Annotated in this window: 54 protein-coding genes, 1 riboswitch and 2 other annotated features (2 of these 57 cut by a window edge); of the genes, 49 read left to right on the top strand and 5 right to left on the bottom strand. The window is 42.5% G+C overall.

What is annotated here, in order from left to right; genetic code table 11:
• The 8 genes from dnaE to ACH6CZ_RS00585 form a co-directional block, all read left to right on the top strand.
• Positions 1-2,576, top strand: the 3' portion of a protein-coding gene (dnaE, locus tag ACH6CZ_RS00550) for a DNA polymerase III subunit alpha (RefSeq protein WP_374095499.1). 733 nt of this gene lie to the left of the window's left edge; the window shows 2,576 of its 3,309 coding nt (coding positions 734-3,309); its start codon lies beyond the left edge, outside the window; it ends in the stop codon at positions 2,574-2,576.
• 97 nt (positions 2,577-2,673) lie between these two features.
• The gene (ystJ, locus tag ACH6CZ_RS00555; RefSeq protein ID WP_374095500.1) at positions 2,674-3,912 is read left to right on the top strand and encodes an NADP-dependent malic enzyme; all 1,239 of its coding nucleotides are present in this window, start codon (positions 2,674-2,676) and stop codon (positions 3,910-3,912) included.
• A 7-nt stretch (positions 3,913-3,919) separates the two neighbouring features.
• Positions 3,920-4,534 (top strand): FadR/GntR family transcriptional regulator, encoded by a 615-nt coding sequence (locus ACH6CZ_RS00560; RefSeq protein WP_374095501.1) that lies wholly within the window; start codon positions 3,920-3,922, stop codon positions 4,532-4,534.
• Between the two features lie 13 nt (positions 4,535-4,547).
• Positions 4,548-5,408 carry an acetyl-CoA carboxylase, carboxyltransferase subunit beta gene (gene accD / locus ACH6CZ_RS00565; RefSeq protein ID WP_374095502.1) on the top strand — a complete coding sequence of 287 codons (861 nt, stop codon included), beginning with the start codon at positions 4,548-4,550 and terminating at the stop codon, positions 5,406-5,408.
• On the top strand, positions 5,402-6,364 hold the full coding sequence (accA, locus tag ACH6CZ_RS00570) for an acetyl-CoA carboxylase carboxyl transferase subunit alpha (protein WP_374096483.1): 963 nt from the start codon (positions 5,402-5,404) through the stop codon (positions 6,362-6,364). Before accD ends, accA begins: the two co-directional genes overlap by 7 nt.
• Before the next feature lie 298 nt (positions 6,365-6,662).
• Positions 6,663-7,622: a 6-phosphofructokinase gene (gene pfkA / locus ACH6CZ_RS00575; protein WP_374095503.1), complete on the top strand. Its 960-nt coding sequence runs from the start codon at positions 6,663-6,665 to the stop codon at positions 7,620-7,622.
• A gap of 21 nt (positions 7,623-7,643) precedes the next feature.
• Positions 7,644-9,404, top strand: coding sequence for a pyruvate kinase (gene pyk / locus ACH6CZ_RS00580; RefSeq protein WP_374095504.1), 1,761 nt, complete (start codon positions 7,644-7,646; stop codon positions 9,402-9,404).
• 105 nt (positions 9,405-9,509) lie between these two features.
• Positions 9,510-9,899, top strand: a complete 390-nt coding sequence (locus ACH6CZ_RS00585) for an FxsA family protein (RefSeq protein WP_374095505.1) — start codon at positions 9,510-9,512, stop codon at positions 9,897-9,899.
• Between the two features lie 30 nt (positions 9,900-9,929).
• Here the strand turns inward: ACH6CZ_RS00585 and ACH6CZ_RS00590 are convergent, their stop codons facing one another.
• A complete protein-coding gene (locus tag ACH6CZ_RS00590; protein ID WP_374095506.1) occupies positions 9,930-10,997 on the bottom strand; it encodes an AI-2E family transporter in 1,068 nt (355 codons plus the stop codon).
• 47 nt (positions 10,998-11,044) lie between these two features.
• On the opposite strand from ACH6CZ_RS00590, the gene ACH6CZ_RS00595 reads away from it, so the two are divergent.
• The 19 genes from ACH6CZ_RS00595 to thrS all read left to right on the top strand — a co-directional run bounded on the left by ACH6CZ_RS00595 (position 11,045) and on the right by thrS (position 32,871).
• Positions 11,045-11,515 (top strand): DUF441 domain-containing protein, encoded by a 471-nt coding sequence (locus ACH6CZ_RS00595; protein WP_374095507.1) that lies wholly within the window; start codon positions 11,045-11,047, stop codon positions 11,513-11,515.
• Positions 11,516-11,744: 229 nt separating this feature from the next.
• The gene (gene citZ, locus ACH6CZ_RS00600) at positions 11,745-12,860 is read left to right on the top strand and encodes a citrate synthase (protein ID WP_374095508.1); all 1,116 of its coding nucleotides are present in this window, start codon (positions 11,745-11,747) and stop codon (positions 12,858-12,860) included.
• A 112-nt stretch (positions 12,861-12,972) separates the two neighbouring features.
• Entirely contained in the window at positions 12,973-14,241 is a 1,269-nt protein-coding gene (gene icd, locus ACH6CZ_RS00605) for an NADP-dependent isocitrate dehydrogenase (RefSeq protein WP_374095509.1), read from the top strand.
• Positions 14,242-14,303: 62 nt separating this feature from the next.
• Positions 14,304-15,248, top strand: coding sequence for a malate dehydrogenase (gene mdh / locus ACH6CZ_RS00610; protein WP_374095510.1), 945 nt, complete (start codon positions 14,304-14,306; stop codon positions 15,246-15,248).
• A gap of 157 nt (positions 15,249-15,405) precedes the next feature.
• The gene (locus ACH6CZ_RS00615; protein ID WP_374095511.1) at positions 15,406-15,882 is read left to right on the top strand and encodes a MaoC/PaaZ C-terminal domain-containing protein; all 477 of its coding nucleotides are present in this window, start codon (positions 15,406-15,408) and stop codon (positions 15,880-15,882) included.
• Between the two features lie 184 nt (positions 15,883-16,066).
• Positions 16,067-16,783: a response regulator transcription factor gene (locus ACH6CZ_RS00620; protein WP_374095512.1), complete on the top strand. Its 717-nt coding sequence runs from the start codon at positions 16,067-16,069 to the stop codon at positions 16,781-16,783.
• Between the two features lie 2 nt (positions 16,784-16,785).
• On the top strand, positions 16,786-18,549 hold the full coding sequence (pnpS, locus tag ACH6CZ_RS00625) for a two-component system histidine kinase PnpS (RefSeq protein WP_374096484.1): 1,764 nt from the start codon (positions 16,786-16,788) through the stop codon (positions 18,547-18,549).
• A 216-nt stretch (positions 18,550-18,765) separates the two neighbouring features.
• Positions 18,766-19,737: an FtsH protease activity modulator HflK gene (hflK, locus tag ACH6CZ_RS00630; protein WP_374095513.1), complete on the top strand. Its 972-nt coding sequence runs from the start codon at positions 18,766-18,768 to the stop codon at positions 19,735-19,737.
• Positions 19,727-20,683 (top strand): protease modulator HflC, encoded by a 957-nt coding sequence (gene hflC, locus ACH6CZ_RS00635; RefSeq protein ID WP_374095514.1) that lies wholly within the window; start codon positions 19,727-19,729, stop codon positions 20,681-20,683. The genes hflK and hflC overlap by 11 nt, the downstream gene beginning before the upstream one ends.
• Positions 20,684-20,978: 295 nt before the next feature.
• Entirely contained in the window at positions 20,979-23,612 is a 2,634-nt protein-coding gene (gene polA, locus ACH6CZ_RS00640; RefSeq protein WP_374095515.1) for a DNA polymerase I, read from the top strand.
• 17 nt (positions 23,613-23,629) lie between these two features.
• Complete coding sequence (mutM, locus tag ACH6CZ_RS00645; RefSeq protein ID WP_374095516.1) at positions 23,630-24,502, top strand: bifunctional DNA-formamidopyrimidine glycosylase/DNA-(apurinic or apyrimidinic site) lyase; 873 nt, start codon at positions 23,630-23,632, stop codon at positions 24,500-24,502.
• Positions 24,503-24,512: 10 nt separating this feature from the next.
• Complete coding sequence (gene coaE / locus ACH6CZ_RS00650) at positions 24,513-25,109, top strand: dephospho-CoA kinase (RefSeq protein ID WP_374095517.1); 597 nt, start codon at positions 24,513-24,515, stop codon at positions 25,107-25,109.
• A gap of 236 nt (positions 25,110-25,345) precedes the next feature.
• Positions 25,346-26,383 carry a glyceraldehyde-3-phosphate dehydrogenase gene (locus ACH6CZ_RS00655; RefSeq protein WP_374095518.1) on the top strand — a complete coding sequence of 346 codons (1,038 nt, stop codon included), beginning with the start codon at positions 25,346-25,348 and terminating at the stop codon, positions 26,381-26,383.
• A gap of 276 nt (positions 26,384-26,659) precedes the next feature.
• Entirely contained in the window at positions 26,660-27,040 is a 381-nt protein-coding gene (gene speD / locus ACH6CZ_RS00660) for an adenosylmethionine decarboxylase (protein WP_039810295.1), read from the top strand.
• Between the two features lie 90 nt (positions 27,041-27,130).
• The gene (locus tag ACH6CZ_RS00665; protein ID WP_374095519.1) at positions 27,131-27,514 is read left to right on the top strand and encodes a hypothetical protein; all 384 of its coding nucleotides are present in this window, start codon (positions 27,131-27,133) and stop codon (positions 27,512-27,514) included.
• A 71-nt stretch (positions 27,515-27,585) separates the two neighbouring features.
• On the top strand, positions 27,586-28,047 hold the full coding sequence (nrdR, locus tag ACH6CZ_RS00670; protein ID WP_374095520.1) for a transcriptional regulator NrdR: 462 nt from the start codon (positions 27,586-27,588) through the stop codon (positions 28,045-28,047).
• A gap of 55 nt (positions 28,048-28,102) precedes the next feature.
• Entirely contained in the window at positions 28,103-29,467 is a 1,365-nt protein-coding gene (locus tag ACH6CZ_RS00675) for a replication initiation and membrane attachment family protein (RefSeq protein WP_374095521.1), read from the top strand.
• Complete coding sequence (dnaI, locus tag ACH6CZ_RS00680; RefSeq protein WP_374095522.1) at positions 29,467-30,405, top strand: primosomal protein DnaI; 939 nt, start codon at positions 29,467-29,469, stop codon at positions 30,403-30,405. The genes ACH6CZ_RS00675 and dnaI overlap by 1 nt, the downstream gene beginning before the upstream one ends.
• Before the next feature lie 258 nt (positions 30,406-30,663).
• Positions 30,664-30,888 (top strand) — a binding site (T-box leader).
• Positions 30,889-30,939: 51 nt separating this feature from the next.
• A complete protein-coding gene (thrS, locus tag ACH6CZ_RS00685; protein ID WP_374095523.1) occupies positions 30,940-32,871 on the top strand; it encodes a threonine--tRNA ligase in 1,932 nt (643 codons plus the stop codon).
• Positions 32,872-32,911: 40 nt separating this feature from the next.
• Here the strand turns inward: thrS and ACH6CZ_RS00690 are convergent, their stop codons facing one another.
• On the bottom strand, positions 32,912-33,391 hold the full coding sequence (locus ACH6CZ_RS00690) for a YusW family protein (RefSeq protein ID WP_374095524.1): 480 nt from the start codon (positions 33,389-33,391) through the stop codon (positions 32,912-32,914).
• A gap of 226 nt (positions 33,392-33,617) precedes the next feature.
• Positions 33,618-33,751 (top strand) — a sequence feature (ribosomal protein L20 leader region).
• 30 nt (positions 33,752-33,781) lie between these two features.
• Between ACH6CZ_RS00690 and infC the strand changes: the two genes are divergently transcribed.
• The 4 genes from infC to ACH6CZ_RS00710 all read left to right on the top strand — a co-directional run bounded on the left by infC (position 33,782) and on the right by ACH6CZ_RS00710 (position 35,430).
• A complete protein-coding gene (gene infC, locus ACH6CZ_RS00695) occupies positions 33,782-34,318 on the top strand; it encodes a translation initiation factor IF-3 (RefSeq protein WP_374096485.1) in 537 nt (178 codons plus the stop codon).
• A gap of 22 nt (positions 34,319-34,340) precedes the next feature.
• Entirely contained in the window at positions 34,341-34,529 is a 189-nt protein-coding gene (rpmI, locus tag ACH6CZ_RS00700) for a 50S ribosomal protein L35 (RefSeq protein ID WP_039810275.1), read from the top strand.
• A 41-nt stretch (positions 34,530-34,570) separates the two neighbouring features.
• Complete coding sequence (gene rplT / locus ACH6CZ_RS00705; RefSeq protein WP_039810272.1) at positions 34,571-34,930, top strand: 50S ribosomal protein L20; 360 nt, start codon at positions 34,571-34,573, stop codon at positions 34,928-34,930.
• A 236-nt stretch (positions 34,931-35,166) separates the two neighbouring features.
• The gene (locus tag ACH6CZ_RS00710; RefSeq protein WP_374095525.1) at positions 35,167-35,430 is read left to right on the top strand and encodes a DUF1294 domain-containing protein; all 264 of its coding nucleotides are present in this window, start codon (positions 35,167-35,169) and stop codon (positions 35,428-35,430) included.
• Between the two features lie 35 nt (positions 35,431-35,465).
• Here ACH6CZ_RS00710 and ACH6CZ_RS00715 read toward each other — a convergent pair whose 3' ends face one another.
• Positions 35,466-35,855 (bottom strand): sigma-w pathway protein ysdB, encoded by a 390-nt coding sequence (locus ACH6CZ_RS00715; RefSeq protein ID WP_374095526.1) that lies wholly within the window; start codon positions 35,853-35,855, stop codon positions 35,466-35,468.
• 105 nt (positions 35,856-35,960) lie between these two features.
• On the opposite strand from ACH6CZ_RS00715, the gene ACH6CZ_RS00720 reads away from it, so the two are divergent.
• The 3 genes from ACH6CZ_RS00720 (at position 35,961) to ACH6CZ_RS00730 (ending at position 38,224) form a co-directional block, all read left to right on the top strand.
• The gene (locus tag ACH6CZ_RS00720) at positions 35,961-36,446 is read left to right on the top strand and encodes a dUTP diphosphatase (protein ID WP_374095527.1); all 486 of its coding nucleotides are present in this window, start codon (positions 35,961-35,963) and stop codon (positions 36,444-36,446) included.
• A gap of 63 nt (positions 36,447-36,509) precedes the next feature.
• Positions 36,510-37,595 (top strand): M42 family metallopeptidase, encoded by a 1,086-nt coding sequence (locus tag ACH6CZ_RS00725; protein WP_374095528.1) that lies wholly within the window; start codon positions 36,510-36,512, stop codon positions 37,593-37,595.
• Between the two features lie 179 nt (positions 37,596-37,774).
• Positions 37,775-38,224, top strand: coding sequence for a small multi-drug export protein (locus ACH6CZ_RS00730; protein WP_374095529.1), 450 nt, complete (start codon positions 37,775-37,777; stop codon positions 38,222-38,224).
• Here the strand turns inward: ACH6CZ_RS00730 and sspI are convergent.
• On the bottom strand, positions 38,221-38,430 hold the full coding sequence (sspI, locus tag ACH6CZ_RS00735; protein WP_374095530.1) for a small acid-soluble spore protein SspI: 210 nt from the start codon (positions 38,428-38,430) through the stop codon (positions 38,221-38,223). The two genes, ACH6CZ_RS00730 and sspI, sit on opposite strands and share 4 nt — an antisense overlap.
• A 105-nt stretch (positions 38,431-38,535) precedes the next feature.
• Between sspI and ACH6CZ_RS00740 the strand changes: the two genes are divergently transcribed.
• From ACH6CZ_RS00740 to pheT, 3 genes are all read left to right on the top strand, one after another.
• Complete coding sequence (locus ACH6CZ_RS00740; RefSeq protein WP_374095531.1) at positions 38,536-39,279, top strand: TrmH family RNA methyltransferase; 744 nt, start codon at positions 38,536-38,538, stop codon at positions 39,277-39,279.
• A 339-nt stretch (positions 39,280-39,618) separates the two neighbouring features.
• Positions 39,619-40,662: a phenylalanine--tRNA ligase subunit alpha gene (gene pheS, locus ACH6CZ_RS00745; protein WP_374095532.1), complete on the top strand. Its 1,044-nt coding sequence runs from the start codon at positions 39,619-39,621 to the stop codon at positions 40,660-40,662.
• Positions 40,663-40,674: 12 nt separating this feature from the next.
• Positions 40,675-43,086 (top strand): phenylalanine--tRNA ligase subunit beta, encoded by a 2,412-nt coding sequence (gene pheT / locus ACH6CZ_RS00750; RefSeq protein WP_374095533.1) that lies wholly within the window; start codon positions 40,675-40,677, stop codon positions 43,084-43,086.
• A gap of 151 nt (positions 43,087-43,237) precedes the next feature.
• On the opposite strand, the gene rnhC is transcribed toward pheT, so the two are convergent.
• Positions 43,238-44,155, bottom strand: a complete 918-nt coding sequence (gene rnhC / locus ACH6CZ_RS00755; protein ID WP_374095534.1) for a ribonuclease HIII — start codon at positions 44,153-44,155, stop codon at positions 43,238-43,240.
• Between the two features lie 128 nt (positions 44,156-44,283).
• On the opposite strand from rnhC, the gene zapA reads away from it, so the two are divergent.
• The 12 genes from zapA to uvrC all read left to right on the top strand — a co-directional run bounded on the left by zapA (position 44,284) and on the right by uvrC (position 57,534).
• A complete protein-coding gene (gene zapA, locus ACH6CZ_RS00760) occupies positions 44,284-44,559 on the top strand; it encodes a cell division protein ZapA (protein WP_173425088.1) in 276 nt (91 codons plus the stop codon).
• 7 nt (positions 44,560-44,566) lie between these two features.
• Positions 44,567-45,115 (top strand): CvpA family protein, encoded by a 549-nt coding sequence (locus ACH6CZ_RS00765; protein ID WP_374095535.1) that lies wholly within the window; start codon positions 44,567-44,569, stop codon positions 45,113-45,115.
• Positions 45,116-45,181: 66 nt separating this feature from the next.
• A complete protein-coding gene (polX, locus tag ACH6CZ_RS00770; protein WP_374095536.1) occupies positions 45,182-46,894 on the top strand; it encodes a DNA polymerase/3'-5' exonuclease PolX in 1,713 nt (570 codons plus the stop codon).
• Between the two features lie 10 nt (positions 46,895-46,904).
• On the top strand, positions 46,905-49,262 hold the full coding sequence (locus ACH6CZ_RS00775; RefSeq protein ID WP_374096486.1) for an endonuclease MutS2: 2,358 nt from the start codon (positions 46,905-46,907) through the stop codon (positions 49,260-49,262).
• Between the two features lie 20 nt (positions 49,263-49,282).
• Positions 49,283-49,690, top strand: a complete 408-nt coding sequence (locus ACH6CZ_RS00780) for a DUF350 domain-containing protein (protein WP_374096487.1) — start codon at positions 49,283-49,285, stop codon at positions 49,688-49,690.
• A gap of 414 nt (positions 49,691-50,104) precedes the next feature.
• Positions 50,105-51,805, top strand: a complete 1,701-nt coding sequence (locus tag ACH6CZ_RS00785) for a long-chain-fatty-acid--CoA ligase (RefSeq protein WP_374095537.1) — start codon at positions 50,105-50,107, stop codon at positions 51,803-51,805.
• A gap of 108 nt (positions 51,806-51,913) precedes the next feature.
• Positions 51,914-52,495 carry a fatty acid metabolism transcriptional regulator FadR gene (locus ACH6CZ_RS00790; protein ID WP_374095538.1) on the top strand — a complete coding sequence of 194 codons (582 nt, stop codon included), beginning with the start codon at positions 51,914-51,916 and terminating at the stop codon, positions 52,493-52,495.
• Positions 52,496-52,508: 13 nt separating this feature from the next.
• On the top strand, positions 52,509-53,282 hold the full coding sequence (locus tag ACH6CZ_RS00795; RefSeq protein ID WP_374095539.1) for an enoyl-CoA hydratase: 774 nt from the start codon (positions 52,509-52,511) through the stop codon (positions 53,280-53,282).
• Between the two features lie 19 nt (positions 53,283-53,301).
• Complete coding sequence (locus ACH6CZ_RS00800; RefSeq protein ID WP_374095540.1) at positions 53,302-54,075, top strand: electron transfer flavoprotein subunit beta/FixA family protein; 774 nt, start codon at positions 53,302-53,304, stop codon at positions 54,073-54,075.
• A gap of 28 nt (positions 54,076-54,103) precedes the next feature.
• On the top strand, positions 54,104-55,078 hold the full coding sequence (locus ACH6CZ_RS00805) for an electron transfer flavoprotein subunit alpha/FixB family protein (RefSeq protein WP_374095541.1): 975 nt from the start codon (positions 54,104-54,106) through the stop codon (positions 55,076-55,078).
• A 276-nt stretch (positions 55,079-55,354) separates the two neighbouring features.
• The gene (trxA, locus tag ACH6CZ_RS00810) at positions 55,355-55,669 is read left to right on the top strand and encodes a thioredoxin (protein WP_039810207.1); all 315 of its coding nucleotides are present in this window, start codon (positions 55,355-55,357) and stop codon (positions 55,667-55,669) included.
• 92 nt (positions 55,670-55,761) lie between these two features.
• Positions 55,762-57,534 carry an excinuclease ABC subunit UvrC gene (gene uvrC / locus ACH6CZ_RS00815; RefSeq protein ID WP_374095542.1) on the top strand — a complete coding sequence of 591 codons (1,773 nt, stop codon included), beginning with the start codon at positions 55,762-55,764 and terminating at the stop codon, positions 57,532-57,534.
• A 58-nt stretch (positions 57,535-57,592) separates the two neighbouring features.
• Positions 57,593-57,671: riboswitch (Lysine riboswitch) on the top strand; it runs 101 nt beyond the window's last position.

Raw genomic sequence — 57,671 nt, forward strand, 5'->3', positions numbered from 1 at the left:
AAAACACTTATCGCATTGCTGAGCGCTGCCGCGTTTCAATCGACTTTTCAGTTTCTCACCTGCCTGTATTTCCCGTTCCGGATGACGTAACTCAAAAAGAAGTGCTTGCTCATTTATGTGAAGAAGGGTTAAAAAAGCGAGTAGGGCACATCACGGAGAAATATTATCAACGGCTGCAGTATGAACTGAAAGTGATCGATCAGATGGGGTTTAACGACTATTTTCTTATCATATGGGATGTGATGAAGTTTGCACGTGAACAGCACATTCTCGCTGGCCCGGGACGTGGATCAGCTGCAGGCTCACTTACTGCGTATGCATTATATATTACCCATGTTGACCCGATTGAACATAAGCTGCTATTTGAGCGATTCCTGAATCCTGAGCGCGTGACGCTTCCTGATATTGATCTGGACTTCCCTGATGACCGCAGGGATGAAGTTATTCAGTATACAGCTGAAAAATACGGAAGAAAAAAAGTGGCGCAGATCGCAACGTTCGGTACGCTTTCAGCAAAAGCGGTCGCTCGCGATATGGCAAGAGTGTATGGGATGAGCTCTGGTGAAATGGAGGTTGTCTCAAAGTCGATTCCATCTATTAACGGGATCACCTTAAAAGAAGCGTACGATCAGTCCCAGCCACTCCAGCGATTTGTGAATCAGTCAGACCGGTATAAGAAATGGTTCAAAACCGCAATGAAACTTGAAGGGCTGCCTAGGCATACATCAGTTCATGCTGCCGGTGTGATTATCAGTGATGTGCCGCTTGCAGAAGTTGTCCCGCTTCAAAAAGGGACTGAATACGCGCATATTACTCAATGGCCAATGGGCGCACTTGAAGAAATCGGTTTACTTAAAATGGATTATCTCGGGCTGAGAAACCTGACTATTTTACAAAGAGTGATTCAGACCGTGAAGCAGACAGAACCGCAATTCAATATTGATACGATTCCTCAAAATGACAAGGCAACCTTTGAACTGCTTGGTAAAGGGTGGACAAGCGGAATTTTTCAATTTGAAGCAGAAGGTGTCACAAAAGTACTGATGACGCTGAAACCATCAGAATTTGAAGACCTTGTAGCCGTGAATGCATTGAACCGGCCGGGACCAATGGAATTTATTCCTCAGTATATTAAGCGGAAATACGGTCATGAACAGGTTCCTTATATTCACAAAGACCTTGAGCCTGTTCTCTCATCAACATATGGAATCATTGTCTATCAGGAGCAGATTATGGAGATTGCTTCAAAGTTTGCAGGCTTTTCACTGGGTGAAGCAGATGTGTTAAGAAGAGCTGTCAGTAAAAAGAAAAAGCAGGATCTTGACCGAGAAAGAAAAAGGTTTACTGACGGGGCAGTCAAAAATGGATACACAAATGATGCAGCAAATGAGCTTTACGATCTGATCGTCAGGTTTGCCGACTATGGTTTTAATAGAAGTCATGCGGTCGCATACAGTAAAATCGGTTATCAGCTTGCTTATCTGAAGACGCATTACCCAGTTGCATTTATGGCATCGCTGATGACAACTGCTACTGGAAATGAAGATAAGACAGCTCAATATATAAAAGAATGCAGAAATCTTTCTATTAAAGTCATGCCGCCTGATATCAATAAGAGTATGCGTTATTTTAAAGGTGATCATGGAAAGATCATTTACAGCCTGAGTGCAATTAAGGGAATGAATAAAGCGGCAGCTGAAGAAATTATCAGCGTCAGAGCAGACATGCCTTTTCGTGACTTCTTTGATCTGTGCAGCAGGCTGAATCCGAAGCTTGTAAATCGGAAGCTGCTCGAGCCGCTGATTTTTTCAGGCGCACTTGATGGTTTTGGACAGGACCGGTCAGTTCTGCTTGCTTCTATTGAAATTGCCATTAACCATGCGGGCCTCGTGCAGGGAGAAGGAAGCCTGTTTGAAGATCTTGAAATCAAACCAAAGCATGCGAAAGCGTCTCCGATGCCAGATGAGCAGAAGTTAGCGCACGAGAAAGAAGTGCTCGGCATTTATTTATCATCTCATCCTGTTTCCGTCTATCGCGATATGCTCAATCGTTCCGGTGCGATCAGGATCGATGAGGCGAAGCCGGGTACAAAAGGAACCATCGGGGCATTGATTGGTGAAGTGCGGGTCATCAGAACGAAAAAAGGGGAAAATATGTGCTTTGTCACATTAAGCGATGAGACAGGTGATATGGATGGCGTTGTTTTTCCTGACGTGTTCAGAAAACAGTCGTCAGTCATTCAAAAAGGAATCACTGCAGTACTCACAGGAAAAACAGAGGAGCGGAACGGGAAGAATCAATTCGTTGTTCAGCATGCTGTACCTGCTGCTCAATACAAAGAAATAAAAAATCCTAAAACGCTCTTTTTAAGAATTCCGGAAACAATGGAATCAAAAGATACTTTTGACATGATTGATCAATTCTGCAGACAGTTCCCCGGAAGCACACCCGTAGTGGTCTACGATGCAGGAACCGGTAGCAAACGAAAATTGAATATTGAGGGTGTAGAAGCAGGACAAAGCCTGTTAGACCGGTTGATTCAGCTGCTGGGAAATGAAAATATCGTCGAACAATAAATTGCAAATGTTGAATTGTTTTTGTTATAGTGAATAAGAATGTGGTCTGACCAATTGTTAAATAAAGGGGTAACCCAAAAAATAGGAGTGAAGTTCTTTGTCATTACGAGATGAAGCGCTGCATATGCACAGAGTGAATCAGGGGAAACTGGAGTCGAAATCGAAAGTATTAGTGAGAAATGCAGAGGAACTCAGCCTCGCATATTCACCTGGTGTAGCAGAACCATGTAAAGAAATTTATGATAAACCGGAGACGGTATATGATTATACAATGAAGGGGAACATGGTTGCAGTCGTGTCGGATGGTACAGCTGTACTTGGTCTTGGGAATATCGGACCTGAAGCTTCACTGCCGGTAATGGAAGGGAAAGCAGTACTTTTCAAAAGCTTTGCAGGCGTAGATGCATTTCCAATCTGTCTGAATACAACTGAGATTGATAAAATTGTAGAAACAGTGAAACTGATGGAACCGACATTTGGCGGTGTAAATCTTGAGGATATTGCAGCACCAAGATGTTTTGAAATTGAAGAGCGTCTGAAAAAAGAAACCAATATCCCGATTTTTCACGATGATCAGCACGGAACTGCGATTGTTACGGTAGCGGGTCTTGTGAATGCTCTTAAGATTACAAATAAGGAATTCTCTTCAATCAGGGTCGTAATGAACGGAGCAGGAGCTGCCGGCATTGCGATTATTAAACTTTTATATAGCTATGGTGTAAGAGATATCATTATGTGTGATTCTAAGGGTGCGATCTATGAAGGACGTCCATACGGTATGAATGAGGTCAAACATAATGTTGCTAAGATCACTAATAGAGAACGTCTTGAAGGTTCTCTAGATGACGTGATTGAAGGAGCAGATGTCTTTATTGGTGTATCTGTCGCAGGTGCACTGACTGAAGAAATGGTTCAGAAAATGAATGATGACTCAATTATTTTTGCAATGGCAAATCCTGTACCGGAGATTATGCCTGCACTTGCAAAAGCAAATGGGGCGAAAGTAGTCGGGACAGGACGCTCAGATTTCCCTAATCAGGTTAACAACGTCCTTGCGTTTCCTGGTATTTTCAGAGGCGCATTAGATGTAAGAGCGACACATATTAATGAGAAGATGAAGATTGCAGCAGTTGAAGCAATCGCTTCTTTAATAGCAGAAGATGAAATAAATGCAGATTACGTGATTCCTGCGCCATTCGATCCGCGCGTAGCACCAGCTGTTGCTTCACGTGTTGCAAATGCTGCAATGGAAACGGGTGTAGCAAGAATTAAAGTAGATCCGGAAGAAGTAAGAGAAAAAACTGCGCGCTTATCCCAAATTGGAAAAAGCGAGTGACAGGCATTTGAATGAGCATAAAAGATATATATCTGTTGTCCATCAGATCAGGGATATGATTAGAGAAGATCGTCTTTCAGCCGGCAGCAGAATTCCATCAGAGCGTGAACTGTCGGAGCGATTCGGCGTTGCACGCTCTTCTGTAAGAGAAGCGTTAAGAGCGCTTGAGCTGCTGGGGTTAATTGAAACGAGAAGAGGAGAGGGCACTTTCCTCAGAGATTTCAGAGATCATCACCTGATCGATCTGTTAGGAATGTTTATCCTGCAGGAAAGCCGTGCTGTCAATGATGTAGCAGAAGTAAAGGTCTGGCTTGAAGAGGATGCCACAAGGCGTGTGCTGACTTCTTCAAAGGATGATAGGCTCCGCTTATATGACCATCTCTTTGACAAGTATAAAAAATCGGAATTGCGGACGTTTCCGGATTTAATGCGGGAAATCGTTCTGGCAGGTGGAAATCAGCTGTACGTGAAAATCTGGCTGATCCTGAATGATTTTTGCAGCACTGAAAATAAGAACGGGATTTTATTAACGGATCAATTCATGTCTGATTTTTATCAGTATTTAATTTCAAACGATCATGAGGCGTCACTGAATCTGATGACACTTATAGAAAATGACTAGGGAGGAAGACAGGTTGCTGAAGGATATATTTGCAAAAAAGAAAAAGTATGCAACGATTCCGTCTGAACATGATAAAAACGATGTACCGGAAGGAATATTAACAAAGTGCCCAAAATGTAAAAAAATCATTTATACAAAAGAAATCTATAAAAATCATAAAGTTTGTCTGCAGTGTGGCTACCACCACCCGATGAATGCTGCTGAAAGAATTGAATGTCTCGCAGACGAGGGTTCTTTTCAGGAGTTTAACCATCAGCTGTCATCACAAAATCCGCTGGACTTTCCGGATTACCTTGAAAAGCTTGAAAAGGATAAGAAAAAGACCGGCCTGAATGAAGCAGTCGTAACAGGGACATGCACAATCAACGGTGAAAAAACAGTCCTGACGATTATGGACTCAACGTTCAGAATGGGCAGTATGGGGTCAGTGGTTGGTGAAAAAATTGCTGAGGCTGTCAGAACCGCTGAAGAACAGAACCTGCCTTTTATTATCTTTACAGCGAGTGGCGGCGCAAGAATGCAGGAAGGCGTTCTATCGCTTATGCAGATGGCAAAAACAAGTACAGCCTTGAAGCGTTTCAGTGATAAAGGCGGCTTGATTGTATCAGTCATGACACATCCGACTACAGGAGGCGTATCTGCAAGTTTTGCATCTCTTGGTGACTATAACTTTGCAGAACCCGGTGCTTTGATTGGTTTTGCCGGAAGAAGAATTATTGAGCAGACGATCAGAGAGAAGCTGCCTGAAGACTTCCAGACAGCTGAATTCCTGATGGAGCATGGACAGCTTGATCAGGTCATCACGCGTCTTGAAATGAAAGAAAAATTAAGCGTGCTTCTTTCGCTTCATAACAAAGGGGGAGCATCCTGGTGAATGAATTGGAATTTGAAAAACCGCTTAATCAATTGCGGGAAAAAATCAATGAACTGAAGGCATTTACAGCGGATTCAGAGGTTGATCTGAGCGAAGAAATCGCGAAGCTCGAAGATCGCCTGGCTCGTCTTGAAGCTGAAGTGTATTCATCTATTAAACCATGGGACCGTGTACAGCTTGCACGTCATCCTGAACGTCCGACAGCGCTTGAGTACATAGAAGAGCTCTTCGAAGACTTCATGGAAATGCATGGTGACCGTCTATATGGTGATGATCACGCGATTGTTGGCGGGATTGCCAGATATAAAGGGAACGCAGTCACAGTCATTGGTCATCAAAGAGGTAAAGATACAAAAGAAAATATTAAGCGGAATTTCGGTATGCCTCACCCTGAAGGCTACCGTAAAGCGCTGCGCCTGATGAAACAGGCTGAAAAGTTTAACCGTCCGATTATCTGCTTTATTGATACGAAAGGTGCATACCCGGGTAAAGCGGCTGAAGAACGCGGGCAGAGTGAAGCAATTGCGCGGAACCTCTTTGAAATGGCCGGCCTCACTGTACCTGTTGTATGTATTGTCATCGGTGAGGGTGGAAGCGGTGGTGCGCTTGCGCTCGGTGTCGGAAATCACCTGCATATGCTTGAGAATTCAACTTACTCAGTCATCTCTCCTGAAGGAGCTGCATCAATTCTCTGGAAGGATGCAGGGCTTGCAAAACAGGCAGCTGAGTCAATGAAAATTACCGCACCGGATCTGAAGGAAATGGGTATCATAGATGAGATTATTCCTGAAGTAAAAGGCGGGGCGCACAAAGATATTAAGCAGCAGGCATCAGCGATTGACCAGGTACTGTTGGCATCTCTTAAGGAACTATCTCAATTTGATGAAGCGTCTTTAGTCGCACAGCGATATGATAAATTTCAGTCAATTGGAGAATTTACAAAAGAAACCGTTTGATCAAAAACCTTTTCAGATCTTTTCTGAAAAGGTTTTTTCTTTTGTGAGATGTGTAAACAATAAAATAAAGGAACAATCAGGTTATTATGTGTCAAAAATGTGTACAATTATAAACGTTTAAGCGTTTACATGTTTATTCACTCAAGAAGAATGTGTGAGACCTTAAGCTTATGATTGAGAACAAAACGTCTTCATGTTATTTTTAAAAGGATGAAAACGAACTTGTACATCCAACTTCGGAACACTATTTCTGTGAAATAGTTAACATAATTTTTCAATTAAAGGTGGGAACATCAAAATGAAAAAAATTGGCGTACTGACCAGTGGTGGAGATGCTCCGGGTATGAACCCTGCAATCAGAGCAGTCGTGCGTAAAGCCATCTATCATGGTCTTGAAGTATACGGAATTTACCAGGGGTATCAGGGGTTAATTTCCGGAAATATTGAAAAGCTTGAGCTTGGTTCTGTAGGTGATATTATTCACCGCGGGGGAACGAAGCTTTATTCTGCGCGATGTGAAGAATTTAAAACACGTGAAGGACAGAAAAAAGGGATTGAACAACTAAAGAAATTCGGTATTGAAGGTCTTGTCGTTATCGGTGGAGATGGTTCTTATATGGGCGCAAAAGCGCTGACTGAACATGGATATCCGTGTGTAGGTGTTCCTGGAACGATTGATAATGATATTCCAGGTACTGATTTCACAATCGGTTTTGACACAGCACTGAATACAGTCATTGACGCAATTGATAAGATCCGTGACACAGCGACTTCACATGAGCGTACGTTTATCATTGAAGTGATGGGCAGAAATGCCGGGGATATTGCGCTCTGGTCAGGACTATCAGGTGGTGCTGAATCAATCCTGATTCCTGAAGATCCATATAACCTTGAAAAGGTTGTGGATAAGATTAAGAAAGGTCATGCACGCGGTAAGAAGCACAGTATTATTATTGTAGCTGAAGGCGTGATGTCAGGCGGAGAATTTGCTGCCCTAATGAAAGAAAAAACAGGTGTGGATACGAGAGTATCAGTCCTTGGACATATGCAGCGCGGAGGTTCACCAACCGCTTCAGACCGTGTGCTTGCAAGCCGCCTCGGTGCACGTGCTGTTGAACTGTTAATGGAAGACAAGGGTGGACGCGCTGTAGGTATTCAGCGAAATGAACTTGTTGATTATGATATTATTGAAGCACTGAAGATGGAGCATAAAGCGGACGTTGATCTTTACCGCCTATCACAGGAACTATCTATTTAATTGATTTCAGGAGGTAAACAAATGAGAAAAACTAAAATTGTATGTACGATCGGACCGGCAAGTGAGAGTATTGAAAAGCTGACACAACTGATGGAAGCTGGAATGAATGTAGCGCGTTTGAACTTCTCCCACGGAGATTTCGATGAGCACGGTGCAAGAATTAAAAATATCCGTGAAGCTGCAGCGAAACTAGGTAAAAACGTAGGGATTCTTCTAGATACAAAAGGTCCTGAAATCCGCACGAACACAATGGAAAACGGTGCGATTGAGCTTGTTGCAGGTAACGAGGTTATCGTATCTATGGAAGAAGTAGTAGGGACAACTGAGAAATTCTCAATTACCTACGGCGACCTTGTGAACGATGTACACGAAGGTTCAAAAATTCTTCTTGATGATGGTCTGATTGGACTTGAAGTCCTTTCAATTGATAAGAGTGCTGGTGAAATCAGAACAAAAATCATGAACACAGGCACACTGAAAAACAAAAAAGGTGTAAACGTACCTGGCGTTTCAGTCAATCTTCCTGGTATCACTGACAAGGATGCGAATGACATTCTTTTCGGTATTGAACAGGGTGTAGACTTTATCGCCGCATCATTCGTTCGCCGTGCATCTGATGTAATGGAAATCCGTGAGCTTCTTGAGAAGAACGGTTCTCCAAAAATCAACATCATTCCTAAGATTGAAAACCAGGAAGGCGTAGACAACATTGATGAGATCCTTCAGGTTTCTGACGGTCTGATGGTTGCCCGTGGTGACCTTGGTGTTGAAATTCCCGCTGAAGAAGTACCATTGGTTCAAAAACAGCTGATCCGTAAATGTAATGCTGTAGGCAAGCCGGTTATTACAGCGACACAAATGCTTGATTCAATGCAGCGTAACCCGCGCCCAACGCGTGCTGAAGCTTCTGACGTAGCGAACGCAATCTTTGATGGCACTGATGCAATTATGCTGTCTGGTGAAACAGCGGCTGGTGATTACCCGGTAGAATCTGTTCAGACAATGAATAACATTGCGTCAAGAGCAGAAGAAGCACTTGATTATAAAGCGATCCTTTCTAAGCGCAGCAAGCGTTTTGAACGTAATATGACTGATGCAATTGGCCAGGCTGTTGCGCATACAGCATTAAACCTTGAAGTGAACGCGATTATCGCGCCAACTGAAAGTGGTCACACTGCTAAAATGATTTCTAAATACCGTCCTGAAGCAACAATTGTTGCAGTGACAGCTGACTCATCTGTATCAAGACGTCTTGCGCTTGTATGGGGCGTATATCCTCAGGTTGGAGCGAAGACTGAATCAACGGATGAAATGCTGGATATGGCAGTTACAGAAAGCTTAAACAGCGGATGTGTGAAGCACGGTGACCTTGTTGTTATCACTGCAGGTGTACCGGTTGGAGAATCAGGTACAACGAATCTGATGAAGATCCACATTGTAGGTGACGTACTTGCAAAGGGTCAGGGAATCGGACGCAAGTCAGGATTCGGAAAAGTGGTAACAGCTTCAAATGCAAAAGAAGCACTGGATAAAGTAACAGAAGGATCAATTCTGGTTACAATCGGCACAGACAAAGAAATGATGCCTGCCATCGAAAAATGTTCTGCACTAATCGTTGAAGAAGGCGGACTCACAAGTCATGCTGCAGTTGTCGGACTGAACCTTGGTTTACCTGTAATCGTTGGAGTGGATAACGCAGTAGCTACTTTCTCTGACGGACAGGAAGTAACAGTTGACGCTGAACGCGGCGTTGTTTATAACGGACACGCAAGCGTACTGTAAGTAATATTAAAAAGCCTGAGCGGTTTACCCGTTCAGGTTTTTTTAATATGCTTCAGATTGTGCTAAAATAGAGATAGCGCGTAATGTTGAAAGGAGATATTCCTTGTGAAATGGCTCATGCTTTTAATTATCATTGTTCCTGCACTTGAGATCGCAATCCTGATCAGTGCCGGCAACCTGATTGGTGTTATTCCGACAGTTCTATTGATTATCTTAACAGGTGTTTTGGGGGCATATCTCGCTAAGTCCCAGGGGCTGCAGGCCTTGAAAAAAGTACAGAATATGACGGTGTTTGATGATGGTCCAGGTGATGCGGTGATCGATGGATTATGCATTCTAATTGGTGGTGTTGTATTGCTGACACCCGGGTTTATTACAGATGCGATCGGTTTCTTCCTGCTCGTCCCTGCGACAAGAAAATTAGTGAAGCCGCTTATCTATAAATGGATTCAGAGGAAAATGAGAAATGGGAATGTTATTATTCACAGACCATAACACACAGCAGCTGCTGTGTGTTTTTTTCAATCAATGTTTAATAAATGGATGTTCTCCCGTTGCAATATAACGCCAGATTGCAGGAAACAATCTGATTTTCATTAATACTGAAATAACAATCATAAAAAAGGGTGTTAAGATCAGCCCTTTTAATCCAAGGAGATTGACAGAAGTGTACAGCACCATGAGCGCAGCTAAAGGATGCAGCCCCATTCTGTCTCCAATAATCTTTGGTTCGGCAACCTGTCTGACCAAGACAACTGCCACATAAATAACAGCAGCACCTGCTGCGTGAAGTGGATCTGCTTGTACCAGATAAAAGACGCTAAGCGGCAGGAACAGCAGCAATGAACCTGCAAGAGGAACAAAATCGAGTGCAGCAGATAATAGCGCGAATAAAAAAGGGTGGGGTGTTCCGAGTATCAATAACCCCGTCAGCGTAATGATAAAAGTAAATACAGAAAGCAGAATCTGTGATAAGAAATAAGAGCCAGCTTCTTTCAGGCCTAATTCACGTATCAGTCCGAACTGTTCAATCCACTTGTCAGGCAGCTTCTTTTGCCAGGATTTAAAATCAGATAGTATATAGTAAGCTGCAATCAGCATGATGCCAATAGAGAATATATACGATGGAAGATTTCCTGCAAATTTTGACGTGCCTGTAATTAGTTGTTTTCCTGATTCAAGTAACAGCTGTTCTATTTCCTCAATCAACGTGGATAAATGTCCGTGTGTAAGATAAGGATGCGTCAAATCATGCAGGAATGCAGGGAAGTTTTGTATGGTATGTTGAAATAAAGATAATAAAGCTGTCGTATAATGTGGCAAATGCGTCAGCAAATAGACCAATTCATTCTTAAGAAGGATGAAGCAGCCATACAGCATAAGAGGTCCTGTAATCATACAGGCAATGATTCCAAGGAGGACACTCAGTTTATAGGGAAGCTTTACGTATTCAAACAGAAGTCTAATAATTGGGTATAAGAGAATTGAAAGCAGTGCGCCGATGATAAAAGGCAGTAAATAAATCAAGACTATGCGGGAAATGAACAGAATGAAAAAAGTGATGATCAGAACATGTATACATCGTTTTATCACTGGCTTGTCCTCCTGTATTAAGTCAAAATGAATGTGGAGGTTTGAACATGATTAATCCGGCAATGATATTTTTAATTTTATTACTGGCAATCGGTTTTTTTGCCAAAAACAACTCACTGATGATTGCAGTACTTTTTCTTATCCTATTAAAAGTTGCAGGTGCTGATGAAAAGATTTTTGCATTTATTCAGGGAAAGGGAATTAACTGGGGTGTTACCATTATTACCATTGCAGTACTCGCACCGATTGCAAGCGGAGCGATTGGGTTTAAAGAGTTGACTGATGCGGTAAAGTCACCTTATGCGTGGATTGCGCTCGCTTCAGGTATTGCCGTTGCACTCATCGCAAAAGGGGGGATTTCCCTGCTGCAGGAAGACCCTCATATTACAGTTGCGCTCGTATTCGGAACCATTCTGGCGGTTGCATTGTTTAATGGAATTGCCGTAGGACCGCTAATTGGAGCAGGGATCGCCTATAGCGCGATGAAAATTTTCGAATGGGTTTCTAAAGTTTTTTAGCTATGTCAAATTTCGTCAAATTAAATTAATCCCGGCAAATTAATGCGTTTTCATTCACAAAGTTCTGATTATTGATTATAATGGACAATGTAAGCGCATCCGCAATGACGAATTTCATTCTGTCAGCTGACTGAGCAACCGCTCAGTTTTTATGTGATGTCAAATCCGTATTTTAAATGCCGGTCCGGCTTTAAATACAACAACTAAGATTAAAAGGAGAGATTTGTTTATGACAGCAACGAGAGGTTTAGAAAACGTTGTAGCAACTACTTCATCGATCAGCTCAATTATTGATGACACACTTACATACGTTGGTTACAATATCGACGATTTAACTGAAAATGCGAGCTTTGAAGAAATCATTTATCTGCTTTGGCACTTACGTCTGCCAAAAGAAAATGAGCTTTCAGAGCTTAAGCAGCAGCTTGCTGATAATATGGCAATTCCTGACGAAGTGATTGCACAGATTAAAGCGATGCCTGTTAACAATATTCATCCGATGGCTGCTGTCCGTACAGCAGTATCAGCGCTTGGCCTGTTTGATGAAGAGGCAGACGTGATGGAAGAAGCAGCTAACTACCGTAAAGCAGTTCGTCTACAGGCGAAGATCGCAACAATCGTGACTGCTTTTGCGCGCATCCGCAAAGGTCAGGAACCGATTGCACCTAAGGCTGACTTAAGCTTCGCTGCAAACTTCCTTTATATGATGAATGGCGAAATGCCTGAAGATATTGAAGTGGAAGCAATGAATAAAGCACTTGTGCTTCATGCTGACCACGAGCTGAATGCTTCAACGTTTACAGCGCGTGTATGTGTAGCGACACTATCTGATGTTTATTCAGGTGTAACTGCTGCAATCGGCGCATTAAAAGGACCACTTCACGGTGGGGCGAATGAGCAGGTTATGAAGACATTAACTGAAATTGGTTCAGTTGAAAACGTTGAGTCTGTGATCCGTAAAAAGCTTGAAAATAAAGAGAAAATCATGGGCTTCGGTCACCGCGTATACCAGCAGGGCGATCCTCGTGCGAAACACCTGCGTGAAATGTCTAAAAAACTGACTGAACTTCGCGGAGAATCAAAATGGTATGAGATGTCTGTCAAGATCGAAGAAATCGTGACGTCTGAAAAGAAACTTCCGCCAAACGTGGACTTCTATTCAGCATCTGTTTACCACAGTCTTGGGATTGACCATGATCTATTCACGCCAATCTTTGCAGTAAGCCGTGTATCCGGCTGGTTAGCTCATATTCTTGAGCAGTATTCAAACAACCGTCTGATTCGTCCAAGAGCAGAATACACTGGTCCTGGCATGCAGGAATATGTACCGGTGGAAAAACGATAATTTCACAGAACATTTTACAAACTCGCTGATAACTGATGTAATAGTAATGAAAGCCTGAGGGGTTGATGTACTCCGTCAGCCCCCGGCCAATGATATTTGGAGGGAAAGACTTATGACACAAGGTGAAAAAATTTCAGTATCAAACGGTAATCTTCAAGTGCCAAACAATCCAATCGTACCTTTTATTGAAGGTGACGGTACAGGCCCGGATATCTGGGCTTCTGCACAGCGCGTATTAGACGCAGCAGTTGAAAAAGCATATAACGGTGAAAAGAAAATTGAATGGAAAGAAGTACTTGCAGGTCAGAAAGCTTTTGACCAGACTGGTGAATGGCTTCCACAGGCAACACTTGATGCGATCAATGAGTATTTCATCGCAATCAAAGGGCCTCTTACGACACCAATCGGCGGAGGAATCCGTTCACTGAACGTAGCACTTCGTCAGCAGCTTGACTTGTTCACTTGCCTGCGTCCAGTGCGTTACTTTGAAGGTGTACCTTCACCGGTAAAGCGTCCTGAAGATACAGATATGGTGATCTTCCGTGAAAACACTGAGGATATCTATGCAGGTATCGAATTTGCTGAAGGATCAGATGAAGTGAAAAAGCTGATCAATTTCCTTCAGGATGAAATGGGCGCTACAAATATCCGCTTCCCTGATACTGCTGGTATCGGTGTGAAACCTGTATCTAAAGAAGGTACAGAGCGTCTTGTCCGTGCGGCAATTAACTATGCACTGACTGAAGGCCGTAAATCAGTAACACTTGTACACAAAGGGAACATCATGAAGTTTACTGAAGGTGCATTCAAGCGCTGGGGTTACGATCTTGCTGAGCGTGAATTCGGAGATAAAGTATTTACTTGGAATCAGTATGATCAGATCAAAGATGAGCAGGGTACAGATGCTGCAAACAAAGCACAGAGTGATGCTGAAGCAGCTGGAAAAATCATCGTGAAAGATTCAATCGCTGATATCTTCCTTCAGCAGATCCTGACTCGCCCTGCTGAGTTCGATGTAGTAGCAACAATGAACCTGAACGGAGATTACATCTCTGACGCACTTGCAGCTCAGGTTGGCGGTATCGGAATCGCACCTGGTGCAAACATTAACTACGATACAGGACATGCAATCTTTGAAGCAACGCACGGAACAGCTCCAAAATATGCTGGTCTTGATAAAGTTAATCCGTCTTCAGTGATTCTTTCAGGTGTACTTCTTCTTGAGCACCTTGGCTGGAACGAAGCTGCAAACCTGATCTCTAAATCAATGGAGAAAACAATTGCATCTAAAGTTGTAACGTATGACTTTGCACGTCTGATGGATGGCGCTACAGAAGTGAAGTGTTCAGAATTCGGATCTGCATTAATTGAAAATATGTAAGACAATCAGGCCGGCATTTGCCGGCCTTTAACTACATCATTTTACACTGGGAGGAATTTGAAATGGCATTCACACGTAGTAAAATCTCGGTCGTTGGAGCGGGCTTTACCGGTGCAACCACTGCATTGTTTTTAGCTCAGAAAGAACTCGGAGATATTGTGCTTGTAGACATTCCTCAAAATGAAGGGCCAACAAAAGGTAAGGCGCTTGATATGCTTGAAGCGAGTCCTGTATTTGGTTATGACGTAACCATTAAAGGTACATCTGATTATGCAGATACAGCGGGATCTGACGTTGTCATTATCACTGCGGGTCTGCCAAGAAAGCCGGGCATGAGCCGTGATGATCTTGTTAAGACGAATGAAAAAATCATGAAATCAGTAACTGCTGAAATTGTAAAGCATTCACCTGATACAACCATCCTTGTATTATCAAATCCAGTTGATGCCATGACATATACAGTATTTAAAGAATCCGGTTTTCCAAAAGAACGTGTAATTGGACAATCCGGTGTACTGGATACAGCAAGATTTAACACATTTGTAGCCGAAGAGCTCGGTTTATCTGTAAAGGATATCCAGGGGTTTGTGCTAGGTGGTCATGGAGATGACATGGTACCACTGACGCGCTATTCAAATGCAGGCGGTGTTCCGCTTGAAAAATTAATTCCTAAAGAACGCCTTGAGGAAATCATCGAGCGCACAAGAAAAGGCGGCGGTGAAATTGTCTCACTGCTTGGTAATGGTTCAGCATACTATGCGCCGGCTGCAGCTCTGATGGAAATGACTGAAGCGATCTTAAAAAATCAAAAGCGTGTATTACCGTCAGTTGCCTATCTAGAAGGTGAATACGGCTTTGATGGCATCTACCTTGGCGTGCCAACCGTTCTTGGAGGCAAGGGGATCGAAAAGATCATTGAGCTTGACCTGACAGAGGAAGAAAAAACACAGCTTCAAAAATCTGCAGACTCTGTACGCAGTGTAATGAGCGCATTATCATCAACTTGAATATAAGGTGGAACTGCTGAACCGGGCAGTTCCTTTTTTGCAAAGTGAGATAAAACGCTTCTTTAATCTAAGGTTCATCCTTTATAATGAAGACAGAGGATTAAGATTTTTATAAAAACTTAGGGGTTATGATCAAAGTCATCAAGGGGGAATCACCATGTTACTAGGGAAAAAAAGAAAAATAGGCCGTCAGATTGAAGAAATGTCTATCGGAGAAAAACTAACGCTTACTGAAAAAATTGAAGACAAAGACCTGCTGCTGTTTCTAGGGTTAACAAACGACTCAAACCCGTTATATATCCAGCACGACTATGCTTCACAGACTTCATATAAAAAACCGATTGTCCCAACAATCATGCTGACAGGATTTGTCACGTCAGCCGTTTCAAAATATATGCCAGGACCGGGATCACATATTAAAAGCCACAACCTGAGCTTCCCGAAACCGCTCTACCATTATGCGACAGTTGATTACATCTTTGAAATCAAAGCCATTGACCGTCCAAAATCAGAAGTCGAAATCAGCGTCCGAGGAACCGACGAAAGCGGAGACACCGTCATCTCAGGAACGGTCGTCGTCTGCCCACCCGACAAACTCCAAAAATTCAACAGCTCAGCACTCGAAAACTTTTAAAAAAGGCCTATAAGGTCTTTTTTTTATGATTGTAATACAGTTTATTTCTACATAGCTGAAGCGTAGACCATCAGCGGTCAACTTATACTTTGCAATTTACATAATAAAATCGCCATCCCTAATGAATATGTACTATAATGGAATCGGATGATCTGGGGTTAATACTAGCTTCTGGAGGGTTATAATGAAGAAAAAAGTACTTGTAGTAGACGACGAACAGTCGATCGTAACACTGTTAAAGTATAACTTGGAACAGTCAGGCTATGAAGTTTTAACAGCCTATGACGGCGCAGAAGGGATTGAACTCGTAGAAAATGAGCACCCTGATCTGCTGGTGCTTGATCTGATGCTTCCTGTAATGGATGGAATTGAAGTGTGCAAACAGCTTCGACAAAAGCAGATTCACATTCCAATCATCATGCTGACTGCAAAAGATGAAGAATTTGATAAAGTGCTCGGACTTGAACTGGGCGCAGATGATTATATGACAAAACCTTTCAGTCCACGTGAAGTCGTTGCAAGAGTAAAAGCAATCCTTCGCAGGTCAGGACGTATAGAAGTGAAAGAACCTGAAATAGAGATTGAAGAGGATTTTATCGAGCTTGGTGAAGTGAAAGTTTTTCCTGAGCAGTATGAGGCGTATTACAAGGGTGAACAGATTGATCTGACGCCAAAGGAATTTGAATTACTCGTATATTTAATTGAAAATAAAGGACGCGTGTTAACAAGGGACCAGCTTTTACAAACTGTCTGGAATTATGATTTCGCAGGTGATACCAGAATTGTAGATGTGCACATCAGTCACTTGCGTGAAAAAATCGAAGAAAATACGAAAAAGCCGGTCTACATTAAAACCATCAGGGGTCTTGGCTACAAAATGGAGAAGCCGAAAGTAACGTGAAGCTGACATCTTTTAAAGGCCGGCTGCTGTTTGCGTTAATTACGCTGATCGTGTTAGTGCTGGTGGGCTTAGGCATTATTATTGGGGAATTGGTTAAGTCCTACTACCTGAACGCACTGCACTCAAGGATCGAAAAAGAAATGAATATTGTGATCAACCAGACTGAACGTGAACCGTCATTTAATGAATTAAGGTCCGAATTATTTGATGAACTGAGCGGAGTGCTGGAGACAAGAATCACAATTTTAACTGAAGATACTGAAGTGGTATACGATTCCGGACGGGCGATCTCTGATGTCGACCATAGCGTCATGCTGGATGAGATTGATAACTCCCTGCCTCGTCCTTCAAATGGTATTGTGAGATTCCCGGCTGATACGGATGACAGCAGCTTTTATTATATCAGCAGTGTGGAAACAGGCTCTGAAAGTGGATACGTTGTACTGGCAGCATCCTTTGACAATCTTGAAAACGTCTACCGACAGATTTGGCTGATCCTTGCGCTTACGCTTGGTGCTGCGCTTGGAATGATTATCTATATCGGTGCAAGAATCACTAATCAATATACAAAGCCGATCGAATCAGCAACTGAGGTAGCCATTCAGCTTGCAAAAGGAAATTATAAGGCACGAACATTTGAAGACAGAGCTGATGAAACGGGTATGTTAAGTAATGCGATCAATATTCTTGCGAGAAACCTGCAGGAAATGGTCAGTGAGCAATCCGTTCAGCAGGACCGTCTGAGAACATTGATTGAGAATATGGGAAGCGGATTGATCATGATTGATAAGCAGGGGTATATTGTACTTGTCAATCGACCGTTTCTGAGTTTCTTTCATTCGAAAATTGAAGATGTCCTAAACGAGAGTTATGTTGATGTCTTTAAAAATAAACAGGTGAATGCGCTGGCTGAAGAAGTTTTCTTAACAGAGCAGCGTGTCAGAAAACAGATTCTGATTGAAGAGACACTTCCGCATAAGCACCTGGAAGTATATGGAGCGCCAATTATCGGGGAACGAAGTGCTTGGCAGGGGATTGTCCTTGTCTTTCACGATATTTCTGAGTTGAAAAAGCTTGAACAGATGAGAAAAGATTTTGTGGCAAATGTGTCACATGAAGTAAAGACACCAATCACTTCGATCAAAGGCTTTACAGAGACTTTGCTTGATGGCGCGATGAATGATAAAGGGGCGCTCGAATCATTTCTTCATATCATTGCAAAAGAAAGCGATCGTTTGCAGATGCTGATACAGGATCTGCTCGAACTATCAAGAGTTGAGCAGCAGGGATTTAAATTAACGCTTAGTCAGGTTGATGTAGCAGAGCTGATAGAGGACGTTTCAGTTATGATGACGCATAAAGCAAGCGAAAAAAATATCAACATTCAGCTGGATCTGAAAAAACCGCTGATGATTGAAGGAGATTCAGACCGGCTGAAGCAGGTATTTATTAACTTACTGACAAATGCTTTAACATACTCCTATGCAAATGCAGATATTACTGTTCAGTCTAAAAAGCTTAAAAACAGTATTCAGCTGCAATTTATCGATCGCGGAATTGGAATGGAGAAGGAAGAGCTGTCTCGTATTTTTGAGCGCTTTTACAGAGTGGATAAAGCGCGCAGCAGAAATTCTGGCGGAACCGGACTGGGGCTTGCAATCGTTAAGCATATTATTGAAGTCCATAATGGTGAAATCACTGTTGAAAGTGAGCCTGAAAAAGGGACGATTTTCACAATTACATTGCCTCTAAAAGTGAATAAGTAGCAGGAATGTGAATCTTTACATGGAATTTACATTAACATGACAGTGAGTTAATAATTCATTGATAAGATACTAAGTGAAAACCCCTTCATCCAGGGAACCCCATGAAAAGCGTGAACAGACCCCGTTCACGCTTTTTTCTATATGAATTGAAAAATATGAAACTTTTTTGTAACAATTGACGTAAAAGAGTTAATACATACAGAAAGGAAGATTAAGATGAGTATCAGGCGAATTATTGCCGGTATAGGGATTGTCGTGGGGTCCGCACTATTATTAGTTGTTCTTTTCACGTCATGGTATACAGTGGATGAGTCAGAACAGGCACTTGTCCTGACGTTTGGTGAAGCCAATGAAACCATTACCGAATCCGGACTTAAATTTAAACTGCCCTGGCCAATTCAGCAGGTAGAAATATTATCAAAGGAAACATTCAGTTTGCAATTTGGTTATGAAGAGGAAGATGGAGAAATTCAATCATTTCCTGAAGAAACAGTGATGATTACAGGAGATGAAAATATAGTCCTGACCGATCTTGTAGTTCAGTGGAAAATTACAGAACCAAGAGATTATTTATTTAACGCAGAAGATCCAAAAGAAGTGCTGTATGATGCAACTTCAGCTTCTATCAGAAGTATAATTGGGAGCTCGACAATTGATGATGCATTAACTTCAGGTAAAGCTGAAATTGAAGCAGATGTAAGAGAGCTGCTGGCATCACTGATCGAAAAATATGAAATTGGTGTTTCAATACAGGCAGTTCAGCTTCAAGATGTAGAGCTGCCGAATGAAGAAGTCCGTAAAGCGTTTACTGCAGTTACAGATGCGCGGGAAACAATGATTACGAAAGAAAATGAAGCAAATAAATATCGCAACCAAAAAGTAAATGAAGCTGAGGGTGAAAAAGACGCCATCATTTCAAGAGCTGAAGGGGAAAGGGCATCAAGGATAGAACAGGCACGTGGAGATATTGCGATCTTCAATGAAATTTTTACTGAGTACCAGAACAATCCGGATATCACCAGGAAGCGTCTAACGCTCGAAACGCTCGAACAGGTTCTGCCGGGTACCAAGCTTTATATCATGAACGATGATGGTGGTACGATGAAATATCTGCCTTTGCAGCCAGATCGTCAGCAACAGCCACCAGCTGTCACTGAAGAAAGCGAGGAATCTGCGAATGGACAATGATCAGAATAAAATATTTGAATTCAGCAAAAAGCCAAAAACGAACAAACCTAAGGCAGAAATTGAATGGAAAAGATACACGAAAGTTTTTGTAATCATCGGCCTGTTACTGGTCCTCTTGATTACAGCACTCTTAAATGTGTTTATCGTCAAAGAGGGTGAGTACCGCGTAGTACGCCAATTTGGAGAAGTAATTGATATCATTGATAAACCGGGTATAAATGTGAAAATACCATTTGTCCAATCAGTCTCTACACTGCCAAAGTATCAGATGACGTATGATGTGTCAGAAGCGGAAATAAATACTATGGATAAAAAGAGAATTATTATTGATAATTATTCTGTCTGGCGCATTACAGATCCAATTAATATGATTTCAAATGCAGGTACAATGATTAATGCAGAATCCAGAATGGAGGAATATATATATTCTGTTGTCCGCTCTGAACTTGGTCAATTAAATTATGATCAGATTATTAATGATGAAAAGTCATCAAGAGGCAGTCTGAACGATCGTGTAACTGAGCGGGTAAATGAACTGCTTGATCGGGAACAGTTTGGTATTGAAGTAGTGGATGTCCGGATGAAGCAGACTAATCTTCCGCAGGCGAATGAAGAATCTGTATTTACAAGGATGATTTCAGAGCGGCAGTCAAAAGCACAAGAATACCTTTCAACGGGTGATGCGAATAAAAACAGAATTGAAGCGAACACAGATAAGGAGGTAAGAGAGCTTCTTGCGACCGCAAACGCTGACGCGGATGTTATCCGTGCAGAAGGTGAAGCGGCTGCAGCAAGAGTATATAATGAAGCATTCTCGAAAGATCCTGAGTTTTATGAATTGTATAGAACACTTGAATCTTATAAGACAACAGTTAACGATGAAACAATGATTATACTGCCTTCGGATTCGCCTTATGCGTCTCTGCTCCAGGGCATAACAGAATAAGACTCGCTGTTTTCCCTTTCATTTTGGACATGCTAAAATGAAGAGGGAAAACAGCTTTTTTATATAGCAAACTTTTTAAAAATTGGCTGGTGATTTCCGTTCCAGGGGGACTCCTGTGGCAGGAAGGGACAGGTGAGCCAGCAGGCTGCGCCATTGCCTCACCTGTCCCTTCCTGCCACAGGAGTCACCCCCTTCCACTACAATCACCAGCTGTGCATAAACAATGATAGATTTTTATAAGCGGTTTGAAAAAATATCTTTAAATCTGCCGCATAAATAACTTGTTATAAAGGAGATGACTGGTTTGTCGAAAAAATTAATGCTGATCGATGGTAACAGTATTGCTTACCGTGCTTTTTTTGCACTGCCATTACTGAACAATGATAAAGGGATACATACAAATGCAATTTACGGTTTTACTACGATGCTGATGAAGCTGCTTGAAGAGGAGAAGCCAACTCATCTCATGGTCGCTTTTGATGCCGGTAAGACGACGTTTCGCCATAAAACATTTGAAGACTATAAGGGTGGCAGACAAAAAACCCCTCCCGAGCTTTCAGAACAATTCCCATTCATTCGGGATTTACTGAATGCACACAATATCAGATACTATGAGCTTGATCAATATGAAGCGGATGACATTATCGGCACATTAAGCAGGCAGGCTGAGAAAGATGGTTTTGAGACGGTTGTTATTTCAGGAGATAAAGATTTAACGCAGCTTGCTTCAGATAAAATCAGAGTCGACATCACTAAAAAAGGGATTACAGATCTTGAGAAATACACGCCCGCTCACATTGAAGAAAAATATGGGCTGACGCCTGATCAGATTATTGATATGAAAGGATTAATGGGAGACTCTTCAGATAATATCCCGGGTGTACCCGGGGTTGGAGAGAAAACAGCCATTAAGCTGCTGAAACAATTCGGTACACTCGAAAAGGTATTAGAGTCCATTGATGAAGTGAGTGGTAAAAAGCTGAAAGAAAAGCTGGAAGAAAACAAGCAGCTTGCTGAAATGAGTAAGAAGCTTGCGACAATCACAACCACTGCACCTGTGACAGTTAAATTGGGTGAGCTTGAAAAACAGGAGGCTGATTATGATCAGCTGACTAAGCTCTATAAGGAACTGGGGTTCAATTCCTTACTGGATAAACTGGACGGTGAAGAGGAAGAGGTTGAACTGAAAGAAATTGAGTGGGAAGAAGTAACCGATTTTAATCAGGATCAGCTTCCATCACATGCTGAACTGTATGTGGAATTATACGATGTGAATTATCATACAGCTGAGATCCTGGGGATTGCAGTTCATGCTGATAAAAAAACCTATTTTATCTCACCTGACCATGCGGCAAAATCAGGTGTATTTAAAAAGTGGATTGAAGATGAAAAAGTAACGAAATCTGTCTATGATGCAAAAGAGTCAATCGTCGCTTTTGACCGTCTTGGGATGGACTTGAAAGGAATCGACTTTGATCTGCTGATTGCATCTTACGTCATTGATGCTTCTGAAGCGGCTGATGATTTTGCCTCAATTGCCAAGCGCCACGGGGCAGATGCAGTGCCGACAGATGAATCGGTCTATGGAAAAGGTGCTAAAAAGAAAGTGCCTGAGAAAGATGAACTGATGCAGCACACAGCCAGAAAAGCCGCTACCATTCATGCGATCAAAGAAACGTGCATCCGCTCTCTTGAAAAAAATGAACAGCTTGAGCTTTTTGAGAAACTGGAACTGCCACTTGCAACAGTATTAGCTGAAATGGAAAGAACAGGGGTACAGGTAGATATTGACCGCCTGAAGGATATGGGCGTTGAGCTGAAGAAAAGGCTTGATGAAATTCAGGCAGAAATCTATAAAAGTGCAGGAGAGGAATTTAATATTAATTCCCCGAAGCAGCTTGGTGCCATTCTGTTTGAAAATCTAAAGCTTCCAGTATTGAAGAAAACGAAAACAGGGTATTCAACGTCAGCTGATATTTTAGAAAAGCTGAAACCGGAGCATAAAATTATTGATCACATTCTGCACTACAGACAGCTCGGAAAACTTCAGTCTACGTACATTGAAGGTCTGTTAAAAGTGATCCATGATGATTCAAATAAAATTCATACAAGATACAATCAGGTGCTGACCCAAACCGGCCGTCTGAGTTCAACAGATCCTAACCTTCAGAATATCCCGATCAGACTTGAGGAAGGCCGCAAAATCAGACAGGCGTTTGTACCTTCTGAAAAAGACTGGGTCATGTTTGCAGCAGACTACTCGCAAATTGAACTGAGGGTGCTTGCACACATTTCAGATGATGATGGACTGAAAGAAGCGTTTCATAAAGGGATGGATGTCCATACAAAAACAGCAATGGATGTCTTTGGAGTCTCAAAGGATGATGTCACATCAGGTATGAGAAGACACGCGAAAGCCGTTAACTTTGGTATCGTGTATGGGATCAGTGATTACGGGCTGTCTCAAAGTCTTGATATCACCCGGAAGGAAGCAGCGGAATTCATCAAAAAGTATCTGGACAGCTATCCGAAAGTAAAAGAATATATGGATGACATTATCCATGAAGCAAAACAAAAAGGGTATGTAGAAACACTGCTGCACCGCCGCAGATATATACCTGAAATCACGAGCAGAAATTTCAACCTGAGAGGCTTTGCTGAACGTACAGCGATGAACACGCCGATTCAGGGGACGGCCGCTGATATTATTAAAAAAGCCATGATTGAAATGGCAGACCGTCTAAAAGCTGAAAACCTCCAGACGCGTATGCTGCTTCAGGTACACGATGAACTGATCTTTGAATGTCCAAAAGATGAAATAGAAAAGCTCGAAAAAATCGTACCGGAAGTAATGGAATCAGCAGTAGAACTGTCGGTACCATTAAAAGTTGACTATTCATACGGTAATACCTGGTACGACGCGAAGTAAGAAAGGAGAAAAGAGACATGCCTGAATTACCGGAAGTCGAACATGTGAAAAGGGGTCTCTCTCCTAAAATTGAAGGACTCACAATCCAGGAAGTAACGTTTTCGGAAACTGTTATGAAAGCACATGAAGCAGGAAGAAAAGCCGTTGTAAAAGGAGAGGGGCTTGACGCTTTTAAGTTTGCTGTTGAAAAGAAAGAAATCTCAGCAATCGACCGGCGCAGTAAATACCTGCTTTTCCGTCTGGGACATGAAGATGGTGGAATGCTTATATTGTCCCACCTCGGAATGACCGGCGCATGGTTTGTGGTGGAAGAGCTTGGAGAAATTCTTGAAGACAGATTCCGTAACCACGTGCACGTCATATTTGAATTATCAAACCATCAAAAGCTTGTGTATTCAGATATCCGCAGATTCGGGGAGATGAGATTTCTTCCATCTGAAGATGCTCATCCGCCGCTTGCTGAAATCGGTCCGGAACCTTTTGATGAGGATGCTGAAATCAGGTTTCTTGCTGCATTAACACTTCCAAAGTTTGCAAGGAAACCAATCAAAGAAGCCATTATGCATCACAGTGTTGTTGCTGGCTGTGGAAACATATATGCTACTGAAGCAATATTCAGAGCGCGAGTAAGTCCAAAAAGGCGGACAGACCGGCTTAGTCTGAAGAAGAAAAAAGAGCTGTTTCAGCATATTGTGGATGTCCTGCAGGAAGGAATCGCTGCTGGCGGCAGCAGTATATCTGATTACCGGAATGTTAACGGGGAAGCGGGCGGTATGCAGGAGAGGCTTCAAATGTACGCGAAATCCGTCTGTCCTGTCTGCGAATCACCGGTTAAAAAAGCAGTCATTGGCGGCAGAACATCTCATTATTGTACAACATGTCAAAAGTAAGGGGTAACGTATGATTATCGGATTAACCGGCAGTATCGCCACAGGAAAAAGCACCGTTGCAAATGAGCTGATCAATATAGGCTACACAGTCATAGATGCAGACCAGTCCGCCCGAACAGTCGTTGAGCCGGGTGAAGAAGCTAACCTGAAAATCAGAGAAGTGTTCGGGGATGAAGTTTTCACTGAAGATGGTCATCTGAATAGACCAAAACTGGGTGAAATCATCTTTAATGATGAACAAAAACGTAAACAACTGAATGGAATTGTACATCCTGCAGTGCGGGCAGATATGCTGAAGCAAAAGGATCAGGCGTTTGCAGATGGAAAGCAGACCGTATTTCTCGATATTCCACTGCTCTTTGAAAGTGAACTGCAGTGGATGGTTGAAAAAGTGCTTGTCGTATATGCACCTGAAGCCATTCAAAAAGAACGATTAATGAAGCGGAATGATTACAGCGAACAAGAAGCAGCATCAAGAATCGCTACACAAATCCCTGTCGAAAAAAAGCGTCAGCTGGCTGATGCAGTCATCGATAACAGCGGAACCATCGAACAATCCATTAAACAGCTGCATGAGTTAATTAAGGATTGGGAATTAACACCATGAGCAGAATAAGAATCGGGAACTTTATTAAATCTGACAATTTATTAATAAAAATCTAAGTGCAGCGGAGCAGAAAGCGTCCGCCTGAAGCGCAGCGAAACGGTTAACAGGATGAGACAAACTTTTTGTCTCATCTTTTTTTATTAAAAATTGTCAATATGTATTTGCAAACGCTTTTAATATGTTATACTAATGCTAGTTAATTTGAAAATAAGTATAACATTATTAGGGGGATCCTCATGAACAAGACGAACATTGCAATCAACGGGTTTGGCCGAATCGGCCGTATGGTGTTTAGAAAAGCGGTGATGGAAGACACACTTAATATCGTAGCAATCAACGCTAGCTACCCGCCGGAAACACTGGCTCACCTGATTAAATATGACTCTACTCATGGCGCATTTGCTGCAGAAGTAATTGCGAAAGAGGATGCATTAATTGTAAATGGTAAAGAAATTAAGCTTGTAAGTGACAGAGATCCTGCAAATCTTCCGTGGGCTTCAATGAACATTGATATTGTCATCGAAGCAACAGGTAAATTTAATGCACGCGATAAAGCGGCACTTCACCTTGAAGCCGGCGCAAGAAAAGTCGTACTGACAGCACCAGGTAAACAGGAAGACGTAATGATTGTGATGGGCGTTAACGAAAAAGATCTGAATGTCCATGAGCACGATGTGATTTCTAACGCTTCTTGTACAACAAACTGTCTTGCGCCGGTTGCTAAAATTCTTGACCAGGAATTTGGTATTGAAAACGGGTTAATGACAACTGTGCACGCATATACAAATGATCAGAAAAATATCGATAATCCCCATAAAGATCTGCGCCGCGCGCGTTCCTGCGGTCAATCAATTATTCCGACATCTACCGGAGCGGCAAAAGCGCTTGGTAAAGTATTGCCTAACCTTCAGGGGAAGCTCCACGGGATGGCGCTTCGTGTACCAACGCCAAACGTCTCGCTTGTTGACCTTGTTGTTGATGTGAAGCGTGAAGTAACGGTTGAAGAAGTAAACAATGCTTTTAAACGAGCAGCTGATCATGAAATGAACGGAATAGTGTCATACACAACAGAACCGCTTGTCTCTATCGACTTCAACACAAACCCAAGCTCAGCGATCGTTGACGGGCTATCAACAATGGTGATGGGCGCTACTAAAGTAAAAGTACTTGCATGGTACGACAACGAATGGGGCTACTCTTGCCGCGTCGTAGATCTCGTGCAGCACCTTGCCAACCAGATGGAACAATCAAAAAGGGAAGTAACAGCATCTTAAGTTAAGGGCATAAAATATGAAGCGGACCAGAACAATATGTTCTGGTCCTTATATTCGTCTCACTGCGCGTAGTTTGAAGGTGAAATATCTCTAAATAAAAACAAATCATTGCAAAATCATTCAAAAAACCTTATACTGATTTTCGTGATCTTATTCCGGTTCACACAACATAACTTCTGCTTAAAGGGTTAGGACCTCATTGGACTAACTTTCCCCCGTGGCAGTAGTGTCTGATCAACCGGGTAAGTTCAAATTTTCAGTAAGGGGGAACGATCAATGGAAACAATGGGTCGTCATGTAATAGCAGAATTATGGGGCTGTGACTTTGAAAAGTTGAACAGCATGGAATTAATTGAACAAACATTCGTAGATGCTGCACTGAAATCAGGTGCTGAAGTTAGAGAAGTTGCATTTCACAAATTTGCACCGCAGGGAGTAAGTGGTGTTGTGATCATTTCAGAATCACATCTGACAATCCACAGCTTTCCTGAGCACGGTTATGCAAGTATAGATGTATACACATGTGGAGATCTTGATCCAAACGTAGCAGCGAATCACATCGCTGAATCACTTGGTGCTGAGACTCGTGAAACAATTGAAGTGCCACGCGGTATGGGACCTGTTAAGGTACCACAATCAACTGTGCACGCAGGTTAATTTGACAAAAGAGGTGCATTTTCGCATCTCTTTTTTATTTTCTGCAATATCTGATAAACTATTGATATAGACAGTTGAGGAGGAATCACGTTGGCCAAGTTAAAAGGAGTTTTTAAAAGGTTCAGTCAGGAATGTGAAACGGCAGATAAACACCCTGAAAAAGACCTTGAGACAAGGTATTATAAAGTATCATTCGACAAAGTATATGATGAAGTGAAAAAATATTTTTCAGGTGAAGGTTATACCATTTCATCTGAATCAAAAGATCACGGGGAGATTATGATTACCCGTTTAAAGAGTCCGAAAATGTTTTTGATTGCAACCGTTGTCAGTACTAGACCGATGCATACAGCACTCGATTTGAAAGCGTCTACTGACCAGATGGTTGTCGGCGGGGCTTATCCGAAATTAAAAGAAGAAATCGCAGCCTGTTATCAGGCGCTTGCAAAAGAAATGAGAGAAGCTGAAAAGTAAGAGGATCCCTTGTGATTTAAGCATTTTTTCAGTATCATATTAGGAAATAGATTCGATGTGGAGCTGGTGAAATGAAATGTCCATCCTGCCATGAAAATGCAACAAGAGTGATCGATTCAAGACAAGTTGATGATGGGAAATCGATCCGGCGCAGAAGAGAATGTGAAGATTGTCAATATCGTTTTACAACCTTTGAAAAAGTGGAAGAAATTCCGTTAATTGTTGTAAAAAGAGATGGCATACGGGAACAATTCAGCAGAGAAAAAATCCTGCGCGGTCTGATCAAAGCCTGTGAAAAACGGCCTGTACCATTTGAAAAGCTTGAACAGATTGCTTCTGACATCGAAAGAGAACTCCGGAGTCAGGGGATTTCAGAAATTCCATCAGTCGATATCGGTGAAATGGTAATGGACAGACTTTCGTCAGTGGATGAAGTTGCCTATGTCAGATTTGCCTCTGTATACCGCGAATTCAAAGACTTAAATGTGTTTATAGAGGAAATGAAAGAATTGTTGAATAAAGAAAGAAAATAAAGAGCAGTGAGCTGCTCTTTTTTTGTAGATTTGTACAGATGAAAGGTCTGAGCTTATGACGAGTTTATGGAAAGAAATACAGCCGTCAGATGAATATAAAGTTCAGCTGAATGGCCAGTTAAGTGAACATGACAGAGAGCTGTTGTCCTACTTATACCAGCCTCTTCTTGGAACAGATGCGATCAGCCTTTATCATTTATTATGGCTTGAAGTCGAACGATATCAGCTGGAGGGAGAGCCGCGCACGCACAAAACGTTAATGGATCTTATGTCAGTGCCGCTTGAACGTATTTTTCAGGCGAGAATCAGACTTGAAGGAATGGGTCTCCTGAAAACTTATCTGAAGACTGGTGACAAAAAATCATATGCGTATCAGGTTCAGCCGCCTCTCAGTGCCAAGGCGTTCTTTGAAGATCCGATGCTCAGCGTCTTTTTGTACAGACAAATTGGTGCAAGTCAGTTCCAGAGACTGAAAAAAAGGTTTACGGTTTCATATGATGATCTGCAGTCATATGAGGAAGTGACCCGCTCATTTCAGGATGTTTTTTACTCAGAGGCGAATATTTCTCCTCATATGCCGGAAAAAGTTGAGGGTGGACAGTCACTCACTTTCAGGGGTGAAAGCAGCGGGGTGGCTGCTGATTTTCAGGCCTTTGATTTCCATGCGCTCTATGCTGGATTATCAGAAGCAATGGTGCCCAGAAAAACACTGACTTATGATGTGAAGCAGCTGATTGTCAAACTTTCACTGTTATATGGATTATCGGAGCAGGAAATGAAAAGTCCAATTCTCTCTTCAGTAACAGAGGAGGATAAAATTGATACTGAGGCTCTGAGGAAAGCATGCCGTGATTCTTTCCAGCTTAAAACGAATTCAGCGTTACCTGCCTTAAAGCATTTTGCTGAACAGACGAAGGCCGCTCAAAAGCTGCCTGAATCAGAAGATCAGACACTTCAGTATCTGAAAAAGAGCTCGCCTGTACAGGTATTGATTGATGCTTCAAAAGGTGTCAAACCTTCAAATGCAGAGCTTCAGCTCATCGACCATCTGATCCATGAAAAAAAACTGCCTGATGAAGTCATCAATGTATTAATTCAATTTGTTCTTCTGCGTACAAACATGAAGCTGACAAAAGGCTTTACAGAGCAAATCGCTTCACAGTGGGTTAGAATCGGCATCAAGACAGCTGAAGAAGCGATGGCTGAAGCGAAGAAAGAACATAAGAATTATCTGACCTGGAAAAAATCAGGTGGAAGTAAACCCACAAGAAAAGAGAAAACAATCCGTAAAGAAAAGCTTCCTGACTGGTTCACTGCTTCAGATGACACAGAAGAAGCAGAGGATCCTGAATTTCTTAAGGAGCGGGAACGCTATTTAAAAGAACGTGAATTGAAAAAGCGCAAGGCAGGTGAAGAATAATGGACCCGATCAATCGGACGATCAGACGGATCTCAGGCTCAAACGAATTTCAGCGCAGATATGAAAAGATGAAAAAAGAAATTGCTGCAGATCCTGAAATACAACAATTTTTGCAAACCCACGCCCAGCACCTGGCACCGAATGCCGCTGATCAGGGTATGATCAAATTATACGAATTCATGACCAGATCCAGAAAATGTGCAGACTGCCCAAGCCTTGGTGCATGTAAAAATACAATGAAGGGCTATGAACCGAAACTGATCATTCAAAACGGTTATATTGATATGCAGTATGCCCCGTGCCCAAGGCAGATCGCATTTCAGGAACAGCGCAACACAGAAAAGCTTATACAGAGTATGTATGTACCTAAAGATGTCTTGAATGCAACTTTTGATCAGGTAGATGTTGATACCCCTACAAGAATGAAGGCTCTGAAGACAGCTGAAGATATTGTGGGTCAGCTCGTTGCTGATCCTGAGCATTATAAAGGACTTTACTTATATGGAAAATTTGGTGTTGGGAAAAGCTACCTTCTGGGAGCAATCGCTAATGAACTGAAAAAGCAGAATAAAGCAAGTTTTATTCTGTATTTTCCTGAATTTTTAAAAGAAATGAAGCAATCACTTGGAGATCAGTCTTTCGCGGGGAAAGTAGATGCAGTAAAAAAAGCATCGATTCTTATGCTTGATGACATTGGTGCAGAATCACTTTCAAGCTGGGCCCGAGATGAAGTGCTCGGAACCATCCTGCAATACAGAATGGCAGAAGGACTCCCGACATTTTTCAGCTCAAACTTCGACTACAACGAACTCGAACATCACCTGACCTATTCACAGCGCGGCGAAGAAGAACCAATCAAAGCCGCCAGAATCATGGAAAGAATCAAGTTCCTATCAATTCCCGTTGAAATGAAAGGGAAGAACAAGCGTAATGCTTAATTGAACTTTGAGTTTTTTGTTTTTAAATTACTAAAATCATCTAGTGTCTTAAGCACAGCGCGACTCGTAGTGGAAGGCGGCGACTCCGGGACGATAAGTGGGAAGCTGAGACCCCGCAAGGCGAAGCCTGAGGAGGCTCAGCAACCGCCGTCCGGAAAGCGTCCGCCTGAAACGAAGAGTCAGCGCCATTGTTTCAAATTTTAACTTGCTTTTAATCCCAACCTATTCTAAAATGACTCTTATCAAAACAATTTATAACAAAAGGCACTGACAGGGACACGAATCATTTACAGCTGATTACAAGAGAGAGAGGACCAGGCTGAAATCCTCTTATGATGCGAAATGCATTTACCACCCTTGAGCCGTACGAGTGAACATTGCAGTAATTTGTACCGGATGCAGCCCGTTAGCTGAACCAGAGATTCTGGACGTCTGTTCAGAAAGAAGGGTGGAACCGCGGGTTAATATAACTCCGTCCCTTTACCAGGGATGGGGTTTTTTATATGCAAAAATTTAATTGAAGGAGTGTTACACATGGAAGAACAAATTAAAGTGACTTTTCCTGATGGAAACAGCAAGGAGTATCCTAAAGGGATTACAGTTGAAAAGATTGCTTCATCAATTTCTTCAGGACTGAAAAAGAAAGCTGTTGCCGGAAAAGTAAACGGTCAGCTGCTTGATTTGAGAACGCCGCTTGAGCAGGATGCAGAAGTTGCGATCATGACACCTGATGATGAAGAATCACTTGAGATTATGCGTCACAGTGCAGCCCACCTGATGGCACAGGCAGTAAAGCGTCTGTATCCTGATGCGAAATTTGGTGTTGGGCCTGTGATTGAAGGCGGATTCTACTATGATATTGATACTGAATCTTCAATCTCAACTGAAGACCTTCCGCGTATTGAAAAAGAAATGAAGAAAATTACTAGTGACAATATTAACGTTGAGCGTGAAGTCGTCAGCCGTAATGAAGCAGTCAGCCGTTTTACGGAGATTAATGACCCGTATAAGCTTGAGCTGATTGAAGCGATCCCTGCAGAGGAAGATGTAACAATCTATAAGCAGGGTGAATTCTTTGACCTTTGCCGCGGCATTCACGTTCCATCAACAAAGCATATTAAGGAATTCAAGCTGTTAAGCGTTGCCGGTGCTTACTGGAGAGGCGACAGCGATAACAAGATGCTTCAGCGTATTTACGGAACAGCATTCTTCAAAAAAGAAGATCTGGACCATCACCTGGAAATGCTTGAAGAAGCAAAGCAGCGTGATCACCGTAAAATTGGTAAAGAGCTTGATCTTTTCACAAGCTCACAGCTGGTCGGCCAGGGGCTTCCAATCTGGCTGCCAAAAGGCGCAACAATCCGCCGTACAATTGAACGTTATATTGTAGATAAAGAAATTTCTCTTGGCTATGATCACGTCTACACGCCTGCACTCGGCAGCGCAGACCTTTATAAAACAAGCGGTCACTGGGATCACTATGAAGAAGGTATGTTCCCGCCAATGGAAATGGATAATGAAACACTTGTCCTTCGTCCGATGAACTGCCCTCACCATATGATGGTATACAAGCAGGATATTCACAGTTACCGTGAACTGCCGATCAGAATTGCAGAGCTTGGTCTGATGCACCGTTATGAAATGTCAGGTGCACTTTCAGGACTGCAGCGTGTTCGTGCGATGACGCTGAATGATGCACACATTTTCGCGCGTCCAGATCAGATTAAAGAAGAATTCCAGCGCGTTGTACGTCTGATTGAAGAAGTCTATAAAGATTTCGGCTTACACGAATATAAATTCCGTCTTTCTTACCGTGATCCTGAAGATACTGAAAAGTACTTCGATGACAATGAAATGTGGGAAAAAGCGCAGGCTATGCTGAAAGAAGCAATGGATGATATGGGCCATGACTACTTTGAAGCAGAAGGCGAAGCTGCATTCTACGGACCGAAGCTTGATGTTCAGGTGAAAACTGCAATCGGAAAAGAAGAAACGCTTTCTACTGTTCAATTGGACTTCCTTCTTCCGGAGCGCTTCGATCTGAACTATATTGGTGAAGATGGCAAGCAGCACCGTCCAGTCGTTATTCACCGGGGTGTTGTATCAACAATGGAACGTTTTGTCGCCTTCCTGATTGAAGAGCATAAAGGTGCACTTCCTGCATGGCTGGCGCCGGTTCAGGTACAGGTCATTCCTGTATCTCCATCGATCCATCTTGATTACGCGAAAAAAGTGCAGGATGAGCTTCAGCTTGCAGGTGCGCGTGTAGAAGTTGATACACGTGATGAAAAGATGGGGTATAAGATCCGTGAAGCACAAATGAAGAAAATCCCTTATATGCTTGTAGTAGGGGATAAAGAAATGGAAAATAACGAAGTCAATATCCGTAAGTATGGTGAACAAGATACTGATACTGCGTCATTACCGGACTTTGCCAAACAATTAAAACAGGAAATTACGCGATAAATAAAAAATCTGCCGGAGAGAAAACTCCCGGCAGATTTTTTTATTCTCCACGTTTGTATTCTTTTTCAGTACCGTCACTATATTTAATCTCAATTTCAATCGACTGGAATTCTTCCTCTACTTCAAATCCTTCGATCACACTGTCTATGACTTCATCATCTGAAGTGTCAATCGTGAAATCAAATTCGCTCAATACAGGCTGTATTTCCTGATATGCATCATCGCCTGACATGGTCATCATATCACGTTCATTTTCATAGACAGCTTCTACTTCGCTATTTTCACTATCATAGGAGATCTCAAAATCGTTATCATTACCCTCATACTCCGCATCCATTTCAAAGCTTAAAAAAGGAATGCCTGTATCATCAGGACCGGCCCCCTGATCAGTATCAGGCTGTTCCTCACTCTGATCACTTGTTTCTTCAGGGGTGGGGTCTTCTACTGTCTCGCTTTCTTCACTGCATGCTGTGAGTAGTAAACTTAAACCGGCAGCTGATATTATATAACGTGCTTTCATAGTTGAACGCCTCCGTATCAGTTATTTCGAATTAGTTTAGGTTTAACCTTTTCAAATGAATTCAAACGTGGTTATATGAAAAAGTAGTGAATTTATCAGGAATTTGTCGAAAAGGTGTTGCTTCATGTTCGTTAATCTGATATCATCAATTTTGTTGATTACGAACTTGGATTGACATTCAACTCAGAAGTTGCTACAATAGCAAGAGTGAATCGAATATGGATTTGTGTACAAGAAGAAGCACCCGCTTCTCACCTTCCCGGCCCTTAAGCTGGATGGTCACACGCATGTGCCCTTTTAGAAGGAATTATGTGTATGGTAGCGGGAGACTTGCGAAGTTTCCGGCTTTTTTTATTGCCGAAAACGGAGTCACAATGGTATTCAAAATCAATCCGGAGGTGGATTACTATTAGCAAGGACAACACACAGATTAATGAAAGCATCCGTTCACGCGAGGTGCGTCTGATTGATCAAAACGGTGAACAGCTGGGTGTTAAATCAAAGAATGAAGCGCTTGATATCGCAGCGCGCGTCAACCTTGACCTCGTTCTGGTTGCACCAAATGCTAAGCCGCCTGTTGCAAGAATTATGGACTATGGTAAGTACAAATTCGAACAGCAGAAAAAAGAAAAAGAAGCACGTAAAAATCAAAAAGTGATCAATTTAAAAGAGGTTCGTCTGAGCCCTGGAATTGAAGAACATGATTTCAATACAAAGCTTCGTAATGCACGGAAGTTCCTTGAAAAAGGCGACAAAGTAAAAGCTTCAATCCGTTTCCGCGGACGTGCTATTACACACAAAGAAATCGGCCAGAGAGTGCTTGAGCGTTTTGCTGAAGAATGCAAAGACATTTCAACAGTAGAAACAAAGCCTAAGATGGACGGCCGTAGCATGTTCCTCATGCTTGCACCAACGAACGAAAAGTAATGATTTAAGGAGGATACTACTCATGCCAAAAATGAAAACTCACCGTGGATCAGCTAAGCGTTTCAAGAAGACAGGTAAAGGAAAGCTTAAGCGTTCACGTGCATTCACTAGTCACCTTTTCGCTAACAAGTCAACAAAAGCTAAGCGTAAACTGCGTAAAGGCTCTCTTGTGTCTTCAGGCGATTACAAACGTATCAAAGATATGATCTAATTTAAAAATAACGAACATGATTTATTAGGAGGTAATTTACTATGCCACGTGTTAAAGGTGGAATCGTTTCTCGTAAACGTAGAAAAAGAGTTCTTAAACTCGCTAAAGGATATTTTGGTTCAAAACACACGCTATACAAAGTAGCAAATCAGCAGGTAATGAAGTCAGGAAACTATGCTTTCCGTGACCGTCGTCAGAAAAAGCGTGACTTCCGTAAGCTATGGATTACACGTATCAACGCAGCTGCTCGTACAAACGGTCTTTCTTACAGCCGTCTAATGCACGGACTTAAGCTTGCGGGTATCGAAGTAAACCGTAAGATGCTTGCTGATCTTGCAGTTGCAGATGAAAAAGCATTCGCACAGCTTGCAGACGCTGCTAAAGCTGAACTTAACAAGTAATATCACTCAGGCTGTCCTTTATGGGCAGTCTTTTTATTTAGTTAGTCTTAATGGAACCACGATTTGTCTCCGGTCAGGGCTTCGCTTTCCGCGGCCGGTCCGGCAATCCTCCTTGGCTCCGCCTGCGGGGTCTCGTCAGGCCCTTCCTGCCGCAGGAGTCTTCGCCCTGCCCTCCGACAAATCGTTCATTATGTAATAATAAGAATGATGAATGATGTTGAAAAAGAGGTGTGTCTGTGGAAACGGTGTTTTTAATCTATTACTTCATTCTGTCGTTGGTTGGTTTTATATCGATGAAAGTGGATAAGAAGCGGGCTAGAAATGATGAGTACAGAATTTCCGAAAAAACGCTTTGGATGATTGCAATGATGGGCGGTGCGCTTGGATCGTGGGCTGGTATGAATGTGTTCAGGCATAAAACGAAGCACATGACGTTCAGGGTTGTTATGCCGATTATTGTGATCCTGCATAGTGCATTAATTATTTGGGCAATACGTTAAAAAGAAACCTGATAAAAGCTGAATGACAGCTATTATCAGGTTTCTTTGCTGAGTAATTCTCTGATTGGACTTTTCCAGTCAATTTTGGCATGTGGGTAGTTGCTTTTAATTTCAGTTTCCATGAAACGAAAATCCTCTACTTTGAACCCCTGAAGGTTTGATGGATTATCCGGCCAGACAAAAATATTGACGACATCAAATGATCTGTCAGCTTCACCAAGATACTTTTCTCCCTGAAACATGACGCCTTTATACGTAATAAAAAAGTTTTTTCTCGGATTGCGCGCATCATCATGGAAATAGTATTCTTCCTTTTCATGCGCCAGTTCAAGCTTTCTTTTTGGATCAAATAAATATTTTATCCCTTTATATAATAAGTAAATAATTAATAAAGTAATCGCAACACGCAGTAAAATTAAAATCATGCGGGACCCCCTGTCATCTAGATACTACACATACGGTTTGAGATTGCTGAAAGTTTCAGTTTAGAACGTATTTTTTGATACACTGTTTGAGAAGGAGTGAAAAAGATGAATTGGAACGAACTTTATCAGATGCAAAGTGAATTGGATCTCTTTATTGAAAAAGAACATGGACTGGCTGAAAAAGATCTATTACAAGATAAATTGCTGGCGCTATCCGTAGAAGCGGGGGAGCTGGCAAATGAGACAAGGTGCTTCAAGTTCTGGAGTCTGAAGGGACCATCTGAAAAAAGCGTTATTTTAGAAGAGTATGTGGATGGTATTCACTTTTTATTATCAATCGGTCTTGAAACGGATCTCAGATACAGTGGTCATAACGTGTCAAAAACTGACGCTTCACTGACTGATTTATTCCTGCGCTTCAATCGCAACATTAGTGAATTTGGCCATGTCCGTACGAAAGAGCACTATGACCAAATGTGGCATACATATTTATCTATAGGAGAAAAGCTTAACTTTACAGCGGAGGACACCATAAGAGCTTATCAGGAAAAGAATGAAGTGAATGTAGAACGTCAAAAGAATAAATACTAATTTTGTGAATACTCAGTCGAAGTGGTATAATATTGCATGGTAATATGTTAGGGAGGCGAAGAAATGACAAAGTATGATGAGCAGCTGACAATGCTGAAAGATTTAACGGACGCAAAAGGGATTCCAGGTAATGAACGTGAACCAAGAGAGGTCATGAAAAAATACATATCACCGTTTGCAGATGAAATAACAACAGACGGTATCGGCAGTCTAATCGCAAAAAAATCAGGTGAAGCCGGAGGACCGCGTGTGATGGTCGCAGGTCACCTTGATGAAGTCGGTTTTATGATTACACAAATCGATGACAAAGGTTTTCTGAAATTCCAGACAGTCGGTGGCTGGTGGTCACAGGTTATGCTTGCGCAGCGCGTGACAATCGTAACGAAAAAAGGAGATATTACAGGTGTAATCGGCTCAAAGCCGCCGCACATTCTGCCTCCGGAAGCGCGTAAAAAGCCGGTTGATATTAAAGATATGTTCATTGATATCGGTGCTTCTTCTAAAGAAGAAGCGATGGAGTGGGGCGTAACACCGGGTGATATGGCTGTACCTTATTTTGAATTCACAGTGATGAACAATGACAAAATGCTTTTAGCAAAAGCATGGGATAACAGAATCGGCTGTGCAATTGCGATTGACGTGTTGAGACAGTTGAAAGGACAGCAGCACCCGAATGAAGTATTCGGCGTTGGAACTGTTCAGGAAGAAGTAGGCTTGCGGGGTGCACGCACGGCGGCAGCGGCTGTTAATCCGGATATCGGAATCGCAGTTGACGTAGGTATTGCGGGTGACACACCGGGAATCTCGGCGAAAGAAGCAAGCTCTAAAATGGGTGAAGGCCCACAAATCATCCTTTATGATGCATCAATGGTTGGTCATAAAGGGCTGAGAGACTTCATCACAAATATTGCAGATGAACATGGCATCCCATATCAGTTCGATGCGATTGCCGGCGGTGGAACAGATGCAGGCTCAATTCACTTGTCTGCAACGGGTGCACCTTCAATTGCGATCACAGTCGCATCACGATATATCCACTCACATGCAGCGATGATTCATAAAGACGATTATGAAAATGCAGTGAAGCTGATTGTGGAAGTCGTGAAGAAGTTAGACCGTGATGCAGTGAAGTCAATTACATTTGACTAATCACTCAGGCTGAGACAAATTGTCTCAGCCTTTTAAAGTGGTTACATGGTTTGGGCGGCTCACTGGGGTCGGAGTTGACCGTTTCACTTTTGGCATCATTCTAAAAACGAATCCCTCAACTCCGACCCCAGTGTGATAGTCAGGTGATATAATAATAAAAAACAGTAAGGAGTCACCACATGCTACTTGTTGAATACGCACTTTTATTTTTGGCAGCCGCGACACCGTGGCTCGAAATCGCACTAGTTGTGCCGCTTGGGATCCTCAGAGGACTGTCACCATTCTGGGTAATGGTCACTGGTTTTGCTGGAAATCTGCTCACTGTATTTTTACTGATTGTCTTATTTCAAAAAGTGAAGGAATATCTGACAAAAAGAAATGAAAAAAAGCAGGGCAAAGAAGGAAAGCGGCAAACGAGAGCCCGTAATATCTGGAATAAATACGGTCTTCCCGGGCTTTCACTACTCGGCCCTATTTTAATTGGTACGCATATTGCAGCGTTTATTGCGATGTCACTCGGTGCAGATAAAACAAGGGTGCTCATCTGGCAAATTGTCAGCATTGCGTTATGGACCCTTGCGTTCGGTTACGCAGCGATATTTGGCATCGATTTTCTGATTAACACTTAATGCTTTAGACCGCTCTCAAGCTTTTCTAGCATCTGCTGCTGGTCCTGTTCACTGCTCTCTTTCCAGATGATTTCAAATAAAACGCCGAGTCCTGGCAGCAGCTGTTCCTCTTCACGCTGAATAGAATCTACAATCGTATCCTGTAATTGATCAGTATTGTTATCTTTCACATTGTGCATGACTGTCTGTCTGATATTTAAATTCATACTGTTACCTCCATTCTTTAATAGCATTATTTTCTCCGCATTCACTATGTCTATACATGAAATTCAGCTATAATAGTGAAATCGATAAAAGAGGAGTGCATACATGTGATTCAATCACTGCAGAATACAAAGGTTAAAGAGTGGAAAAAGCTGACGACGAAAAAAGGCAGGGATAAAAGCGGGCTGTTTCTTGCAGAAGGATGGCACCTGACTGAGGAAGCGATCAAAGCGGGGGCAGCCATTGAAGTCATTGTAAAGGAAGGAATAGAGCTGCCTGATTATATGGCATCAGTTGAAGTCCATTTTGTTACAGAAGAGATTTCATCAGCACTTGCTGAGACAGAACATACGCAGGGTGTATTTGCAGTCTGCAGACAGCCGGAAGCTGATTTTGAGAAGCTGAATGCCTCGAAAATCCTGATGCTTGATGCCATTCAGGATCCGGGTAACATCGGCACGATGATCAGAACGGCTGACGCAGTCGGAATTGACGCCGTCGTTCTCGGTAAAGGAACGGCTGACCCTTATAATGCAAAAATTTTACGTTCAGCGCAGGGCAGTCATTTCCACCTGCCGATTCTGAAACAAGATCTGTTTTCTGTTGCGGATCACTGTAAGAAGAACGGGATTCCCGTTTACGGAACGTCACTGCAGGGTGCGGTCACTTACAGGGAAGCTTCTGCGGGGGATAAGTTTGCGCTGATTATGGGGAATGAAGGTGCAGGCGTGAATGATGAACTGTTAAATCTTACGGATCAGAACCTGTATATCCCGATCTACGGGAAAAGTGAATCTCTCAATGTTGCCATTGCAGCAGGGATTTTGCTCTATCATCTAGAAGGTGAATGATTGTCTTTAAATTTATTTTAAAGTAGTATATACTTGTTGAGGAATGAAATGAAAAACGTTGACGGAGAAGAGTAATCTGGTCAATCTGTTCAAAAGGGAAGGCGGATCCTGGACTGAAAATCTGCCTGCAGAGACTATTGATGAAGTTCACCTCCAGAGTTGTCACCGGGACCGCTTGAATGCGTAAAGGTGTACCGGCTAAACGCCGTTATCAGTCTTATGAGCGGATCTGTCCCAACAGACGGATCAATCAGGGTGGTACCACGGAATTTAAGCACTTCGTCCCTTTTACCAGGGGTGAAGTGCTTTTTTGTATTGAAATAAAGGAGGAACGCATAAATGGAACAACGTTTACAGGAATTGAAGCAGGAAGCACTGGAAAAAGTACAGCATGCAAGTGACTTGAAAGAATTAAATGATGTCAGAGTTGCTTATCTCGGTAAAAAAGGACCGATTACAGAAGTGCTTAAAGGCATGGGGAAATTATCTGCTGAGGAACGTCCGAAAATGGGTGCACTGGCAAATGAAGTGCGTGACAGTATTACAAATGCGATTGAAGAAAAGCAGGAAGGTCTTGAGAAAGAAGCAGTTGAAAAGCAGCTGGCCGAAGAGTCAATTGACGTAACGCTTCCCGGACGTCCTGTGCCAGCTGGTCATGCGCATCCGCTGACAACTGTCATTGAGGAAATTGAAGATTTGTTTATCTCAATGGGTTATACAGTTGAAGAAGGACCTGAAGTTGAGAAGGATTACTATAACTTTGAGGCACTTAATCTGCCAAAGGGTCATCCGGCAAGGGATATGCAGGATTCTTTCTATATTACTGAAGACGTTTTACTTAGAACACATACATCACCTGTGCAGGCGAGAACGATGGAGCGCCACGCAGGTAAAGGACCTGTTAAAATTATCTGCCCTGGTAAAGTGTATCGCCGTGATAACGATGACGCAACGCACTCTCATCAGTTCATGCAGATCGAAGGACTCGTTGTGGATGAAAACATCCGTATGAGTGACCTGAAAGGGACGTTGAATGTATTCGCTAAGAAAATGTTCGGTGAAGACCGTGAAATCAGACTGCGCCCAAGCTTCTTCCCGTTTACAGAGCCTTCAGTTGAGATGGATATCTCATGTAAGATCTGTGGTGGAGAAGGCTGTAGCGTATGCAAAGGTACTGGCTGGATTGAGATTCTTGGTGCCGGTATGGTCCACCCGAATGTACTCAAAATGGCCGGATTTGACCCTGAGAAATATACAGGATTCGCATTTGGAATGGGACCTGAGCGAATTGCAATGCTGAAATACGGTATTGATGATATCCGTCATTTCTACACAAATGATGACCGTTTCTTAAAACAATTCGCCCGTAAAGAAATTCGCTAAGGAGGATGAACCATGTTTGTATCTTATAAATGGCTTGAAGATTATATTGATTTATCCGGTGTAACGCCAGATGAACTTGCTGAAAAAATTACGCGTTCAGGAATTGAAGTAGAAGGTGTGGAGATTCCTGCAGACGGTATTAAAAATGTCGTGATTGGACATGTTGTGTCCTGTGAAAAGCACCCTGAAGCTGACAAACTGAATATTTGCCAGGTGGACGTAGGGGAAGAAGAAAATGTTCAAATTATCTGCGGTGCACCAAATGTCGGTGAAGGCCAGAAAGTTGCTGTAGCAAAGGTTGGCGCAGTACTGCCTGGTAACTTTAAAATTAAAAAAGCCAAGCTGCGCGGTGAAGCATCTCACGGAATGATCTGCTCACTGCAGGAGCTCGGCGTTGAAGCGAAGCTTGTTGAGAAAAAGTATGCTGAAGGAATCTTCAATTTCCCTCAAAATGCAGAAGTTGGCGCAGATGCACTTGAAGCATTAATGCTTGATGATGCAGTGCTGGAACTTGGACTGACACCTAACCGTGCAGATGCAATGAGTATGATTGGCGTCGCTTATGAAACTGGTGCGATTTTAGACCGTCCTGTAAAGCTCCCTGATCTCAGCTATGACACAGTGGAAGAGAAGGCAATAGATGCAATTAAAGTGCGTGTTGAAGCAGTCGATGAAAATCCGATCTACCTTGCTAAAGTGGTGAAAAATGTAAAAGTCGGGGAATCTCCGCAGTGGATGAAAAACCGTCTCGTTGCAGCAGGTATTAGACCACACAACAACGTAGTGGACATCACAAACTACATTCTGATTGAATACGGTCAGCCGCTTCATGCATTTGACCTGGATCAGATCGGCACAGGTGAAATCGTTGTCCGTCTTGCAAAGCAGGGTGAAAAAATCAAAACGCTTGATGAGGCTGAAAGAAGCTTAAGCGAAAACCATCTTGTGATTACAAATGGTGAAGTACCAATGGCGATTGCCGGCGTCATGGGTGGATTTGATAGTGAAGTAACAGATCAGACAGTCAACGTTGTCATTGAATCAGCTTATTTCGCTCCATCATCTGTCCGTCAGACGTCAAAAGAAATCGGTCTTCGCAGTGAAGCAAGCTCACGTTTTGAAAAAGGTGTAGACCCGAAGCGTGCAGTCCTTGCAGCAGAGCGCGCAGTACAATTGTTATCACTATACGCTGATGGAAAAGTCCTTTCAGGTACGTCTTCAGCTGACAATTTGGATATTCAGGAAAAGGAAATCTCAATTACACTTAAAAAAATTAACCGTGTAACAGGTACTGAATTGACTGAAGAAGCAGTACTGGATATTTTCCGCAGACTGCAGATCGAAGCATCAGCAAATGATGGCTTAATCACAGTTTCTGCACCGACGCGCCGTGGAGATCTTGAAATTGAAGAAGATCTGATTGAGGAAGTTGCCCGTCTATATGGCTATGACAACATTCCGATGACGCTTCCTGTTCACGAAACAAACCCTGGGGGCTTATCACCACGTCAGCAAAAGCGCCGTCTGATCCGTCAGACAATGGAAGGTGCAGGTCTTGTGCAGGCTGTGACGTACTCACTAACGAATCAGCAGAAAGTCACTGAATTTGCGCTGGACGTGAAAACACCTGTTGAACTGATGATGCCGATGAGTGAGGAAAGAAGCCAGCTCAGACAGAGTATCATTCCTCAGCTGCTTGAAAGTGTTGCTTATAACAGCGCAAGACAGAAAGAATCATCTGCATTTTATGAAACAGGTTCTGTTTTCCTTGCTGAAGGCGCTGAGCTTCCTAATGAAGAAGAGCATCTTGCAGGCGCAATGACGGGTCTATGGCAGCTGCACCCATGGCAGGGTGAAAAGAAGCAGGTTGATTTTTATGTAGCAAAAGGAATTCTGGATGCACTATGGGAAAAGCTTGGCATCAGTGAAGAGATCAGCTATCAGGCTGCGAAAATGGACCATATGCACCCGGGCAGAACAGCAGCAGTCTACTATAAAAATCAGCAGGTTGGAATTGTTGGTCAGGTTCATCCTGTAAAAGCAAAAGAGCTTGATCTGAAAGAAACATACGTGTTTGAAATTAAGCTTGAAGCGATTTACGGCGATGAAACTGCACCGCTTAAATACAGTGCCATTCCAAGATATCCATCGATTTCAAGAGACATTGCACTTGTAACTGACAGATCAGTAGATGCAGGAAAACTTGAGTCTATTATTAAAGAAGCTGGTGGGAAACTGCTGAAAAACGTACAGTTATTTGATCTTTACCAGGGAGATAAGATGGAGGAAGGCAAGAAATCTCTGGCATTCTCACTGACCTATATGGATCCTGAGCGTACGCTTACTGACGAAGAAGTTGTAAAAGCACATAATCAGGTGCTTGATGCAGTGAAAGAAAAAACCGGCGCAGAACTGCGTTCATAACGAATACAAAAAAGCTGAGACATTTTATTTGTCTCAGCTTTTTTTATGAAGGTATTATACATAATTTAGGCGACGTGGCAGGGTTTACTGTTCCACTTTTGGAATGATTCTAAAAATGAACCGCTTAACTCCGACCCCGCTGTGCCGCTCCCTACACAAGCTTCTTCGCTTTCTCCGTATTCGCAAAATGTTTTTTAGTGAAATGATCCAGGCTGCTTTCTCCATGTGAACGGATTAGCCTTGCTGCTGCCTGATCAACTTTTGCACCGGCCCCTTTTGGCAGTGTGAAACCTGCTTCCTCACTAAGTTTGTCCATTGCTTTGATAAAAGCATATCTTGCAATAATAGAGGCAGCTGCGACAGCGAGGTGGATGCCTTCTGCTTTTGTGCTGAAATAGACATTTTCTCTGTATATCGCTTTTTCGCAGCTTACATGACGATAATAGACTTTTTCTTCAGCAAATTGGTCAATCAGCACACATTCAGGTGTAACAGGTGCTATTTTCTCCCGTAAATGGAGAATTGCCTGGTTATGTAGAACCGCTTTAATTTTCCCTTGTGTCCATCCCTGCTGCTGTTTTTTATTATACTTCTCGTTTGGTAAGGTTAGCAGACTGTATGGAATGGTGTGTAAGAGATCTTTCGCTATTTTCACGATTGTTTCATCTGTCAGGTGTTTTGAATCTTTTACACCCAGCTCTTTTAAAAGCTGCAGCTGATCTTTTGATACATAAGCCGCAACGACTGTGATAGGACCGAAATAATCTCCTGTGCCAACCTCGTCTGTGCCGATAATTGACCTCTGTGAAATGTTTTGAGGAAGGCTGTTATGAGAAGTGAAACCCTTTTTCATGGTTGTCTGTTCAGCAATTCCCCACTTCGCAGCTTCCTGTTCCCCGGATTGTCCCTGAAATAGCACCTTGCCGGATTTATAGGCTGTGATTGAATAGGAGGGACCTTTTGCAGCAAATACGGCCCCTGGAGGAGGAGTTGGTTTCAGGAAGCATTCATAGTGCGTTTTCATTTCATTTATTTTTGAGATTGGTAAAGTTAACACTGCATTCGCCATTTTTTTCTCCTTTTATAGACAAGATTTGCTTAGACAGCGTACCATATTCATGTGAGATGTAAATAAAATCAACTTTTCTTTTCATCTCTAAATTCTACGTGTTATGATAGTGATTAGGATTCTTGAGAATGGGGGCAGCTGCGTTGTCGAACAATCGTAAAAACCGCACAAGTGTTGACATCTATGGACAATCTTACTCCATCGTAGGCAGTGAGTCCACGTCTCATATCAGACTTGTTGCCTCAATGGTAGATGATAAAATGAGAGAGATCAGTTCGGTTAACCCCGCGCTTGATACTTCAAAGCTGGCCGTACTGACAGCTGTTAATGCAGTACATGATTACCTGAAGTTAAAAGAAGAAATGGAAGAACTAGAGAAAGAATTAAAAAAATTAAGGGATTGAATGCTAGATGCTGGATTTGATGTTGTTTATTCTGCTTGTGGCCGGCTTCCTGATCGGACTACGCCGGGGGTTTATTTTACAGCTGATTCATATGATCGGTTTTATTATTTCGTTTTTCCTTGCCTACCGGTATTATGAGCAATTAGCACCAAAACTATTATTATGGGTGCCGTACCCTGCTTTTGATACTGATTCACAGCTCTACTTAATCGCAGAATCCGTGAACTTTGAAGAGGCCTATTACCGGATTATTGCTTTTGCAATTATATTCTTTGCTGCAAAAATTGTGATGCAGCTGATTGGCTCAATGTTTGATTCTGTTGCCCAGTTTCCAATGCTGCGCCCGCTGAATATTATCGGTGGAGGCGTGATGGGCTTTATAGAAATGTATATCGTATTATTTGTTCTGATTTATATCGCTGCAATGATTCCGATGGCATTAATACAAAATACGCTTGCAGATTCATGGATTGCAGCATTTATTCTTGAACATACACCCGTGTTTTCAGAACAAGTGAAAGACTGGTGGCTTGAGACGCGATCGTCATCATCTTAAACATGCAGAAAGCCCGGAATTCCCCATTGTGGATTCCGGGCTTTTTAACGAAAGGAAGCGGTCAGGTTGAATAAAAAGGACATTATTAAATTATTAGAGAAAATCGCGATTTATATGGAATTAAAAGGAGAGAATCCATTTAAAATCAGCGCCTTCAGAAAAGCAGCGCAGGCACTTGAGACAGACCAGCGAAGCTTATCGCAAATTGATGATTTTACTGTATTGAAGGGTGTCGGAAAAGGCACCGCAGCTGTTATGACAGAATACGCCCAAACCGGGGAATCTGAAGTGCTTGAATCATTAAAAAAGGAAGTACCTGAAGGCCTGATCCCACTGCTGAAGCTGCCGGGACTTGGCGGAAAGAAAATTGCCAGATTATATCAGGAGCTTGGCGTTGAGTCACTTGCAGATTTAGTAAAAGCGTGTGAAGAAGGACAAGTGCAGGTGCTATCAGGCTTTGGGGCAAAAACGGAAGAAAAAATTCTCGCTGCAGCACAAAATGCAGGCAGCAGACCGGAACGCCTGCCAATTGCAACTGTCTTACCAATTGCAGAAGAAATTGATCTTCTGCTTAGCGGGATCAGTGAAATCAAGCGTTATTCCAGAGCAGGTAGTCTAAGGAGAACGGCCGAAACAGTGAAGGACCTTGATTTTATCGCTTCAACTGATCAGCCTGAAAAAGTAAGAGAACAGATTCTGCAGGTAGAAGGGCTAAAAGAAGTCATCTCAAATGGTGATACAAAAGTGTCGATTGTACTCGAACGCGGCGTTGATATCTCAATTGATATCAGGCTGATTGAAGACCGGGCATTTCCATCAACGCTTCACCATTTTACAGGATCTAAAGATCATAATGTTAAGCTCAGACAGATCGCAAAAGAGCGCGGTGAGAAAATCAGCGAGTATGGCGTTGAGAATAATGAAACAGGTGAAGTCAAAACGTTTGAGACAGAAGAAGCGTTTTTCAACTATTTCGACCTTCAGTACCTCTCACCTGAACTGCGTGAAAATGGCAGGGAAGTGGAGCGTCACGCGGAAGCTGCCGGACTTATCACGCTTGAAGATATCAAAGGTGATCTTCATATGCACACCACCTGGAGTGACGGTGCTTATTCTTTAGAGGAAATGATTGAAGCCTGTATCAAAAAAGGATACGATTACATGGCGATTACAGATCACTCCGCATATTTAAAAGTGGCGAATGGTCTGTCTGCTGACCGCTTAAGAAAACAAATGGAAGAGATCCGTAAATTGAATCAAAAATATACTGAAATTGAAGTGCTTGCGGGTATTGAGATGGATATTCTGCCTGACGGGACACTGGATTATGAAGATGATCTGCTGGCTGAACTTGATATTGTCATTGCATCCATTCATTCGTCGTTTTCGCAATCGCAGGATAAAATTATGGCCAGACTGGAAACAGCACTTAAAAATCCGCACGTGGATTTCATTGCCCACCCGACTGGCAGAATTGTAGGAGAACGAAAAGGCTATGAGCCGGATGTAGACATGCTGATCAAAAGAGCTGCTGAAACAAATACGGGGCTTGAATTAAATGCAAACCCATACAGGTTTGATTTAAACCACGAACACGCAGCTAAAGCACAGGAAATGGGAGTACCTATATTTATTAATACAGACGCGCACGATCGGACACACTTGGAATTTATGGAACTTGGTGTGAAGGTTGGCCGTAAAGGATGGCTGAAAAAAGAAACAGTGATGAATGCACGTTCTTTTAAAGAACTGACTAAATTCCTGAAACGCCACGATTAAGGAGAGAAAGCTGTTGAGAAAATCAATTAAAACGCTTGAATTTGATAAAATCAAAAACTTGGTGATGGAGCATGCAGCTTCTTCACTTGGTTCAATGAGAATTGAAAAAATGGAGCCTTCATTTTCGTTAGATGAAGTGCAGAGACTCCAGGATGAAACTGATGAAGCGGCTTCTATCTTAAGACTAAAAGGTGGGATGCCGCTCGGCGGAATATTTGATATCAGACCGCACATCAAACGCTCACAGATAGGCGGTATGCTGAGTGCGGCTGAATTGATTCAGGTCGCGAGTACAATCAGAGCAGGGAAAAATATCCGGAATTTTGTAGAAGATCTTCATGAGGAACGGGAAATCTCTATTCCAATTATCACGGAGAAAAAAGAAATGCTGGCTGTTTTAACACCGCTTGAGCATCAGATTTTTGATTCGATTGATGAAAGCGGAGAAGTGCTCGACTCAGCCAGCATGGAGCTGCGCGCGATACGTCAGAGAATCAGAACGAGTGAAAGCAGAGTAAGAGAGAAACTTGAAAGTGCAATTCGTTCTAAAAATGCAGCGACAATGCTGTCAGATGCAGTCATTACCATCCGGAATGACCGTTACGTGATTCCTGTTAAGCAGGAATATAGAAGTCATTATGGCGGAATTGTTCATGACCAGTCCTCTTCCGGTCAGACACTCTTTATAGAACCGGCTTCGATTGTACAGTTTAACAACCAGTTGAGAGAGCAGCGTCTGAAGGAGCAGGAGGAAATTGAAAAAATCCTGATTGCACTTTCTCTGGAGGTGCAGTATGAAGCAGAAAACCTGCTGTTAACAGTCGATATTCTTGCTGACCTGGATTTCATGTTTTCTAAAGCTAAATATGGACGAACAATTAAAGCGACAAAACCGGAAGTAAATGACCAGGGAATCATTAAGCTTAATAAGGCAAGACACCCTCTGCTTTCAATGGAAGAGGCAGTCGCTAACGATATTTATCTCGGTGATGAGTTTTCAACGATTGTCATCACAGGTCCGAACACCGGCGGTAAAACTGTTACATTAAAAACAATTGGTTTATGTACATTAATGGCGCAGGCTGGTCTGCCAATACCTGTGCTTGATGGATCAAAAATCGCCGTATTCCAATCAGTTCATGCTGATATCGGCGATGAGCAGTCAATTGAACAAAGTTTAAGTACATTCTCTTCTCATATGGTGAATATTGTTGAGATCTTAAAGCAGGCTGACAGTGAAAGTCTGATTCTGTTTGATGAGCTTGGAGCAGGGACTGACCCTCAGGAAGGTGCAGCACTTGCGATTTCGATTCTTGATGAAGTGCATGGTCTGGGAGCAAGAGTTGTCGCAACCACGCATTATCCTGAATTGAAAGCCTATGGCTATAACCGTGATGGTGTCATTAATGCGAGCGTGGAATTTGATGTTGAAACACTCAGCCCCACTTACAGACTGCTGATCGGGGTACCTGGACGCAGTAACGCATTTGATATTTCTAAGCGCCTTGGATTAAGTGATCATGTGATTGAACACGCGAAATCATTTGTAGGTACAGACAGCAAAGCAGTTGAAGCGATGATTGCTTCTCTCGAGACAAGCCGCAGAAGTGCGGAGACAGATTATGAAGAAGCGCATGAGCTGCTGAAAGACGCTGAAAAAATCCACCGTGATTTACAAAAGCAAATGGCAGACTACTATGCAAAAAAAGATGATATGATCGAAAAAGCGAAATCAAAAGCACAGGAGATCGTTGAGAAATCCAAAGCTGAAGCAGAAGAAGTTATGTCAGAACTTAGACAGCTCAGATTTGAGAAGCAGGCTGATGTGAAAGAACACGAGCTGATTGATGCCAGAAAACGTCTTGATGATGCAGCACCAAAATCATCTGCCAAAAAGAAGCAGCCTAAAGCAAAATCTGAACGCAAGCTTCAGCCGGGAGATGAAGTCAATGTACTCAGCTTCGGTCAGAAAGGTACATTGATAAAGAAGACTGATGATAAAGAATGGGCTGTGCAGATGGGAATCCTGAAGATGAAAGTCAATGAAACAGACCTTGAATTTATTAAGGGTGAGAAAAAACCGGACCCGAAACCGCTGGCAACAGTGAAGGGAAAGGACTTCCACGTCAGTCTTGAGCTTGATCTCCGTGGAGAACGTTTTGAGAATGCATTGATGAGAGTGGATAAATATATTGATGATGCACTGCTCGCAGGCTATCCGAGAGTGTCAATTATTCACGGAAAAGGGACCGGTGCACTCCGGTCAGGCGTACAGGAGAAATTAAAAAACCACCGTTCAGTTAAAAAGGTCCGCCTTGGTGAAGACGGTGAAGGAGGCAGCGGTGTGACCGTTGTAGAGTTCGAATAATGGGACAGAAGGTGAGCGGAATGGAAGGGTTCTGGCAGCACCCTCTGATTGAAACAGCCGGATATTTCAGCGTAGTCGTTGTCTGTATGATTGTGTTTCTTTCAATTTTTGAACTGGTGACTAAATATAAAAACTGGGAAGAAATTAAAAACGGTAACATTTCAGTTGCGATGGCAACAGGTGGTAAAGTGTTTGGTATCGCTAATATTTTCCGGAGTTCCATTAGCCAGCATGATACACTCCTGAACATGATGGGCTGGGGACTTTATGGATTTGTCCTGCTGCTGATCGCATATTTCGTTTTTGAATTCCTGACACCGGGTTTTAAAGTTGATGAAGAAATTAAAGCAGATAACAGAGCAGTGGGTTTGATTTCCATGCTGATTTCAATCGGATTGTCATACGTCATCGGAGCAAGTATAAACTAGGAGAGAATGAATAATGGAAAACTTAATTAAAATCCTCATTGTCTGCTGTGCAGTTTTTATGGTGATTGGGGTTATTTATTTGGTAACGTTATAACTTTGAAAATAAATAATTTTTCTTCAAAAAAGCGTTAGATACCATTACCATACTGCTGATCCTTGCAGTGAAGAACAGAGGCTAGTGAAAGGAAGACACCGGAAGGTAGCGGTTTTCTGCCTGAGGGGGCTTAAGCGTCCATCCGTGAAAACAGTAGACCTGCACTCCAAGGATCAGCGTTTCACAAAAATGGATCAAATTAGAAAAAGACACTCTGTGTCTTTTTTCTCATAATAAAATTGTAACCGTTTTCTTTTTAGCTTATAATGAAATCAGAAATGAGAATTTTCTAATTATTTCACTAAAAAGAAGGAGGTTTTATGATGTCATCACAGCCTTGGCTGAAGCTTTACCCCGAAACAATTCCTACCCACCTAAAGTACGAACCGAAACCGGTTCACGCGTACTTAACGGAAGCTGCAAAACAGTGGCCGGAAAAAATCGCTGTACATTTTATGGGCAAAGAATTTACATTCAAGGAAATGTATGAATCGTCTCTTAAAATGGCAAAGTATTTGCAGGACATCGGTATTCAAAAAGGTGATCGTGTAGCGATTATGCTGCCGAACATGCCGGCATCTGTTATTGCGTACTACGGTATTTTGTACGCAGGCGGAGTAGTCGTTCAGACAAATCCACTTTATACAGAGCGTGAACTTGAATACCAGATGAAGGATTCAGGCGCAAAAGCAATTATCTCGATGGATATTTTATTTCCTCGGATTTCTAAGGTTTTTAATGACACTGATCTTGAACACATTATTATCTCAGCCATTAAAGATTTTCTGCCGTTTCCTAAAAACCTGATCTATCCGTTTATTCAAAAGAAACAATACGGTATGACAGTAAAAGTGGAACACTCAGGCAGTAATCACCTGCTGACAGAAATCTTAAAAACTGCTACCTCTGATCCTGATATCCCGCTGCTTGATTTTGAAGAGGATATTGCGATCCTGCAGTATACAGGTGGGACAACAGGTTTTCCAAAAGGTGTTATGCTGACGCATAAGAACCTGATTGCAAATGCTTCAATGTGTGACGCGTGGCTGTATAAAAACAAAAAAGGTGAAGAAAGTATTCTTGGTATTTTACCGTTCTTCCACGTGTACGGTATGACCACTGTTATGATCCTTTCTATTATGCAGGGATATAAGATGATCCTGCTGCCTAAGTTTGATGTTGAAACAGCGCTGAAAACGATCCATAAGCAAAAGCCGACCATTTTCCCGGGGGCGCCGACAATTTATATCGGTATATTAAATCACCCTGATCTGAAGAAGTATGATCTTACTTCTGTAGAATCCTGCCTGAGCGGTTCCGCGCCACTTCCGGTTGAAGTGCAGGAGGAGTTCGAAAAAGTGACAGGAGGCAAGCTGGTAGAAGGATATGGACTGACTGAATCTTCACCGGTTACTCACTCAAACTTTATATGGGATGCGAAACGGGTCAAGGGAAGTGTAGGTGTTCCGTGGCCGGATACAGAATCGAAAGTCGTTTCCATGGAAACCGGAGAACAGCTTCCGCCAGGAGAAGTTGGGGAAATCATCGTAAAAGGTCCTCAAATCATGAAGGGCTACTGGCACCAGCCAGAAGAAACAGCGGCTGTATTACGTGACGGCTGGCTCTATACCGGTGATCTTGGGTATATGGATGAGGAAGGCTACTTTTATGTAGTAGATCGTAAGAAAGATATGATTATAGCGGGCGGCTTTAATATTTATCCGCGTGAGATTGAAGAAGTAATGTATGAGCATCCTGCAGTTCAGGAAGTTGTCGCTGTTGGCGTACCTGATGCGTACCGCGGTGAAACAGTTAAGCTGTTTGTGGTACAAAAGCAGAACCAGAAAGTGACTGAAGAAGAACTTGATGAATTTGCAAGAAAGCATATGGCTTCTTATAAAGTGCCAAGAATTTATGAGTTCCGTGAAGAACTTCCAAAAACAGCAGTTGGTAAGATTCTCAGAAGGCAGCTAGTCGAAGAAGAGAAGGAAAAGCAACAGCAGCAAAAGCATTCGTCATAACAATGTTTTTTCTTGACGAAGTCAGGTTTTCTTAGTAAGATGAAAATATGAATGAATAGTCATTCATATTTTCGTCTTTTTTATTTGCAATTGAAGGGTGATGACCGGATGAAGAAAGATAAACCAAAATATAAACTGATTATTGATGCTGCCGTAGTGGTCATTGCTGAAAACGGCTACCATCATGCACAGGTTTCAAAGATTGCCAAACAGGCAGGAGTAGCTGATGGCACGATCTATTTATATTTCAAGAACAAAGAAGATATTCTTATCTCTCTTTTTGAAGAGAAGATGGGTCAGTTTGTTCAGAAAATCAGAAAAAAAATGGCGAACACTGAAGATGCCGTGGAGCAATTAAAAGTGCTTGTAGAAAGTCATTTTCAGATGCTTGCAGATGATCACCATCTCGCTATTGTAACACAGCTTGAGCTGAGGCAGTCCAATAAAGACATCAGAATGAGAATTAATAAAGTGTTAAAAGAGTATCTGGTTCTGGTTGATGATGTCCTTCAAAACGGAGTAGACACAGGTGTCTTAACTGAAGACCTTGATATTCGATTGGCAAGGCAGATGGTATTTGGTACGATTGATGAGGTGGCAACAAGCTGGGTGATTAATGACCAGAAGTATTCAATCACTGAACTGTCACAGGGTGTACATAGGCTTTTAGTAAAAGGATTATGCAAATAAAGGGGAGAACAGAATGAATTTCTTAAGATGGGAGAATGACCATTATATCTCCACTGCTGTGATCAACCGGCCGCCGGCTAATGCGCTGGCGAGTGACCTGATCCGTGAAGTTGACGGCTGGCTTGATGCAGTGGAGCACGATGATCAGGTGCGTGTTCTGCTGATCCACGGTGAAGGACGATTTTTCTCTGCTGGAGCAGACATTAAAGAATTCACTCAGGTTAAATCAGGAGCTGAGTTCTCCAAATTGGCTGAAAAAGGCCAACAGGTTTTCGAAAGAATGGAAGCGTTCTCAAAGCCGATTATCGCTTCTATTCATGGTGCTGCACTTGGAGGAGGGCTTGAACTTGCGATGGGATGCCACATCCGCTACGTCAGTGAGACAGCCAAACTTGGACTTCCGGAGCTTCAGCTGGGTCTTGTACCCGGGTTTGCCGGATCACAGCGCCTTCCGCGTTATGTAGGGTTTGCTAAGGCGGCGGAAATGCTGCTTTCAAGTGATCCGATCACTGGCGTTGAAGCAGTGCAATGGGGGCTTGCGAATAAAGCATTCCCTGAAGAAGAAGTGCACGAAAAATCGAAAGCGCTTGCATTGAAGCTTGCCGGTAAAAGTCCGGTTTCAGTTGAAGCTGCACTTGAACTGTTGCAGTATGCGAAAACAGCTGACTTTCATGATGGGGTTGCAAGAGAAGCTGAAATTTTCGGGGATGTCTTTGTATCTGAAGATGCAAAAGAAGGTATCAGTGCATTTATTGAAAAAAGAAAACCTGAATTTAAAGGTCAATAATTAACAGGAGGGAATATACATGAACATTTATGTGCTAATGAAAAGAACGTTTGACACTGAGGAAAAAATCTCTGTTCAAGGCGGGCAAATTGCTGAGGATGGTGCTGAATTCATCATCAATCCATATGATGAATATGCAATTGAAGAGGCAATTCAACTGAAAGACGAGCACGGCGGAGAAGTAACAGTCGTATCTGTTGGAGATGAAGAAACTGAAAAGCAGCTTCGTACTGCGCTTGCAATGGGTGCTGATAAAGCGGTACTCATTAATATTGAAGATGATGTAGATATGACGGATGAATTTTCGATCGCGAAAATCCTTTCTGAATATCTGAAAGATAAAGAAGCAGATCTGATTATCGGTGGTAATGTTGCGATCGATGGCGGATCGGGACAAGTTGCACCACGTGTAGCCGATTATCTTGACATTCCTTATGTAACAACAATCACAAGTATCAAAGTTGATGGCGATAAAGTAGAAATCGTACGTGATGTTGAAGGGGATTCTGAAACAATTGAAACGTCACTGCCGCTTCTTGTAACGGCTCAGCAGGGGTTAAATGACCCAAGATATCCATCACTTCCAGGTATCATGAAAGCGAAGAAAAAGCCGCTTGATGAAATCGAACTTGATGATCTTGATCTTGAAGAAGATGATGTAGAACCTAAAACAGAAACGGTTGAAATTTATCTTCCACCGGCAAAAGAAGCTGGCCGTATTCTTGAAGGTGAAGTTGACGCTCAGGTGAAAGAACTTGTGCAACTTCTTCGTACTGAAGCAAAAGTAGTCTAACTCTATAACTATTCAGGAGGTTTAACCAATGAGCAAAAAAGTACTTGTATTAGCAGAAACAAGAGAAGGATCACTTAGAAATGTATCATTTGAGGCGATTGCAGCGGGTAAGACAATTGCTGATGGCGGGGAAGTAATCAGCGTATTGATCGGAAACGGGATCTCAGACGTGGCAAATGAGCTGGTTGCATACGGCGCAGACCGTGTGATTACAGTCGAAGATGCAAAGCTTGAACAGTATTCTTCAGATGGCTTCTCTCAGGCGCTGCTTGCAGTGATTGAACAGGAAAGCCCTGAAGGCATTGTGATGGGACACACTTCATTAGGTAAAGATCTGTCACCTAAGCTTGCAAGCAGACTAAACAGCGGACTTGTATCAGATGTGACTGCAATCGAAGCGGATGGCGATTCGCCGAAATTTATTCGTCCAATCTACAGTGGTAAAGCATTTGAGAAGAAAGTAATTAAAGAGGGTCTTACATTCATTACAATCCGACCAAATAATATTCCTGCTCTTGAAAAAGAAGAGGGACGTTCTGGTGATGTTTCGTCTGTAAGCGTTGACATCACAGACCTTCGCACAATTATTAAAGAAGTGGTAAGAAAAGCGACTGATGGTGTAGACCTTTCAGAAGCTAAAGTGATTGTTGCAGGTGGTCGTGGTGTGAAGAGTGAAGACGGCTTTGAGCCGTTGAAAGAGCTTGCTGACCTGCTTGGAGGCGCTGTTGGTGCGTCACGTGGAGCTTGTGACGCTGACTATTGCGATTACTCACTGCAGATTGGTCAAACTGGTAAAGTTGTTACACCTGACCTTTATATCGCATGCGGAATCTCAGGTGCAATCCAGCACATGGCTGGAATGTCGAACTCTAAAGTAATCGTTGCGATCAATAAAGACCCTGAAGCGAACATCTTCAAAGTAGCTGATTATGGCATCGTTGGCGACCTGTTTGACGTAGTGCCGCTGCTGATTGAAGAATTCAAGAAAGTTAAAGTGTCTTAATCAGCTGAGAAGTTAAACTTTTATAGAAATTTAAGTGCTGCGGAGCGGAAGGCGGCGACTCCAGCAGGAGAAGTCGGACAGGTGGGACAGTGCGAAGCACGAGGAGGCTAACCTCCGGCCCTGCGGAAAGCGTCCACCTGAAGCGCAGCGAAACGGTTCCAGGAGCCTGACACATTGTCTCAGGCTCTTTTCAATTCTCAGGCAAAAACGTGGAAATACGATATACTCCCTGCTATACTTTGACTATATTCGTATTCAACAAGGAGGAATTTCAAAATGGCAATTGCACACGCAACTGATCAAACATTCGCTAATGAAACAAAAGACGGTTTAGTACTGGCAGACTTCTGGGCTACATGGTGCGGACCTTGTAAAATGATTGCACCAGTTCTAGAAGAGCTTGATACTGACATGGGTGATAAAGTAAAAATCGTAAAGCTTGATGTTGATGAAAACCAGGAAACAGCAAGCAAATACGGTGTCATGAGTATCCCGACACTTGTCGTATTCAAAGACGGAGAAATCGTTGACAAAGTAGTAGGCTTCCAGCCGAAAGAAGCACTTGAAGAACTATTAAACAAACACGCATAATAACTGAGCCGGGCCTTGTGCCCGGCTTTTATTTTGCTTCTGACTCTCAATTGAGTAAAATATAGGTAACATGCGTGCAGGAGGCTTACAACATGAAAGATCAACTGAAACATAAACTCGCAGTCCTTCCTGACCAGCCCGGCTGTTATCTGATGAAGGACAGACAGGGTACAATTATTTATGTGGGAAAAGCGAAAGTACTTAAAAATAGAGTGAGATCCTACTTTACAGGCTCACACGACGGGAAAACACAGCGCCTTGTCTCAGAAATTGAGGACTTTGAATATATCGTGACCTCATCTAATATGGAAGCGCTCGTTCTTGAATTAAATCTCATTAAAAAGCATGACCCGAAATATAATGTTATGCTTAAAGATGATAAACACTATCCTTTTATAAAAGTAACAGCAGAGCGTCACCCGAGACTACTCATTACGCGTAAAGTAAAAAAAGATAAAGGTAAATACTTTGGGCCTTACCCGAATGCTCAGGCAGCCAATGAAACGAAAAAGCTGCTGGATAGAATGTATCCATTAAGAAAATGCAGAACAATGCCTGATAAAGTCTGTCTGTATTACCATATGGGGCAGTGTCTGGCACCTTGTGAATTCAAAGTGGAGCAAAGCACATACCGCCAAATGACTGAGGACATTGCCAGGTTTTTAAACGGCGGTTTCAAAGAAGTAAAAAAAGATCTTAAAGTAAAAATGGAACAGGCAGCTGAAAATCTTGAGTTTGAGCGTGCAAAAGAATTCCGTGATCAAATCGTTCATATAGAAGCGACAATGGAAAAACAGAAGATGACCATGAATGACTTTACAAACCGCGATATTTTCGGTTATGCGGTAGATAAGGGTTGGATGTGTGTACAGGTTTTCTTTATCCGTCAGGGTAAGCTGATTGAACGGGACGTTTCACTATTTCCGATCTATGATGAAGCGGAAGGTGAATTCCTATCGTTTCTAGGTCAGTTTTATATGAAGCCGAACCATTTTAAACCTAAAGAAGTATTAATCCCGCAAACAATTGACCAGAAAATGGCTGAAGAGCTGCTTGAAACGAATGTGAGACAGCCTGTCAGAGGACAGAAAAAAGATCTAGTTAATCTTGCGGCAAAAAATGCTTCTATTGCTTTAACGGAAAAATTTGCATTAATTGAGCGGGATGAAGAAAGAACGATCAAAGCGGCTGAAAATCTGGGTGAAGCAATGAACATTTATACGCCATACAGGATAGAAGCTTTCGATAATTCTAATATTCAGGGCTCTGATGCCGTGTCGGCAATGGTTGTTTTTGTAGACGGAAAGCCGGCCAGAAAAGAGTACCGTAAATATAAAATTAAAACTGTTCAGGGACCGGATGATTATGAATCAATGCGTGAAGTGATCAGAAGACGGTATACAAGAGTTCTCAAGGATGAACTGCCGCTGCCTGATCTGATTGTAATTGATGGAGGGAAAGGTCAGATTGAAGCTGCGAAAGAAATCTTACGACATGAACTTGGTCTTGACGTTCCGGTGGCTGGTCTTGCAAAAGATGATCGCCACAACACTTCCCAGCTTTTATTCGGCGACCCGCTTGAAGTTGTTCCGCTGAACAGACGCAGTCAGGAATTTTACTTTATGCAGCGAATTCAGGATGAAGTGCACCGCTTTGCAATTACATTCCACAGGCAGGTACGTGCGAAAAACTCCATTCAGTCTGTGCTCGATGATATTGAAGGTGTCGGACCACAGCGGAAAAAGCAGCTGCTGAAATATTTCGGATCTGTGAAAAAGCTGAGAGAAGCATCGCTTGAGGAAATTGTTAAAGCAGGATTACCTTCAAAGACTGCTGAAAAAGTCATTGAAAAATTACAGGATTAGCATTGCTGACTGAAAAGTCTCATGCTATAATGATTCACAATTGAACACTTTATTTTAAAGTGGTGATAGAGGTGCGGATGCAAAGAGTACCGCTGATGAGGGTGATGAAACCCTGTGAAGCAGCGTGAAAGGTGCAG

This window comes from Jeotgalibacillus sp. JSM ZJ347 (assembly GCF_044383825.1).
Lineage (GTDB): Bacteria > Bacillota > Bacilli > Bacillales > Jeotgalibacillaceae > Jeotgalibacillus.

Coding starts and splice junctions, on each gene's coding strand:
- speD (WP_039810295.1), top strand. CDS start 26,660: ATGGAAACAATGGGTCGTCATGTAATAGCAGAATTATGGGGCTGTGAC.
- sspI (WP_374095530.1), bottom strand. CDS start 38,430: ATGAATTTAAATATCAGACAGACAGTCATGCACAATGTGAAAGATAAC.
- ACH6CZ_RS00675 (WP_374095521.1), top strand. CDS start 28,103: ATGACGAGTTTATGGAAAGAAATACAGCCGTCAGATGAATATAAAGTT.
- ACH6CZ_RS00795 (WP_374095539.1), top strand. CDS start 52,509: ATGAATTTCTTAAGATGGGAGAATGACCATTATATCTCCACTGCTGTG.
- rpmI (WP_039810275.1), top strand. CDS start 34,341: ATGCCAAAAATGAAAACTCACCGTGGATCAGCTAAGCGTTTCAAGAAG.
- pheT (WP_374095533.1), top strand. CDS start 40,675: ATGTTTGTATCTTATAAATGGCTTGAAGATTATATTGATTTATCCGGT.
- ACH6CZ_RS00595 (WP_374095507.1), top strand. CDS start 11,045: ATGATTAATCCGGCAATGATATTTTTAATTTTATTACTGGCAATCGGT.
- ACH6CZ_RS00805 (WP_374095541.1), top strand. CDS start 54,104: ATGAGCAAAAAAGTACTTGTATTAGCAGAAACAAGAGAAGGATCACTT.
- hflC (WP_374095514.1), top strand. CDS start 19,727: ATGGACAATGATCAGAATAAAATATTTGAATTCAGCAAAAAGCCAAAA.
- thrS (WP_374095523.1), top strand. CDS start 30,940: ATGGAAGAACAAATTAAAGTGACTTTTCCTGATGGAAACAGCAAGGAG.
- ACH6CZ_RS00790 (WP_374095538.1), top strand. CDS start 51,914: ATGAAGAAAGATAAACCAAAATATAAACTGATTATTGATGCTGCCGTA.
- mdh (WP_374095510.1), top strand. CDS start 14,304: ATGGCATTCACACGTAGTAAAATCTCGGTCGTTGGAGCGGGCTTTACC.
- citZ (WP_374095508.1), top strand. CDS start 11,745: ATGACAGCAACGAGAGGTTTAGAAAACGTTGTAGCAACTACTTCATCG.
- polA (WP_374095515.1), top strand. CDS start 20,979: ATGACTGGTTTGTCGAAAAAATTAATGCTGATCGATGGTAACAGTATT.
- ACH6CZ_RS00730 (WP_374095529.1), top strand. CDS start 37,775: ATGCTACTTGTTGAATACGCACTTTTATTTTTGGCAGCCGCGACACCG.
- ACH6CZ_RS00615 (WP_374095511.1), top strand. CDS start 15,406: ATGTTACTAGGGAAAAAAAGAAAAATAGGCCGTCAGATTGAAGAAATG.
- ACH6CZ_RS00715 (WP_374095526.1), bottom strand. CDS start 35,855: ATGATTTTAATTTTACTGCGTGTTGCGATTACTTTATTAATTATTTAC.
- ACH6CZ_RS00655 (WP_374095518.1), top strand. CDS start 25,346: ATGAACAAGACGAACATTGCAATCAACGGGTTTGGCCGAATCGGCCGT.
- ACH6CZ_RS00785 (WP_374095537.1), top strand. CDS start 50,105: ATGATGTCATCACAGCCTTGGCTGAAGCTTTACCCCGAAACAATTCCT.
- rplT (WP_039810272.1), top strand. CDS start 34,571: ATGCCACGTGTTAAAGGTGGAATCGTTTCTCGTAAACGTAGAAAAAGA.
- hflK (WP_374095513.1), top strand. CDS start 18,766: ATGAGTATCAGGCGAATTATTGCCGGTATAGGGATTGTCGTGGGGTCC.
- pheS (WP_374095532.1), top strand. CDS start 39,619: ATGGAACAACGTTTACAGGAATTGAAGCAGGAAGCACTGGAAAAAGTA.
- icd (WP_374095509.1), top strand. CDS start 12,973: ATGACACAAGGTGAAAAAATTTCAGTATCAAACGGTAATCTTCAAGTG.
- ACH6CZ_RS00765 (WP_374095535.1), top strand. CDS start 44,567: ATGCTGGATTTGATGTTGTTTATTCTGCTTGTGGCCGGCTTCCTGATC.
- zapA (WP_173425088.1), top strand. CDS start 44,284: ATGGGGGCAGCTGCGTTGTCGAACAATCGTAAAAACCGCACAAGTGTT.
- pyk (WP_374095504.1), top strand. CDS start 7,644: ATGAGAAAAACTAAAATTGTATGTACGATCGGACCGGCAAGTGAGAGT.
- ACH6CZ_RS00720 (WP_374095527.1), top strand. CDS start 35,961: ATGAATTGGAACGAACTTTATCAGATGCAAAGTGAATTGGATCTCTTT.
- ACH6CZ_RS00780 (WP_374096487.1), top strand. CDS start 49,283: ATGGAAGGGTTCTGGCAGCACCCTCTGATTGAAACAGCCGGATATTTC.
- coaE (WP_374095517.1), top strand. CDS start 24,513: ATGATTATCGGATTAACCGGCAGTATCGCCACAGGAAAAAGCACCGTT.
- uvrC (WP_374095542.1), top strand. CDS start 55,762: ATGAAAGATCAACTGAAACATAAACTCGCAGTCCTTCCTGACCAGCCC.
- trxA (WP_039810207.1), top strand. CDS start 55,355: ATGGCAATTGCACACGCAACTGATCAAACATTCGCTAATGAAACAAAA.
- ACH6CZ_RS00800 (WP_374095540.1), top strand. CDS start 53,302: ATGAACATTTATGTGCTAATGAAAAGAACGTTTGACACTGAGGAAAAA.
- ACH6CZ_RS00725 (WP_374095528.1), top strand. CDS start 36,510: ATGACAAAGTATGATGAGCAGCTGACAATGCTGAAAGATTTAACGGAC.
- ACH6CZ_RS00690 (WP_374095524.1), bottom strand. CDS start 33,391: ATGAAAGCACGTTATATAATATCAGCTGCCGGTTTAAGTTTACTACTC.
- ACH6CZ_RS00620 (WP_374095512.1), top strand. CDS start 16,067: ATGAAGAAAAAAGTACTTGTAGTAGACGACGAACAGTCGATCGTAACA.
- pfkA (WP_374095503.1), top strand. CDS start 6,663: ATGAAAAAAATTGGCGTACTGACCAGTGGTGGAGATGCTCCGGGTATG.
- mutM (WP_374095516.1), top strand. CDS start 23,630: ATGCCTGAATTACCGGAAGTCGAACATGTGAAAAGGGGTCTCTCTCCT.
- rnhC (WP_374095534.1), bottom strand. CDS start 44,155: ATGGCGAATGCAGTGTTAACTTTACCAATCTCAAAAATAAATGAAATG.
- dnaI (WP_374095522.1), top strand. CDS start 29,467: ATGGACCCGATCAATCGGACGATCAGACGGATCTCAGGCTCAAACGAA.
- nrdR (WP_374095520.1), top strand. CDS start 27,586: ATGAAATGTCCATCCTGCCATGAAAATGCAACAAGAGTGATCGATTCA.